At 42.5% G+C, this 57,671-nt stretch carries 61 protein-coding genes (2 of these 61 running past the window's edge); 26 read left to right on the top strand and 35 right to left on the bottom strand.

The features are described 5' to 3' along the window. From IEY48_RS01240 to IEY48_RS01225, 4 genes are all read left to right on the top strand, one after another. On the top strand, positions 1-316 hold the 3' end of the coding sequence (locus tag IEY48_RS01240; protein ID WP_229786289.1) for a M24 family metallopeptidase. The gene continues 995 nt to the left of window position 1, outside the view; the window shows 316 of its 1,311 coding nt (coding positions 996-1,311); the start codon falls outside the window, past its left edge; it ends in the stop codon at positions 314-316. A 73-nt stretch (positions 317-389) separates the two neighbouring features. Further along, entirely contained in the window at positions 390-974 is a 585-nt protein-coding gene (locus IEY48_RS01235) for a hypothetical protein (protein ID WP_188916502.1), read from the top strand. A 176-nt stretch (positions 975-1,150) separates the two neighbouring features. Then, on the top strand, positions 1,151-1,732 hold the full coding sequence (locus IEY48_RS01230) for a YqiA/YcfP family alpha/beta fold hydrolase (RefSeq protein WP_188916501.1): 582 nt from the start codon (positions 1,151-1,153) through the stop codon (positions 1,730-1,732). Between the two features lie 166 nt (positions 1,733-1,898). Continuing rightward, positions 1,899-2,555: a Bax inhibitor-1 family protein gene (locus IEY48_RS01225; protein ID WP_188916500.1), complete on the top strand. Its 657-nt coding sequence runs from the start codon at positions 1,899-1,901 to the stop codon at positions 2,553-2,555. Positions 2,556-2,986: 431 nt separating this feature from the next. Here IEY48_RS01225 and IEY48_RS01220 read toward each other — a convergent pair whose 3' ends face one another. The 10 genes from IEY48_RS01220 to IEY48_RS01175 are packed head-to-tail and all read right to left on the bottom strand — an operon-like array spanning position 2,987 to position 10,924. Then, the gene (locus IEY48_RS01220; protein WP_188916499.1) at positions 2,987-4,696 is read right to left on the bottom strand and encodes a Na(+)/H(+) antiporter subunit D; all 1,710 of its coding nucleotides are present in this window, start codon (positions 4,694-4,696) and stop codon (positions 2,987-2,989) included. Continuing rightward, entirely contained in the window at positions 4,686-5,000 is a 315-nt protein-coding gene (locus tag IEY48_RS01215) for a hypothetical protein (RefSeq protein ID WP_188916498.1), read from the bottom strand. Before IEY48_RS01215 ends, IEY48_RS01220 begins: the two co-directional genes overlap by 11 nt. Before the next feature lies 1 nt (position 5,001). After that, entirely contained in the window at positions 5,002-6,468 is a 1,467-nt protein-coding gene (locus IEY48_RS01210; RefSeq protein ID WP_188916497.1) for a monovalent cation/H+ antiporter subunit D family protein, read from the bottom strand. After that, positions 6,465-7,955: a monovalent cation/H+ antiporter subunit D family protein gene (locus tag IEY48_RS01205; protein ID WP_188916496.1), complete on the bottom strand. Its 1,491-nt coding sequence runs from the start codon at positions 7,953-7,955 to the stop codon at positions 6,465-6,467. The genes IEY48_RS01210 and IEY48_RS01205 overlap by 4 nt, the downstream gene beginning before the upstream one ends. A 5-nt stretch (positions 7,956-7,960) precedes the next feature. Beyond that, complete coding sequence (locus IEY48_RS01200; RefSeq protein WP_188916495.1) at positions 7,961-8,320, bottom strand: cation:proton antiporter subunit C; 360 nt, start codon at positions 8,318-8,320, stop codon at positions 7,961-7,963. Next, entirely contained in the window at positions 8,317-9,297 is a 981-nt protein-coding gene (locus tag IEY48_RS01195) for a DUF4040 domain-containing protein (protein ID WP_188916494.1), read from the bottom strand. Before IEY48_RS01195 ends, IEY48_RS01200 begins: the two co-directional genes overlap by 4 nt. Continuing rightward, positions 9,294-9,653 (bottom strand): monovalent cation/H(+) antiporter subunit G, encoded by a 360-nt coding sequence (mnhG, locus tag IEY48_RS01190; RefSeq protein ID WP_188916493.1) that lies wholly within the window; start codon positions 9,651-9,653, stop codon positions 9,294-9,296. The genes IEY48_RS01195 and mnhG overlap by 4 nt, the downstream gene beginning before the upstream one ends. Continuing rightward, on the bottom strand, positions 9,646-9,927 hold the full coding sequence (locus IEY48_RS01185) for an MrpF/PhaF family protein (RefSeq protein WP_229786283.1): 282 nt from the start codon (positions 9,925-9,927) through the stop codon (positions 9,646-9,648). Before IEY48_RS01185 ends, mnhG begins: the two co-directional genes overlap by 8 nt. Before the next feature lie 2 nt (positions 9,928-9,929). Beyond that, positions 9,930-10,451: a Na+/H+ antiporter subunit E gene (locus tag IEY48_RS01180; RefSeq protein ID WP_229786282.1), complete on the bottom strand. Its 522-nt coding sequence runs from the start codon at positions 10,449-10,451 to the stop codon at positions 9,930-9,932. Continuing rightward, entirely contained in the window at positions 10,448-10,924 is a 477-nt protein-coding gene (locus IEY48_RS01175) for a Rap1a/Tai family immunity protein (RefSeq protein ID WP_188916492.1), read from the bottom strand. Before IEY48_RS01175 ends, IEY48_RS01180 begins: the two co-directional genes overlap by 4 nt. Before the next feature lie 373 nt (positions 10,925-11,297). On the opposite strand from IEY48_RS01175, the gene IEY48_RS01170 reads away from it, so the two are divergent. Beyond that, positions 11,298-11,720, top strand: a complete 423-nt coding sequence (locus IEY48_RS01170; RefSeq protein ID WP_188916491.1) for a hypothetical protein — start codon at positions 11,298-11,300, stop codon at positions 11,718-11,720. 60 nt (positions 11,721-11,780) lie between these two features. Further along, positions 11,781-12,185, top strand: a complete 405-nt coding sequence (locus tag IEY48_RS01165) for an NUDIX hydrolase (RefSeq protein WP_188916490.1) — start codon at positions 11,781-11,783, stop codon at positions 12,183-12,185. On the opposite strand, the gene IEY48_RS01160 is transcribed toward IEY48_RS01165, so the two are convergent. After that, a complete protein-coding gene (locus IEY48_RS01160) occupies positions 12,147-13,169 on the bottom strand; it encodes a Gfo/Idh/MocA family protein (protein WP_229786281.1) in 1,023 nt (340 codons plus the stop codon). The genes IEY48_RS01165 and IEY48_RS01160 overlap by 39 nt on opposite strands. Before the next feature lie 3 nt (positions 13,170-13,172). Continuing rightward, positions 13,173-13,487: a putative quinol monooxygenase gene (locus tag IEY48_RS01155; RefSeq protein ID WP_160052919.1), complete on the bottom strand. Its 315-nt coding sequence runs from the start codon at positions 13,485-13,487 to the stop codon at positions 13,173-13,175. A 142-nt stretch (positions 13,488-13,629) separates the two neighbouring features. Here IEY48_RS01155 and IEY48_RS01150 point away from each other — a divergent pair, with 142 nt between their 5' ends. Together IEY48_RS01150 and IEY48_RS01145 are read left to right on the top strand one after the other, a co-directional pair. After that, positions 13,630-14,499, top strand: a complete 870-nt coding sequence (locus IEY48_RS01150; protein ID WP_188916489.1) for a LysR family transcriptional regulator — start codon at positions 13,630-13,632, stop codon at positions 14,497-14,499. A gap of 207 nt (positions 14,500-14,706) precedes the next feature. After that, complete coding sequence (locus tag IEY48_RS01145; RefSeq protein ID WP_188916488.1) at positions 14,707-16,428, top strand: diguanylate cyclase; 1,722 nt, start codon at positions 14,707-14,709, stop codon at positions 16,426-16,428. Positions 16,429-16,543: 115 nt separating this feature from the next. On the opposite strand, the gene IEY48_RS01140 is transcribed toward IEY48_RS01145, so the two are convergent. The 4 genes from IEY48_RS01140 to IEY48_RS01125 are packed head-to-tail and all read right to left on the bottom strand — an operon-like array spanning position 16,544 to position 18,850. Then, positions 16,544-16,954 (bottom strand): CBS domain-containing protein, encoded by a 411-nt coding sequence (locus IEY48_RS01140; protein WP_188916487.1) that lies wholly within the window; start codon positions 16,952-16,954, stop codon positions 16,544-16,546. Beyond that, positions 16,951-17,301, bottom strand: coding sequence for a P-II family nitrogen regulator (locus tag IEY48_RS01135; RefSeq protein ID WP_160052915.1), 351 nt, complete (start codon positions 17,299-17,301; stop codon positions 16,951-16,953). The genes IEY48_RS01140 and IEY48_RS01135 overlap by 4 nt, the downstream gene beginning before the upstream one ends. 3 nt (positions 17,302-17,304) lie before the next feature. Beyond that, positions 17,305-18,072, bottom strand: coding sequence for a DUF1538 domain-containing protein (locus IEY48_RS01130; RefSeq protein WP_283106162.1), 768 nt, complete (start codon positions 18,070-18,072; stop codon positions 17,305-17,307). 40 nt (positions 18,073-18,112) lie between these two features. Beyond that, entirely contained in the window at positions 18,113-18,850 is a 738-nt protein-coding gene (locus IEY48_RS01125; RefSeq protein ID WP_188916485.1) for a DUF1538 domain-containing protein, read from the bottom strand. Between the two features lie 190 nt (positions 18,851-19,040). On the opposite strand from IEY48_RS01125, the gene IEY48_RS01120 reads away from it, so the two are divergent. Continuing rightward, positions 19,041-20,147: an energy transducer TonB gene (locus IEY48_RS01120; RefSeq protein ID WP_188916484.1), complete on the top strand. Its 1,107-nt coding sequence runs from the start codon at positions 19,041-19,043 to the stop codon at positions 20,145-20,147. A gap of 23 nt (positions 20,148-20,170) precedes the next feature. Here the strand turns inward: IEY48_RS01120 and IEY48_RS01115 are convergent, their stop codons facing one another. From IEY48_RS01115 to IEY48_RS01095, 5 genes are all read right to left on the bottom strand, one after another. Further along, positions 20,171-20,515, bottom strand: a complete 345-nt coding sequence (locus tag IEY48_RS01115) for a hypothetical protein (protein WP_188916483.1) — start codon at positions 20,513-20,515, stop codon at positions 20,171-20,173. 342 nt (positions 20,516-20,857) lie between these two features. Continuing rightward, on the bottom strand, positions 20,858-21,244 hold the full coding sequence (locus tag IEY48_RS01110; protein WP_229786288.1) for a CBS domain-containing protein: 387 nt from the start codon (positions 21,242-21,244) through the stop codon (positions 20,858-20,860). Positions 21,245-21,430: 186 nt separating this feature from the next. Then, the gene (gene olsF / locus IEY48_RS01105) at positions 21,431-23,170 is read right to left on the bottom strand and encodes a bifunctional ornithine lipid synthase OlsF (protein ID WP_188916481.1); all 1,740 of its coding nucleotides are present in this window, start codon (positions 23,168-23,170) and stop codon (positions 21,431-21,433) included. A gap of 12 nt (positions 23,171-23,182) precedes the next feature. Further along, positions 23,183-24,079: a UDP-2,3-diacylglucosamine diphosphatase gene (locus IEY48_RS01100; RefSeq protein ID WP_188916480.1), complete on the bottom strand. Its 897-nt coding sequence runs from the start codon at positions 24,077-24,079 to the stop codon at positions 23,183-23,185. Positions 24,080-24,264: 185 nt separating this feature from the next. Then, the gene (locus tag IEY48_RS01095; protein WP_188916479.1) at positions 24,265-25,296 is read right to left on the bottom strand and encodes a Glu/Leu/Phe/Val dehydrogenase dimerization domain-containing protein; all 1,032 of its coding nucleotides are present in this window, start codon (positions 25,294-25,296) and stop codon (positions 24,265-24,267) included. 279 nt (positions 25,297-25,575) lie between these two features. Here IEY48_RS01095 and IEY48_RS01090 point away from each other — a divergent pair, with 279 nt between their 5' ends. Next, positions 25,576-26,016 (top strand): DUF4826 family protein, encoded by a 441-nt coding sequence (locus IEY48_RS01090; RefSeq protein ID WP_188916478.1) that lies wholly within the window; start codon positions 25,576-25,578, stop codon positions 26,014-26,016. A 95-nt stretch (positions 26,017-26,111) separates the two neighbouring features. Here IEY48_RS01090 and IEY48_RS01085 read toward each other — a convergent pair whose 3' ends face one another. From IEY48_RS01085 to rluE, 6 genes are all read right to left on the bottom strand, one after another. Continuing rightward, on the bottom strand, positions 26,112-27,251 hold the full coding sequence (locus IEY48_RS01085; protein ID WP_188916623.1) for a ribosomal protein uL16 3-hydroxylase: 1,140 nt from the start codon (positions 27,249-27,251) through the stop codon (positions 26,112-26,114). Positions 27,252-27,336: 85 nt separating this feature from the next. Then, on the bottom strand, positions 27,337-28,707 hold the full coding sequence (gene purB / locus IEY48_RS01080) for an adenylosuccinate lyase (RefSeq protein WP_188916477.1): 1,371 nt from the start codon (positions 28,705-28,707) through the stop codon (positions 27,337-27,339). Between the two features lie 39 nt (positions 28,708-28,746). Continuing rightward, positions 28,747-29,379: a high frequency lysogenization protein HflD gene (hflD, locus tag IEY48_RS01075; RefSeq protein ID WP_268244292.1), complete on the bottom strand. Its 633-nt coding sequence runs from the start codon at positions 29,377-29,379 to the stop codon at positions 28,747-28,749. Between the two features lie 3 nt (positions 29,380-29,382). Further along, positions 29,383-30,501: a tRNA 2-thiouridine(34) synthase MnmA gene (mnmA, locus tag IEY48_RS01070; protein ID WP_188916476.1), complete on the bottom strand. Its 1,119-nt coding sequence runs from the start codon at positions 30,499-30,501 to the stop codon at positions 29,383-29,385. Between the two features lie 236 nt (positions 30,502-30,737). Then, complete coding sequence (locus IEY48_RS01065; protein WP_188916475.1) at positions 30,738-31,271, bottom strand: NUDIX hydrolase; 534 nt, start codon at positions 31,269-31,271, stop codon at positions 30,738-30,740. Between the two features lie 49 nt (positions 31,272-31,320). After that, the gene (rluE, locus tag IEY48_RS01060; protein ID WP_188916474.1) at positions 31,321-31,998 is read right to left on the bottom strand and encodes a 23S rRNA pseudouridine(2457) synthase RluE; all 678 of its coding nucleotides are present in this window, start codon (positions 31,996-31,998) and stop codon (positions 31,321-31,323) included. 392 nt (positions 31,999-32,390) lie between these two features. On the opposite strand from rluE, the gene IEY48_RS01055 reads away from it, so the two are divergent. After that, positions 32,391-34,613 (top strand): NADP-dependent isocitrate dehydrogenase, encoded by a 2,223-nt coding sequence (locus tag IEY48_RS01055; protein WP_188916473.1) that lies wholly within the window; start codon positions 32,391-32,393, stop codon positions 34,611-34,613. Positions 34,614-34,761: 148 nt separating this feature from the next. Here the strand turns inward: IEY48_RS01055 and cspD are convergent, their stop codons facing one another. After that, positions 34,762-34,968, bottom strand: a complete 207-nt coding sequence (gene cspD / locus IEY48_RS01050; RefSeq protein ID WP_188916472.1) for a cold shock domain-containing protein CspD — start codon at positions 34,966-34,968, stop codon at positions 34,762-34,764. Positions 34,969-35,164: 196 nt separating this feature from the next. Here cspD and clpS point away from each other — a divergent pair, with 196 nt between their 5' ends. Both clpS and clpA read left to right on the top strand, forming a co-directional pair. Continuing rightward, on the top strand, positions 35,165-35,473 hold the full coding sequence (gene clpS, locus IEY48_RS01045; protein ID WP_160052899.1) for an ATP-dependent Clp protease adapter ClpS: 309 nt from the start codon (positions 35,165-35,167) through the stop codon (positions 35,471-35,473). A 45-nt stretch (positions 35,474-35,518) separates the two neighbouring features. Then, entirely contained in the window at positions 35,519-37,777 is a 2,259-nt protein-coding gene (gene clpA, locus IEY48_RS01040) for an ATP-dependent Clp protease ATP-binding subunit ClpA (RefSeq protein WP_188916471.1), read from the top strand. 235 nt (positions 37,778-38,012) lie between these two features. On the opposite strand, the gene infA is transcribed toward clpA, so the two are convergent. The 3 genes from infA to aat all read right to left on the bottom strand — a co-directional run bounded on the left by infA (position 38,013) and on the right by aat (position 39,726). Beyond that, positions 38,013-38,231: a translation initiation factor IF-1 gene (gene infA, locus IEY48_RS01035; protein WP_011496276.1), complete on the bottom strand. Its 219-nt coding sequence runs from the start codon at positions 38,229-38,231 to the stop codon at positions 38,013-38,015. A 78-nt stretch (positions 38,232-38,309) separates the two neighbouring features. Next, on the bottom strand, positions 38,310-39,029 hold the full coding sequence (locus tag IEY48_RS01030; RefSeq protein ID WP_188916470.1) for an arginyltransferase: 720 nt from the start codon (positions 39,027-39,029) through the stop codon (positions 38,310-38,312). Then, a complete protein-coding gene (aat, locus tag IEY48_RS01025; RefSeq protein WP_188916469.1) occupies positions 39,019-39,726 on the bottom strand; it encodes a leucyl/phenylalanyl-tRNA--protein transferase in 708 nt (235 codons plus the stop codon). Before aat ends, IEY48_RS01030 begins: the two co-directional genes overlap by 11 nt. A 52-nt stretch (positions 39,727-39,778) precedes the next feature. Between aat and IEY48_RS01020 the strand changes: the two genes are divergently transcribed. Then, positions 39,779-40,267, top strand: coding sequence for an outer membrane lipoprotein (locus IEY48_RS01020; protein WP_188916468.1), 489 nt, complete (start codon positions 39,779-39,781; stop codon positions 40,265-40,267). Positions 40,268-40,380: 113 nt separating this feature from the next. Here the strand turns inward: IEY48_RS01020 and IEY48_RS01015 are convergent, their stop codons facing one another. Further along, entirely contained in the window at positions 40,381-40,734 is a 354-nt protein-coding gene (locus IEY48_RS01015; RefSeq protein WP_188916467.1) for a hypothetical protein, read from the bottom strand. Positions 40,735-41,044: 310 nt separating this feature from the next. Here IEY48_RS01015 and IEY48_RS01010 point away from each other — a divergent pair, with 310 nt between their 5' ends. Together IEY48_RS01010 and IEY48_RS01005 are read left to right on the top strand one after the other, a co-directional pair. Continuing rightward, positions 41,045-41,827: a Nif3-like dinuclear metal center hexameric protein gene (locus IEY48_RS01010; RefSeq protein WP_229786280.1), complete on the top strand. Its 783-nt coding sequence runs from the start codon at positions 41,045-41,047 to the stop codon at positions 41,825-41,827. Between the two features lie 57 nt (positions 41,828-41,884). Next, a complete protein-coding gene (locus IEY48_RS01005) occupies positions 41,885-43,828 on the top strand; it encodes a monovalent cation:proton antiporter-2 (CPA2) family protein (RefSeq protein WP_229786279.1) in 1,944 nt (647 codons plus the stop codon). An 87-nt stretch (positions 43,829-43,915) separates the two neighbouring features. Here the strand turns inward: IEY48_RS01005 and metG are convergent, their stop codons facing one another. Beyond that, a complete protein-coding gene (metG, locus tag IEY48_RS01000; protein ID WP_188916466.1) occupies positions 43,916-45,952 on the bottom strand; it encodes a methionine--tRNA ligase in 2,037 nt (678 codons plus the stop codon). Positions 45,953-46,107: 155 nt separating this feature from the next. Here metG and apbC point away from each other — a divergent pair, with 155 nt between their 5' ends. Genes apbC through IEY48_RS00955 form a run of 9 tightly spaced genes read left to right on the top strand, consistent with a single transcriptional unit; the run spans position 46,108 to position 53,198 of the window. Continuing rightward, positions 46,108-47,223 (top strand): iron-sulfur cluster carrier protein ApbC, encoded by a 1,116-nt coding sequence (apbC, locus tag IEY48_RS00995; protein WP_188916465.1) that lies wholly within the window; start codon positions 46,108-46,110, stop codon positions 47,221-47,223. Positions 47,224-47,232: 9 nt separating this feature from the next. Beyond that, a complete protein-coding gene (gene udk / locus IEY48_RS00990) occupies positions 47,233-47,871 on the top strand; it encodes a uridine kinase (RefSeq protein ID WP_188916464.1) in 639 nt (212 codons plus the stop codon). A 22-nt stretch (positions 47,872-47,893) separates the two neighbouring features. Further along, a complete protein-coding gene (gene dcd, locus IEY48_RS00985; RefSeq protein ID WP_188916463.1) occupies positions 47,894-48,478 on the top strand; it encodes a dCTP deaminase in 585 nt (194 codons plus the stop codon). A gap of 5 nt (positions 48,479-48,483) precedes the next feature. Continuing rightward, positions 48,484-49,311: an aminodeoxychorismate lyase gene (pabC, locus tag IEY48_RS00980; protein ID WP_188916617.1), complete on the top strand. Its 828-nt coding sequence runs from the start codon at positions 48,484-48,486 to the stop codon at positions 49,309-49,311. After that, a complete protein-coding gene (gene mltG / locus IEY48_RS00975; RefSeq protein ID WP_373293683.1) occupies positions 49,311-50,321 on the top strand; it encodes an endolytic transglycosylase MltG in 1,011 nt (336 codons plus the stop codon). Before pabC ends, mltG begins: the two co-directional genes overlap by 1 nt. Beyond that, positions 50,321-50,965 (top strand): dTMP kinase, encoded by a 645-nt coding sequence (tmk, locus tag IEY48_RS00970; RefSeq protein WP_188916616.1) that lies wholly within the window; start codon positions 50,321-50,323, stop codon positions 50,963-50,965. The genes mltG and tmk overlap by 1 nt, the downstream gene beginning before the upstream one ends. 17 nt (positions 50,966-50,982) lie before the next feature. Further along, a complete protein-coding gene (holB, locus tag IEY48_RS00965; RefSeq protein ID WP_373293682.1) occupies positions 50,983-51,981 on the top strand; it encodes a DNA polymerase III subunit delta' in 999 nt (332 codons plus the stop codon). A 46-nt stretch (positions 51,982-52,027) separates the two neighbouring features. Then, entirely contained in the window at positions 52,028-52,354 is a 327-nt protein-coding gene (locus IEY48_RS00960; protein ID WP_188916460.1) for a PilZ domain-containing protein, read from the top strand. A 55-nt stretch (positions 52,355-52,409) separates the two neighbouring features. Then, positions 52,410-53,198 carry a TatD family hydrolase gene (locus IEY48_RS00955; RefSeq protein ID WP_188916459.1) on the top strand — a complete coding sequence of 263 codons (789 nt, stop codon included), beginning with the start codon at positions 52,410-52,412 and terminating at the stop codon, positions 53,196-53,198. Positions 53,199-53,483: 285 nt separating this feature from the next. Here the strand turns inward: IEY48_RS00955 and rsmF are convergent, their stop codons facing one another. Next, positions 53,484-54,938 (bottom strand): 16S rRNA (cytosine(1407)-C(5))-methyltransferase RsmF, encoded by a 1,455-nt coding sequence (gene rsmF, locus IEY48_RS00950; protein WP_188916614.1) that lies wholly within the window; start codon positions 54,936-54,938, stop codon positions 53,484-53,486. Between the two features lie 121 nt (positions 54,939-55,059). Between rsmF and IEY48_RS00945 the strand changes: the two genes are divergently transcribed. After that, complete coding sequence (locus IEY48_RS00945) at positions 55,060-56,286, top strand: spore maturation protein (protein WP_188916458.1); 1,227 nt, start codon at positions 55,060-55,062, stop codon at positions 56,284-56,286. Positions 56,287-56,671: 385 nt separating this feature from the next. Here IEY48_RS00945 and IEY48_RS00940 read toward each other — a convergent pair whose 3' ends face one another. Further along, on the bottom strand, positions 56,672-57,671 hold the end of the coding sequence (locus tag IEY48_RS00940; RefSeq protein ID WP_188916457.1) for an MlaD family protein. Its footprint extends 1,643 nt past the window's final position; only the last 1,000 of its 2,643 coding nucleotides appear in the window; its start codon lies off the right edge, out of view; its stop codon occupies positions 56,672-56,674.

Here is a 57,671-nt window from a genome sequence, read left to right as displayed (position 1 = left end):
ACGCTCTCGTCATCTAGCCATTTCACAAGGATTAACCCCAACAATATACACACATCCACTGGGCTATCATGGCCATGGTGCTGGCACCACACTGGGGATGTGGGACTCGCAAGAGGGCGTACCTGGTGATGGTGATTATCCATTACACCTAAATACGGCTTATGCTATTGAGTTAAACAACGCTATTTTTATCGACGCATGGAATAAAGACATCAGGATTATGCTGGAAGAGGATGCCATTTTTGATCAATCGGGTGTGTGGTATCTCAATGGCAGACAAACAGAGTTATTACTCATCAAACCTGTAAAGAGCTGATTTTGCTACCTGCTCAGTTAACGTTATTTTTAAACACTCTACACATCGGTGTAAATATTCTTTTTGAGACGCTATGAATAACATAAACGTGAATGACATTTTACAACATGCTGATTCTCTACAATATGAAGACCCAGAACATACCTATCACAGATCATACCGTCATTTTGTTAACTATTTCAGTGATAAAAATGAGTTAACAGAGCAAGATTTGATTATAGGAGCCAATTTCACATACGGGTGGATGCCGACGATAATGAATTTTAAGTCAAATAACTTTGACGAGTCGTTGAAAATACTCAATAAAGCGAGATTGCCAGAGCGTATTTCAAGTAATGAAATTCTTATTCTTAAGTCGTTGATAAACAATTCTCTTGTGGGTGTATCAAAGCTCTTACATTTTATCAATCCAAAGGTATACGCCATTTGGGATAGTCGAGTGTGCTATTTTCTTCTTGGTAAGTCGCATAAATACCTCATTGAAAAAGTAGACATGTATTGGCAATACTTGGACTTATGTGATCGAGTTTCAGCAGAGTTTGATTTTAAGGTAATCCATTCAAAGTTCGAATCTTCGGTAAATTATGAGGTTTCAGCTTTAAGAGTGGTAGAGCAATTGATGTTTGTGAATAGCAATATGACAATAGCAAAACTCTAGCTGATATCAGTTTCCCTCTTACCAATATTGGATATGAGCTAATTTGGCTGAGCAATTTGAGCAGGATCTCTTACCTGCTAAACCCTATGATTTATTATATCTTTTGGATTTTAACTTGTGCTTGTGAATAAAGAAGTACATGTAAGTTATTTAGCGTTAATTTTAAGAGGAATAAAATGTACTCAAAAATAGTAATTTTATACATTCACGGTTTTGGTAGTCGATTTGATCCTCAATCTGACAAAGTTAAGGCATTAAGCTATCTAGGAGATGTTAAAGGGATTACTGTTGATTACACATCAATGCCAAGTTGGATTGAAAAACAGTTGATGAACGCCTGTATGGACTTTCAAGTTGATCTTATCGTCGGTACAAGCCTTGGTGGATATTGGGCAAATAGAATTGGAGCTCAAATTGGGGTACCTTTTGTATCTATAAATCCAGCGATATCACCTAACGCTACATTGCAAAAATATATTGGATTTGGACAAACCTATTATGGTGAAAATTATGAGTTAACACCAAAAACTGTTGATGCGTATACTGATTTTTCTGCTCAAGGTTGCGGTTTGATTTTATTAGATATGGCAGATGAGTTGTTAGATTCAGTTGCTACAAATAGTCAATTAAAAGACCTGTTTAAGGTTCATTGCTTTGAGGGTGGTACTCACCGCTTTTCTCATATGAATGAAGCCATTCCAATCATTGAGAGATTTGTAAGTGATGCAGAGCTTATTTATGGTGTAGTGAATGAATGAGACAGATATTAACCATACTTTTTTCAAATTAGAAAAGGGGATTTCATGAATAATGCTATTATTACAAAGTGTTGTGTAATAATGGCCAATCTTAAGGCTAGCTCAATCGCTCTTGATATTGAACATGCTCAAATCAACATAAAATCTCAATTTATAAGGATGTAAAATGGAAGTCGATGTATTTAACAGAACCCACACTAATGACAAAATTATCAGTGGGTCTACTTACAATTTTATCATTGGCTTAACGCTGTTATGGGGTTTTGCCATCAATTGGCTTATGGTGCTGAACATTTCGGTTGAATCAATCAGCAGCATTAATCCTATTATTTTCTTTATTGGTTATTTTGCTTCGTGTTTCTTTGGCATTTACCTTTTTAGCAAATCAGATAAGCCTATTGTGAGCTTTATTGGCTATAACTTTGTGGTGGTACCGTTTGGGCTGATTATTAACCTTGTGGTGAGCCAATATAATCCCGATATTGTGCAAGAGGCCATTAGGGTTACCGGCATGGTAACGTTTGTGATGATGCTGTTAGGCTCAATGTATCCAGCATTTTTTAAAAAAATAGCGGGTGGATTAACCATTGCGTTGATTTGTGTGATTGTCGTGGAGCTCATTGAAATATTTATTTTTAATACCCATCATGGCATTTTAGACTGGATTGTCGCGCTGATTTTTTGTGGTTATATTGGCTATGATTGGGCTCGAGCTAATGCTATCCCGAAAACAGTTGATAACGCCGTCGATAGCGCTGCAGCCTTGTATATGGACATCATCAATTTGTTTTTACGAATACTCAGAATTCTAGGGCGAAAATAGTCTTCAAAGAACGATTCTTATCAGCGTTCAAATGAAGCTAATCCCATTTGATTAGCTCATAGATTGCCTTGATGAGCAGTGCAAACCAGAGCCAGATATCGACAATCTATTACCCTGGAATTTTAAGCGAGAGGTGTGGTTGCCCAAACGCTTACGTTAGTACCAAAGGTAAAGCGGATATAAGTGGCTAGTTCATTTTGAGTTAGTGGGCTCTTTTTCTATGTTGCAGTACAAATAAACCTTGCCATAGAGTGTTATGTTTATTTGTACTGCTATATTAATTTTTGCTAAAACTCCGCCTGAGTTTGTCGTTATGAAAACACAGAAATGTTAATTATGGCATATTTAACCCTAGCCTCCAGCCTGCCCAATACCCATTTTCAACGCGTGTAAAAGTCACTCTCGGATCTGAAAAATTTTTCCCATTGAAGCTAAAAGTAATACAACAATACGTAGGCCGATAGCAATCCAGCGATCCATAGTACAGTCGTGCCCACACGCCAAGATCGCGCGAACACGCTGCGCTCTTGGCTATCTGCTGTATGCGGTTGGCCTAGATAACGCACTGTCATACGTTGTAAAAGTTTCTGCAAGCTGTTTCGTTGTTGCGAAATAACTTCACCTAGTGAGCTAAGTGCTTGTTCGATCAACTTAACCAATGAAAAGCCCGCACGTCGCCAAAGCCAATCTGTATCGAGACTAATCGTCATGGTTCGCTTCATTAGTGGTAATAATACAAAGAAAGCTAATCCTGAAAATAGCAGTAATTGAAGGTAAAACAGCACTTTACCAATAGAGTAAGGTTGGTAGTCAACAGGGTAAGGTAATAGGGCATAGAGTATTTCTGGGAATACACCCAGTAAAATGCACATACTAGCAAAAATGATCATCGCCAGCCCCATATTCCATGGTGCATCTTTTGGCCTTAAACCTGAGTCTTTTTGGAAAAACACAAACCATGGGAATTTGATGCCAGCATGAAGAAATACACCGGCCGACGCGGCGGTTAATGCCATGTAAACCCACACTAAATTTCCATCGACAGCTGCCTGGGAGATCATGCTTTTTGTTGTAAAGCCTGAAGTCAGTGGAAAACTTGAAATCGCTAGCGCGCCAATAATACCGCAAACGCAGGTAAGTGGCATGGTGCGAAATAGACCACCCAACTCTATACATTTATTTTTCCCAGTGCGGTATATAACAACACCAGCACTCATAAACAGTAGTGCTTTATATATAATATGTGCAAAAGCATGAGCCGCAGCCCCATTAAGTGCCATTTCAGTGCCAATACCTACGGCAACAACCATAAATCCGACTTGGTTAACTACAGAATAGGAAAGGATACGACGTACATCATTTTCCAATAATGCGAAAATAATACCGTACATAACCATAAATAGACCAATGCCAATCAGCACAGATTCGCCTGGGAATAATAATATCAGTGCCAATACAGCTGTTTTAGTTGTAAATGCCGACAAAAATACTGAACCAGTGGGCGTGGCTTCTGGATATGCATCGGCTAACCAAGCTGACACTGGTGGTGCAGCTGCGTTTATTAATATGCCAATAAGTATCATCCATGTACTGAAATCTGTTGCTAGCATAGGTTGGATTTGGATAGAACCAGTCCCAAGAACGACACCTACTATTCCAACTTTAAGTATTACGCCACCGAGAAAATGCATGATGGCATAACGCATTCCAGCTGCGCGTGAACCGGGCGTACCACCACACCACACAACAATAGTTGAGAATATTGCCATGAGTTCCCAGTAAACGAACATGGTAATAAGATCGCCGGCAAAACAGACTCCTATAGCGCCTGCAGCGTATGTAAAGGCTGCGGCAAGTTCATACCAACGGGCTATACGAAAAGAAAACAGACCTCCAACAAAGACCATTATGGTAAAAATAGTCGCAAACAATCGCCTTAGCGGGCTACCTTCGACAGGTTCAATGTTGTAAGAAAGAAAGTTTACCGTGCTCTGGACTCCGTCAGGGATCTGCCATATGGCCAACAGGGTAATCATTGGGGCGATTAAGATGATAGTTGTTCTTGCGTGCCCTTTAACCAAACATATCAGCACAGCAGCAATTAGCAGGATAAATGCTGGAGAGAAAAATTCAAACCCCATTGCGATTCTCCTTTACCTTGTAATGACTGGGTGCTGAGGTGTTAATTTGTTCTGGTTCATCATAATAGTCCTGAGGACGTTTCAGAAATAGCCCTAATAATTTCGCTATTAATACCATCACCAGGCAACTGACAAATCCATAAACCGCACCAAACCCAAACCAGCCATCAAAGCCGAAATAACCTTTAACGTATATTACTGTCTGCGCAAGAACTACCAAGGTGAGTACAACACTGAAACCAATCCAGAGCTTACGAATGGTTGTTGGCCGTACTAACCAGTGTAATTGTTTTTCGTCATTCATTTTAACTGAGCCCCTTAACAACTTGGCTTGCCAATTCAATGACCGGACCGTTAAATAAAAAGAAAGCGAGTGTCAGTATGGCAGTCAAGGTCAATGCAAACACAGTTAAAAACGGTGCTTCGCCGTGTTCCTTACCACCTTCTTTTTCGTGTTCAAACCAAACTAAGTATAAAATTGGCAAAAAGTAAGCGGCATTAAGAAGGGTACTGGCAATGATGGTAAATACTGCCACGAGATTGTTAGCTTCGAAAGCGCCGGCCAAAATGTACCATTTGGAGACGAACCCCGCAGTGGGAGGGACACCAATCATACTTAATGCACCAATTGTAAACGCTGCCATTGTCCATGGCATACGTCTACCAATACCACGTAATTGATGGATTTCGGTCTTTTTAGAGGCAACATATATTGCGCCAGCAGCAAAAAACAATGTGATTTTACCAAAAGCATGAGCGACCATATGCAAGGCGGCACCAACTTCAGCGTGCGGCTTAAGAATAGCTGTGGCCATGACAACATAAGATAACTGGGCAATAGTGGAGTAGGCTAGCAGACGTTTGATGTTGGTTTGGCGCAATGCAACAAGACTCGCAACAATGATGGTAAATGCTGCAACATATAAAAGCCATTCTGAGCTCGTTGATTCAAATAGATATTCAATACCAAATATATAAATGATTATCTTAGTGATAGCAAAAACACCTGATTTAACTACCGCAACGGCATGGAGTAAGGCACTCACTGGGGTGGGGGCTACCATCGCGGCGGGTAACCATTTATGCATCGGCATGACAGCCGCTTTACCGATACCAAATACAAATAGTGCCAGAAGCAACCCTATTTCTGGGTCATTCAACTTACCCGCGAGGATCCCGCCTGCAGTAAAATCTCCTGTACCTGCCACGGTATAAGTCCAGATGATAGCTGGAAGGAACAAACCAATAGATGTACTCAGTAAAACACCCAGATAAATCCTTGCCGAACGTATCGTAGCTGCATCGCCTTTATGTGCGACTAAGGGGTATGTTGAGAGTGTTAATAATTCATAGCATAAAAATAGAGTGAATAGATTGCCAGCGAAAGCAACACCAACAGTGGCTGAAAGAGCTAACGCGAAGCATACAAAAAATCGAGTTTGGTTTTTCTCTTTATTACCGCGCATGTAGCCAACGGAATATATCGAGTTGATAAGCCAAAGCCCAGATGCCAATGCAGCAAATAGCATGCCCAGAGGTTCAACAGTAAATGCAATACTTAGCCCAGGCATCACCTCGCTTACTTCTATTGAGGGTCTTTTGCCTTCCATAAGAGTAGAGATGAGTCCCCAAACAACCCAGATTAATGAAACAGACGTAATAGCGGTTGCAGCTTCGCGAATATTAGGGCCTATACGCCCGGCAAGGGAGATAGCGAGAGCGCCTACAAGAGGAAGACCAATAGCGACTAGAATGGTAGTTTCAGGTGTCAATTTGAACCCTCCAATAGAAGGGCTGCGGCACTATTTGCGAGTTCTAATGGAACCTGTGGAAACAGTCCGAAGTATATATTGAGTAGTGCAATAAAACCGGTAACTAATAACATTTGTATTGGTGCTTCAGATGTTGGACCTTCTCCTTCGACAGGAGCTTGGAAGTAAAGCGCCTCAACGATGCGCCAAACATAAACCACCGCCATCAAGGAACTGACTAGAATAATTGCGACTAGCCAGCCCCCCCAAGGACCGCTTTCCAAAGCTGCAGTGATAAGGAGCCATTTACTAATAAACCCTGCAGTGCCAGGCACGCCGATTAAGCTCAAACCACACACAACAAAAGCAGCACAAGTCCAGGGCATACGAGCAGCAGCACCACCGAGTTGATCTAAGCGCAAATCACGATACTGATATGCTAGACAAGCAACTGCCAAGAATAAGCCACCTTTTGCTAGCGCATGGTTGAACATATGCATTGCGCTGGCGCTTAGCCCTGCCATGCTGACAAAACTAACACCAAGCAAAATATAGCCTATTTGTGCTATAGATGATGAAGCAAGCCGCCTTTTAAGATGTCCTTCGAACATCGCAACTGCAGAAGCAATCATTATTCCGAGAATTGACAAAGGCATGGCAAACAATGCGAACTGAACTTGGTGATCCTCAAGCGTGGCTTGAAATATCATATAGTCAAATCGGATAAGTACATACAGTGCAACCTTGGTCGCGCAAGCAGCGAGAAACACTGTCACCATGTGCGGAGCATGTGTATAAGCGTTTGGCACCCATACATGCAAAGGAAATACAGCAGCTTTAAGAGCCAACCCAATAGTGATGAATCCAGCAGCAACTAGCACTGGATTTATATCCGTCACATCACCGAGGCGATCTTGAATATCGGCTAAGTTAAGCGTGCCGGTCATCATGTAGATTAGACCTACACCAATTAGATAAAAGGTTGCGCCAATAGTACCCATCATTAGATATTTGAACACGGCTGGAAGAGCCCGGCGGTCTGGACCTCCAGCAATTAATATGTAGCTGGCCAGAGATGAAATTTCCATGAAAACAAAAATATTGAAGGCATCTGCTGATACGACAATACCCACCAGTCCAGATAAAACCAAAAGCCAGGCCGCATAGAAAAGTGGTTGACGTTCTGATTCAATTTGCTGATCAATGCTTGGTTTGGCAGCGAGTAAGGCAGCTGTGCTGGCTCCCGTAATCACCAACAAAACAATGGCACTAAACGTATCAACCGACAGAGCTATGCCGTAAGGTGCGGTCCAGCCGCCCATAGCGTATTGGAGAGCTTGTCCGTCTAAAACGGCCAACGTGAGCGCAACGGCGATGGAAAAACTCACGAGTGCAACAGCAGTTGCTCCGGCCCAAGCCAAACCTCGCGGTTGTAACAGAACGATAAGCGGTGCCGACAACATCGGTATTACAACTTGCAAAGCTGGAAGGTGTGTTAATAAATCCATAGTAGTCAGTCGGCATCCAAAATTTCGGTTTCTTCAATCGTGCCATAACATTCCTTGATACGCACAACCATGGCCAGTCCCAATGCGAGGGTTGATACTCCAACAACGATAGCTGTTAGTATCAGTACCTGTGGTACTGGGTTTGAAAATATTTGATCTTCTACACCGCTTTGTATGATGGGGGCTGTCCCACCTTCTACCTTGTCCATAGTGATATACATAAGAAATACAGCAGATTGAAATATAGATAATCCAATGAGTTTTTTTATCAAATTTGTTTTGCTAATCACGGTATACAGTCCCACCGTTAAAATGATAGCGAATACCCAATAATTGAAGTAGCCCAGCAGTTCTAATAGTTTCATGACAATCTCTCTCGGGCTGCGAACGCATGAAAAATGGCCAGTAGTGCACCACAAACGGCCATGCCAACGCCGGCCTCGATAATTAATATACCCAACTGTTGTCCAAACACAGGATCAGCGGCTAGTACTGAATAATCTAGAAATGTTCCTCCCATCAACATGCAAACCACACCCACGCCGCCATATAGCGATGCACCGCCTATAACCATACCCAACAGCACCCCGCGAGGTATTGCGCGCAACGCTTCGGATTCGCCTTCGAGCAACGCGTAAAGGATTACGCCTGTGGCAATAATTGCACCCGCTTGGAATCCTCCGCCTGGGCCATATTCGCCATGGAATTGTACATAAAGACCAAATAACACGATAAACGGGATCAGCAGTCGGCCGACCACTTGGGGGATAAGATGGTGGCGTAGACCACTACTTTTTCTAATCACTGGCTGATTTTTTCGTGAAGGGCTCACACCAAGAATGAATAAAACCCCGATACAAGCAGCGAAAACAACAAACACCTCGCCCAGCGTATCATAGCCTCGAAAGCTGCCAAGAATTGCGGTGACCACATTGGGAATATCAATATACTCAGGCGTTTTATCTAGATACCAAGGCGCAAGATGTTGATGCACTGGGGCATCAGGGTCGCCGAGCCGTGGTTTGTCGAAAGTGGCGTATATTATTAGCAATGCCAGAACGCCCACAGTAGCTAGAGCGACCCACCGACCTCCAACTCGAGCTTTTTCCCGGTCACCAGTCAGCTCTAATGCACAGAGGAAGATTACCGTTGTCACTCCAGCACCCACCGCAGCTTCTGTTAGTGCTACATCAGCAGCGTCCAAAATAAAAAAGTTGGCCGCCATGAGTAAACTGAAAATAGATGTCAGCATTACCGCGACAAACAGGTCGTCGGTGCGCACTATAGCAATGGCGGTAATGACGAGAAGGGTCAGTAGAAATAGCGCAAAAATTAAGATCATTCTCCAGCTCCTTCTTTGGGTAATTTGTTAGCCTTGGGGGCGTCGCTGGCACTTCCATCGTCTGGCTTGAGACCGGATAATAGCGCGGCATTGGCCAACGCATAGGTAGCTGTTGGGCCAGTCAGCAGCAAAAACAGCATAATAGCAAACAGTTTAATTGCGGCTAGAGACAAACCGGCTTGTAGGATCATACCAACAAAAATTAAGATAGTTGCCATGGTATCAGTAAGGCTAGCGGCATGAATTCTAGTGTAAAAGTTTGGCAGACGCAGGCCGCCTATACCGCCGATTAACACGCAGGCCCCCCCAAGAACGAGTAAAATCCAACTCAGAATATCTAATGCAAAATCAATCATTTTCTGCCTCGGGATCAGATTTTCTTCGGGAACGATTTTGGAAAAAATTTAATACTGCAAGAATCCCGACCATATTGATCAGGGCATAAGCCAACGCAAGATCAAGGAAATCAGGCCGACCGTAAAGAAATGCAATGACGGACAGTAACAATACGGTCTTGGTACCAAACACATTGACTGCCAGTACGCGATCGTAAACGCTTGGTCCTTTAAGTGCTCTCACTAGGGCCAATACCATGGTCACCAAAATGGCTAAAGAGACAACAATATACATAACTAACGGGGCTCCAGTGCTGCGACTCGTCGATTTGCTTCGCCTTTTTGTAATTCTTTTGCACTTTCACTGGTCAGGCAATGAATCAATACTTTCCCCTTGTATAAATCTAACGTGACGGTTCCCGGAGACAGGGTAATGGAGTTGCCAAGAATGACTTGGCCCATGTCCGTTTTGGCTTCCGCTTCAAGCACAACTACGGTGGGGCTTATAGGCATTGAGGGCTTCAGGATTAGCTTGGCTACGTCCAGACTCGAAATAATAATCTCTCGAAGTAGCCACAACCAATAGCCAGGCAGGCGAGGCATCAGTCTAAGTAAATTGGTATTATTCCTGAAAAAGCCCATACGATTTGCTAAGTAAATGCTGAGCAAGCAGGACAAAACACCAAAACTCATGACGAGTGGTTTATAGAGTCCTGACCAGAGAAGCCAAGATATTGCTAAAATAAGCAGAAGTAGCAAAACAGACGAGAGTCTTGTTTCGCCGCGTTGAAACGTATGCCGGGCTAGAGTTAATCTCATAGTTTGCAGGGGTAGTTTTTCAGTAATGATTGATAGACGACTTCCATCGCCGGTTCATTTTCTTTGCTGCTATCTGTTTGGGTTATTAGATCGGCGACGATGACGTTAGCTACATCGCGCAATAACAGCGGATCTCCAAGGCAAAAACCGGCTAAGCCAGCGGCTCTGGAGCGGTCTAAACGGTTTGGCATACGAGTGCGAATCGCGCGTTCCGAGAAGGTCTCTTTACTTTCGAGGGCACTTTCCGCATTTAGCATGACTCTTGCATCGGTCGCTATTGCACCATCTATAAAGCCTTGAATATAGCGGACACAATACTGACCATCTGCGCTTTCTGGTTCAGAATGAAACAGTGCACAGTGCGATGATAGTTCTTGAGCCGTCAGAACTTCTATTGCTTTAGCAGGCGGTACTGACAATAGTTGAACGGCCAAGAAAGCGAAAACCATTAAGGGGAAACTACTTTTTGACATATAAATCCTTTTTGTCTAATGACTTAACTCTATACAATTAATCATAGTGCTAAAAGTCTATTTTAGTTTTTTTTTTCACCAATAAAAAAATTGATGATGTATTTTGAGAAAAAACATTAGATGAGAGAAAGTACACTCGGGAGTCATGGTAAGTTCAATTAGGCCATATCTTAAACCAACACCGATATTTTCACTGCGTAGTTCTAAATGGTCACTGAACAATGGGAGGTAACAAACAAGCTACCATCAAGGTTCGTTATGCAAACCATTTAAAATTCATCGCGAATAAGCGACTAATGTTGAACTCGTTTTCGCTTAGCTACACTAACTATTACATACTCCAAAGCGGAGCCAGTACCAAAAAGGATTTTGAATGCAAAGGAATAGTTTACTCGTTATCGCAGGTTGCTTAAGTCTCTTTGCTGCCTTACTACACATCAGCTGTATATTTGGCGGCCCAGATTGGTATCTCTTTTTTGGTGCAGGTGAAAGCATGGCTCAAATGGCTGCTGACGGTGAGACTTATCCCACCATTGTGACATTAGTTATCGCTACAGTGCTTTGTGTTTGGGGGCTTTACGCATTTTCGGGCGCGGGTTTAATAGTTAAGCTACCGCTTCTAAAAACATGTTTAGTGTTAATCACTGCTGTATATCTCATTCGTGGTGTGGCGGGGTTAATTGTGCCTTTTTTCACGTCAGCCTCCGAGATCCATCAAAACTCTATGACTTTTTGGTTAGTGAGCTCAACCGTTTGTTGTATTTATGGTATTTACTATTTACTTGGAACAAGGTAGTTATGGCGGTAGTTTTCTAACAACAATTAACAAGGTTCTATTTATAATAGGAAAACCATCATGGCGTTTAACGATTTATTTAGACTCAGCTCCCATGCCGTAATCACTAATGACGATGGTCAAGTGCTGTTATTAAAAGCCAATTATGGTGACAAGCATTGGGGCTTACCGGGTGGCGGGCTTGATCCTAATGAAACCATTCATCTGGCATTGCTGCGAGAGTGCCAAGAAGAGTTAGGTTGTGAGGTAACAGTTAATTATCTATCTGGGGTGTATTTTCACTCTGCTTATCAATCGCAAGCGTTTATTTTTCGTTGTGAATTACCAGAGTCAACTCAAATAATGTTAAGTAATGAGCACAGTGAGTATGCATTTTTCGATGTTGCTGACTTATCTTTAGTGCAGCAACAACGAATTAACGATTGCCTAGCGTTTAACGGTCAGGTTTTCAGCGCTGCTTTTTAAAGCCGCTTGATGCCAAGTGGTTAACATGCTCATGATATCGTGTGAGTCTTGCAGTTGTGCTAATGGCCTTGCCACTGTGTATTGCTTACTGTCTAGCGCCGCTAGAACAGCTTCTACCTGGTAGTAAAAACCATTGCCTTTGGCTTCAACGTTAACAATGTCAGCATCTTGCTCATATAACCTTACTGAAAAATGATTGCCTTGGGCTTCTGGTAACCAGGGATTTGAGGTGAACTCAATACTTCCTAAGCTGCCTAAAATGGTAAATCCTGCGTGTAAGCCATAATCTTCAGCTGTGTGTAAATGACATTGCACGCCGTTAGCATAAGTCACAATAGCCGTAGATTCACAAATATTACCATCTTGCCCGCGACGGCCTGTTGCTTGCAGTTGATATTGTTGGCTGACGCTATTACCAAATTGTTGCTGCATGACTAATTGCATTAATGATGCAGGGTAACAACCAAGGTTAAACAATGCGCCAAGACTGGCCGGATTAACAAATTGGCTGATAGCCGCGCAATATTGGCCTCGAATACTTTTTACGTCACCAATGACGCCAGATGCTAGCGTTTGACTTAACTGCTGCATAAAAGGATGCGCAAGATACATTAGCCCTTCTAAAAAGAACACTTGGTTTTGTTTAACCGCATCAAGGCTGGTGATGGTTGATGGCATATCGACCGACAGGGACTTCTCACATAAAATAGCTTTACCCGCATTGGCCGCTTTAATCACATACTCGTGGTGCAAATGATTCGGCAGGGCAATATAAATCACATCTACCAACGGATCGTTAATTAATGCATCGAAATCAGTAAATTGATGTGCGATGTTATATTGCGTTGCAAACTCAGCTAACGTTGTGGTGTTACGGCCTGCAACAGCATATATCTGACTTTGGCCTTGGGCTTTTATCGCATCTGCCATTACACCAGAAATGAAGCTGGTGCCTAAAATACCCCAATTAATTATTTTACTCATTGGTTACTCCTCGGTGGCTAGGCGTTGATAGTCAAAGGCTTGTTTGAGTTCGGTGAGCCCAGCTTTAATAAAGGCTTGAGTGTGAGGCGCAGCAAAGTGGGCATCAAAGGCGGCTTGATCATCATAACGCTCCCAAAATACAAATTGCTTAGGGTGAGTTTTATGTTGAGTTGCCATAGCAAGTGAGCAGCCGGGTTCGCTATTCATGTCGGCGCAAAATTGACGGATTGCAGCAAGGCCCTGGGCTAACGGTACGTCATCTTTAATGTGAATTTCAGCGGTAATAAATATGCCTGCTTGATCTAATTTGTAATCCATAACAACTCCTCAATAGTGATGGTGCATCGTAAACCAGTTTCCATGACAGCAACATCACCATGTGGTGTTTACAGAAAACACTATAGGTTTATAATCTTTGGTATTAATTTTTATTCGTTGGTATAAATGATTGAGGGGCACTTTGGATAAATTAACCGCAATGCAAGTGTTTAGCTGCGTAGCTGAGCAAGGGAATTATGCTGCGGCGGCGCATCAGTTTAATATTAGCCGCACTATGGTAGGCAAGCACATCAATCAGTTAGAAGGCTATTTAGGCGTTAAGCTAATCAACCGCACCACACGTCAGCAAGCATTAAGTGAGTCTGGTCAATTATATTATCAAGAATGTAAAACCATTTTGGCAGCCATTACTGCTGCTGAAAATACCTTACAAAGCATGACGGGCACGATAAGCGGCAGCATTAAGATTAATGCTCCGGTGAGTTTTGGTAATACGTTACTGGCACCGATTGTTAATCGTTTTTTATTAGCGTATCCGCTAGCCGATGTTGATTTACGTTTAGACAATAATCTTGTCGACCCGATGTTAGACAGTGTGGATATTGTGGTGCGCATTGGTGAGCTTGGCGACTCAGCGTTAATTGGTCGGCATATTATGGATTATCACATGCAATTTTGTGCATCACCGCAATATTTAGCGCAGAACCCTGAGATCATATCGAACGCAGATCTGAGTGACCATCATTGTCTTGGGTTTAGTTACTCAAGCAATGGTTCGTTGTCAGTTGCGCATCAACAAGTTTTTGGCAAGCGTCAATATAGGCTGTCGTCAAACAGTGGCGTGGTGCTGACTCAAGCCGCTATCGATGGGTTAGGCGTCGTGTTACAACCCAGTATTGTCGTTAAAGAGGCCATAGACACTGGTCTCTTGGTTAATATCGCGAGTTTAACCCCACCAGAATCCATGCCGATTCATTTATTGTATAAAGACAAAAATTTACCACTCAAAACTCGAACGCTTATTGATTTTATTGTCGCTGAATTAACCTAGTCCAAGATTATAGTTTTCTATTATTTATGCCATTTATTATGCATTTAGTGAGAATAAGCACCCTGAGGGGGGCTAGTTTAATTTGAATATCATTTCATGAAGTCATCGATCATATTTGTGCGCTCAGAATGGTTAGACAAAAATAAAATCAGGGACTAATCTAATATTAAACAAATTGCTAGAGAGTTCCCTATTAGACTTATATTGGTGCTACTATTTTTTTTCAGCTTTTACGTTACCAGTAAACCTATTGAATTAACCAATGCTGTTGATGAGTTATTCATTAATAAGCAATTGGCTATTTTACAGGTTACCAGTGACGATGTGTCGTTTGACGATGCACTCAATCGTTATCGACAAGGTGAATTTTCCCCTAACCATGAGGGTAAAGTGAGTTTTGGTTTTACTCGTGATGTCATCTGGACTTCTGTGCTCATTAACAATGCATCTAGCATAGCCATAAACAAAGTTTTTTACCTTGATTCATCTTGGTTAGATAAGGCTGATTTTTATTTTGTTCGGCAACACAAGTTAGTTGCTAATCTCTTCACTGGTGACACACTTCCTTTTAACTTACGTCGCTCACAAACCCGTATGATTTCAGAAGAATATGTGTTTGAGCCTGGCTTAACTCAAGTGCTGATTCGGTTTGAATCTAAAGATCCTTTATTAATTCCGCTGTATTTAGCAACGGCACAAACCATTCAAAACAATGTAGAGCTAAGTCACTATTTTTATGGCTTTTTATACGGTGCGTTTTTCATGTTGTTGGTGTACAACATTGTGCTTGCCGTGAGTTTAAAAGACAGTCGGTATATTTATTATTCATTGTATTTACTGTCTTTTTTGAGCTTAAATGTGGCTTATACAGGCCATGGTTTTAAAGTTCTCTGGCCAGAGAACCTGTTTGTTCAACGTTGGGCCATGATCGTTTTTCTTTACAGTTACATTATTTTTGGCATTGCTTTTTGCTTTGAATTTCTAAAGCTAAAAACCTATTTGCCTCGCGTATATCGTTTTAGTCAGCTCATTTATGCTGCGCTAGTACTACTTATGCTGGCAGTGTTTATTAATGCCGATCAACTGTTAGCAGTGAATATTGGCGTGGGATTAACTTCGTGTTTAGTGGTGATTTTTATCAGCCTTGGGTTGCTGGCATTAAAAAATGGTCATGCAATGGTTAAATTTTTTATTCCAGCGGTGTTTATTGGAGCTGGCGGCGCGGCTTTTTCGGCCGCCACAACCTGGGGGGTAATCCCGTACAATACACTCTTATTTCATGGTATTGAGATTGGTATGTTGATTGAAATGTCGATTTTAGCCTTAGCGTTAGCGTTCAATTTAAAAGAGGTTGATAAAGCGCGTATAACCGCAGAAGTGATTGCTCAGTACGATCACTTAACAGGCTTATATAATCGACGTGCTTTTACTGTTAATGCCGCGCCGTTGTGGGAGCTGGGTGTTAGAGAGCAAACGCCATTGAGTATGATCCTGCTAGATATTGATTGGTTTAAAGCCATTAATGATAAATACGGCCATGCAGTGGGAGATTCGGCTCTAAAAGCGATAGCCAAAACATTGCAACAACATATAAGAAAAAGTGATGTACTTGCTCGATGGGGCGGAGAAGAATTTATTATATTTTTGCCTAACACTTCGCAACAAGCAGCGATTCAATTGGCCAATACTATTCGTGAAAAGATAGCGTCCGTAACGGTATTTCACGACGGGGAGGGGTTATCTGTTACAGCCAGTTTTGGGGTGGCAGAGTATCACAGCCAGATGAATAAATTAGAAGAACTGATTAAGCTGGCAGATAAGGCGCTATATCAGGCCAAAAATAGTGGCCGTAATGTGGTGTGTGATTTTCCATCTCCGATTACGCAACCATCACAACCTCAAGAGATAGCTCAGCAGGATGCTGTTTAGCCACACTCCTGTTTAACCACTCTCGCTTAACCTTGTGTAAAGATTTAATACGGGCATTAGTTCAAATTAATGCCCGTATTATTGTCTTCAACTTGATAGCAAATTTTACAATTCATCATAATGAGGGCGTGTTAATCATTCCCTTTAAGACAATGTCATCATAAGCGACAAACCCTAAAATTTTGCCAGCTTCAATCACCGGAGCTTTATTAATATTGAATCGTTCAAATAGGCGGGCGGTATAGCGTACATCCATATCGGCTGGTACAGAAAATACCGGCTTTATCATAATCTCATAAATATTGGTGCGCTCTGGCGACTTGTCTTTTGCCAGCACTTTACGGGCGATATCACTCATTAATACCATGCCGTATTCGTCATGTTCGTTGCGTTTATCGACCACCAAAATACTGACATTTTTGGTCACGGCAACTTGAATAGCCTCCGCAACTGTATGCATACCGTCCACCATGGCGTAACGGTTATTCATCACATCGCGATTACGGGTAGGGGCTGACTTTGTCATATTTGGTCCTCAATGTCTTTACTCAACTTTTCAACCTGATGAGCCACACCTACGGCATCTTCAACATCAATTTGAATCGCAATCCCTTTACCTGAGTTGGTATCAAATTCACCCACTTTGGCAATGGTTTCTAAAATACAGCGACACATATGTTCTTCAACCAACCATAAAATCACATCGCGCTGTACATCTAAGGTAAGGCCCATAAAGGTTTTCTTTTTTTCTAAGCCTTCACCTCGTGCATGGTTTATTACCGTAGCGCCAGTGGCCCCAGCAAGACGCGCGGCATCGAGCACTTCGTCGGTACAGTCTTCGTCAACAAAGGCGACGATTAATTTAAAGCGCATAGATTACTCCTTAATCGCTTTACGTTTGGATAAATAGTCAACGATTTGGGCATAACCCATTACGGTGATCATCGGAAATAAACTGGCAAAGGTGATTAAGCCAAAGCCGTCAATGAGTGGATTTCGGCCTTCAACGTTGGTGGCAAGCCCAAGGCCCAATGCCGCAACCAAAGGTACGGTTACGGTTGATGTGGTCACGCCACCTGAGTCATATGCCAGAGGTACAATCATTTTAGGCGCATAAAAGGTTTGGATAACCACGATGACGTAACCTGCCATAATGTAGTAATGGATGGGATCGCCAACCACAATACGAAAGCAGCCTAAGGTAATCCCAATAGCCACACCCAATGCGACCGAAATGCGTAAACCTTGAATACCAATGGTACCAGCAGATACTTGATTTGCTTTAATCGCTACCGCAATCAGTGACGGCTCGGCAATGGTGGTACTAAAACCAATCGCGGCGGCAAACACATATACCCAAAAATAATCCTGCCAAATAAATGGTGCTTTGCTGCCATCGGGGTGTAAAAACTCGCTGGTGGTTAATTGGTTTGCCATGCTTTCGCCAATAGGAAACAGTGCGAGTTGTAAACCGACTAAGAAAAAGGTTAACCCTATAATCACGTAGACAAAACCCAGTAACACTTTGCGCCATTGGGTGACAGGGCGTTTGAGTACGCCAAGTTGAAAGCCAAACAAAATCACTGCAATGGGGATAACATCACGAGCGGTCAGTAATAAAGTGCCGATCAGTTCATTAAACAAGTGCACTCCTCGTAGTGTGTCGTTGTGCTACTGCGCTTAATCAATTTAAAAACACCATGCCGTAAATCAATACAAAAATCATTGGGCTAAGGCTGGCAAAAGCAATGAGGCCAAAGCCATCTAACATTGGGTTTCGGCCTTTAATCACACTGGCAAGGCCGACTCCTAATGCTGTTACCAAAGGCACGGTAATGGTTGATGTAGTGACGCCACCTGAATCGTAGGCAATACCAATAATATTGGCAGGGGCAAAGCTGGTAAGGATCATCACAACTACATAACCACCAATGATGATGTAATGAATAGGCCAACCCTTAAGAATACGGATCACGCCAAGTAAAATGGCTAAACCTACCGAAATTGCAACCGTGATACGCAGTCCCATAGCATAAGAATTCATGGCCAGCTTATTAGCCTCAATCGCACCCGTATTAGCGGCGACTTGAGCCGCTTCATTGGCTACGGCTGTTAGCGCAGGTTCAGCTAATGTGGTGCCAAATCCTAATGAGAACGAGAATATCACTAACCAAAATACACTGCCTTTTCGTGCTAATGCTTCTGCTAATGACTCACCAATGGGAAACAAGCCCATTTCTAAACCAAATACAAAAAATGTCAGTCCTAGTACAATAAACACCAAGCCGATTAATATTGACCCAAGCTCAGCTGGCGCTTGATGTAGGACAAATATTTCGAAAAAACTGACAACCAAGATAATCGGAATAAGATCTTTAAAACTCGAGAGCATGGCATGGAGCAATTTAACAATGGCTGACATTGGCTCTCCTGCGTAATAAGTATTTAACTAATTATAAATACTCAGATTTATAAAAGCTTAGTTTGAGTTTGACGCATACTCGACATATGGCAACAAATTGATTACATTAATGTTCAGTTACGAGACTTGAGTCATAAAATTGCTCAGACAATGCTTGAACAAAGGAATAATACAAAAGGAATTAATACCAATGAATAAACTGTTGCGTTTATCGATTATCAGTATTTTTGTTAGCCAAATAGCTTATGCTGCACCAACAGAAACAGCGGGGTTCTCGCAAGCTTACCAACAATATAACAATGCTGTTGAGGCTAATAACCAAGCCGATATCATCACCTATGCCCAACAAGCTTACGAACTTGGCGAAGTTAAATTCGGCGCAGACAGCATTGATAGTGCCAAATTAGCGATGAATTGGGCTAATGCCATTGTTGCGCAGTCAAAGCAGAACAATAATGGCCGGGTGATTCAAGATGAACAGGTGATAAAAGCGCAACAATTATTTGAGTCAGCTTTAGCCGTGTACCGTCAAAAATTGCCTGAAAATGATATTGCCTTAATTGATCCACTTGTAGGCTTAGCAGAAACCACCGCAGATGATGCTTATGCCAAAAAAGTGTTATTTGAGGCGATTGATATTGCCCAAGAGGCGGATAATGAACTCACTGTAGCTGAAGTGAAAACTATGGCGTTTTATCGTCTAAAGAGTACGGAGTTTTATACTCGCACGGTGAGAAATTTCGCTTTTGACGCTTATGATATTTATGTCAAAAAGCTACCAGAAAACGCAATAAAACGTGTTAATGCGACTTATCTTTATGGGGCATTAAATGAGGCTATGGGTAAGCACACTAAAGCGACGGATGCTTTAGTTGAAGTGATAAAACAATATCAAGCATTGCCTTATAGCCACCCACATGAGCTGCGTGCTCATGCCTTGCTCGTTGATATTTATCAAAAACGAGGCCAGGATGATCAAGCCACTGAGCATTGTATTGCCATTGGTAAAATGACGCCGTGGAATGAGCAACAAGAGCAAACGCCTTTATTTAGAACACCACCAGATTACCCTATGTCTTATGCAAAACGGGGTAAAAGTGGTTGGGTCAAATTACAATTTACTGTTGATGAGCAAGGTTTTGTACAATCACCACAAGTGCTTGACTCTAAAGGAGGCAGTCAGTTTGAGAAAGAGTCAATTGAGGCGCTGACCCAGTGGCGTTACGCGCCTAAATTTGTTGATGGTAAGCCAACCAAGGGCACTTCAACTGTGCGTTTAGACTTTACCCTAGGTTAATAAAGAGGTTAATGAGTCGTGAATTAGCTTAATAAATACATACTCAACATTCCTACGCACACAATCACAAAGCCAGATTCAATCATGAACTGGCTTTTTTGTAGCTGTTTTTTACCTTGCTTCAAAATGGTCACCAGTTGGTTTTGTTTGTATATTCTGCACGATATTAACGAGGTTTGTGGATCGGTTATGAGTTGAAAACGGCACTTTTTACCGTTATCGAGCAACACATCATGCATGCTCTGTAAGCCAAAGTTAAATTTACGCGACACGACCTTACCATTAATAAAGACGCGCTCTAAACCACACCAATTGCTTGCTTGTAACTCAATGTTGTCTTGATTGAGAAGGTAAGAAAATTTAATCATAATGTTCATCCTTTCATATGATAACTGCACAATTTACCGATACAAACGCTGTAAGCTTAAGCTCATTCCAGTTGGTTTTTATTTCCTTATTAACATTAATAAAAGCAGAGCTATGTGACATTTTCCAGCACACAAATATGAACAATTTAAGAATTTAACCTATGTCATTGCTGGCTATGGAAATATTTATTTTTATATTTTTAGTTGCAAAATAAGGGGGATTGGATAGGGAAGTTATGGGTCGGGAAGTTATGGCTAAGGTGTTTGGCAAGCAGCACACTCATTGGTCTAGCATCATACTTGTGCTGGATAAGTGTGTAATCTTAATCAGTTTGGCTTGAGTTAAGCGTTGTAATAGGCCTTGAGTAAATCTTTCCAAGTAATAATACCGACAATATTGTTATTTTCTAATACCGGAAGGCAGCCAATGTTATTGTCTAAAATTAGTTGAGTCGCGAGGTTGATGTCACAATGGGGGGCAATCGTTAAAGGGTTGTGACTCATTACTTGATGAACCCGCTTTTGTAAGGTTTCAGTATCACGAATGAGTTCTGCTGCGGTGCCAATATTGGGGCTTAACGCACTTAAAAAGTCGCGGTGCGATAAAATACCTGTCAAGTGACTGTCTTCATCGATAACCAGTAAGTGGTGAAAGCTGACATTATCGAAAATTTCTTTTGCTAATGACAAGCGATCATCCATTTCGATAGTCACAACGCGAGTGATCATGATATCGGCCACGCTGATATGACGATGTGATACTGCAGTTGTGTCACTTGTTGTCTGATCTGTTGTCTCTGTCGATATTGTCATAGGTGATTCTCCACTCATTTATCTTTTTATATCAGATAAATAATAGCGTAACAATCATTTAACGATTTATAACCGCATCGAAACAATCCATTGGATTCATGTTCAAGAGGCAATTTGGCCTTGTGGTAAATGGCCTGCGAGGTATTTTTGATATTTAATGGGTTTAAGTTGGTGAACATCTACCAAGACTAAACCATCAATGCAATCACCAAATTCAGGGTCGATACCAAAGTCTAAAAATTTTACGCCTTGGTTGTCGCACAATTCACCATATTGTTTAAATAACGTCGGTACAGATACAGCCATATTTGCTAATGTCCGTTTAAGTATTTTAAAGTTCTCGGCGTAGTCGCTGCCGTTAAACAAGAGTTGTAATTGGGCTATTTTTTCAGGCGTAAATTGATATGAATTAAATGAGCTAGCTAATACTTTATCTGTTGCAAAGTGATGCTGGTAGAAAAACACTATCATTTCTTTTGCCTGTAACGGCAGGCTATCGCTTAACGATACTGGGCCAAATAAATAGCGATATTGAGGATGCTTAACTAAAAACGCACCAATGCCTTGCCAAAGGTATTCTAAACTGCGTCGGCCCCAATATTTGGGCTGTACAAAGCTGCGGCCAAGTTCTAATCCTTGATCGAAATAAGGGGTAAAGGCGTCTTTGTAATCAAATAACGACTGGCTGTAGAGTGAATTTTCGCCAACGTTTTCATGTAACACCTTAGCGCTGACAAAACGGTATGCTCCGACGATTTCTAAGTCATCTTTGTCCCATAACACTAAGTGTAAGTAGTGGTTGTCGTATTTATCGGTGTCACGGCGCTTACCTGTGCCTTCGCCCACAGCACGAAAAGCAATTTCTCGTAATCGACCGATTTCACGCATGATGGCGCTACTGTGTTGATGCTTGTACAGATAGATTTGTTTGTTGTCTTGGGTTTGCCCGAGTAATTCGCATTGTGTTAACGCACTTTGCAGTTCACTGCGTTTCTCCGGGTGAGCAATTGCATTTTGGGTCGTAAATAACGGGCTCCGATTTTTGCCTATTCGGTATAAATGGTTTTTAAGCAGTTTTACTTTTGTTTTTAAGGGAAACTCCTGGGTGTTAACCACTTCTTTGGCGATCAACTGCCCAATACGAATTGGCATGACTTGGTTGACTTGCTTAAACATTTCTTTGACTAATAATAACGTTGCTAACGGTTTATAGAGCATTGAAGCGCCATAAAACGTGGCTGAGTTTTTTGCGTCTACGAAAATAGGTAATAGGGGCGCATTACAGGCACGAGCCATTTTTAAAAAGCCACTGTGCCAATGTAAATCGGTGACACCTGAGGGACGTAAACGTGACACTTCGCCCGACGGGAATATCAGTACAGCTCCTTCACTTTTTAAATGCCGATGTATTTCATCTAGATGTTGCTTGGGTGTGCCGCCGGTCATATTACGCACAGGTAATAGGATGGAATGCAACGGTTTAATGGCCATTAATAATTCATTGGCGACTACTTTGATGTCTGGGCGAACCTGGCTGATAAGCTTTATAAGGGCGAGGGCATCGAGTGAACCTATTGGGTGATTAGCGTATATCACCACGCGGCCTTCGTGTGGGATATTTTCAACTTCGTTATTGGGCACACTGTAAGTAAAGTTTAAACAGGCTAAGATTTGTTCGACAAAATCCACGCCAGATAAATGCGCATATTCATTGGCAATGTCGTTACATTGTTTCTCGTGGAGTAAATAACGCAACATGGCTTTAGTGGGCGTTGCTAACCACGGCCTGTTGTGCACATTTGGTAGATTTTGCTCCACGACATTATCGACTGTAAATATCATAATCTTATCCTTTTATGCAACGTGCTGTTTTTGATGTGTGGTTTTGTTGTCATCTTGACGAGCAAATTGAATATTACTGACGGTTTCAGCTTGTAGAGTTTGCTCGTTCCATTTAAGCAGCTGCACATCGCCTTCCAGGGTTTCTGCAATCAAGGTGCAGTTTTCAACCCAATCCCCGTCGTTGGCGTAAATCAGTGGTTGTTGATTCATGCTGTGCTCTGAAAGTTCAGGCTGGTGAATATGGCCGCACACCACCATGTCGACCTGTTTTTTCGCGGCGTAACGCAATACAGCATCACGATATTGATTAATGGCTTGTTGGGCTTTATTGACTCTAAGTTTGATGTAACTGGCCAACGACCAATAGGGATAGCCCATGGTGCTTCTTATTGCATGCAATTGTCGGTTTAGCCACAGCAACACATCGTATAAATGATCGCCTAATTTGGCATAAACACGACTAACACACACTTGCGAGTCAAATTGATCGCCATGAAGCATTAAAAAGCGTTTGCCCGTAATGGACTCATGAATATGTTGTTTTGCTAAGGTGACACCTCTAAAGTGACTGTCAGCATAGGCTTTAAATGCTTCGTCATGGTTACCCGGAATAAACACGACCTGAGTGCCGTTACTGGCAAGCTCTAGGATTTTTTTGATGACTTTTTTATGACTGTCTGGCCAGTAGACTCTTTTTTTAAGTGCCCATACATCGACAATATCACCCACAAGGTACAGATAATCACTTTGGCTGTGGTTTAAAAAATGCAGTAAAAATTCGGCTTTACAGTCAATGCTGCCAAGGTGAACGTCTGATATCCACATAGCATGAAAATGCTGGATTTTTGCTTTGTGGGTTAAGTGGGATAAAGATTGGCGTTGCTGATTACTTTTACTGTGTGAAATCATCTGTCGTTCACCCTAATACACAGATTATGTCAGTGTTGATTCAGGGTAAGGCTGTTATTTGACGCTAAGGTGAACGATTTATTGCAACTTGATTAAAGTGTTAGCCAATAAAAAAAGGAAATGCATAGGCATTTCCTTATTTAGCAATGTATCGATGGGGCCAGTCTGGCACACAGCCGTGGCGATTATTGTGCCGCATCAATAATGGCTTTAGCCATTTCGTCTGCAACCGAACCCGTGGTGCGATTCTCTGCATCTGCACGGCTAAAAATAGTTAATAGCGTATGATAGATTTGCTCAACTTTGGCCTTAGATGCTGCAGCGTCATAGTTTTTCTCAAATGACACGTTAATAATCCCGCCCGCGTTAATCACATAATCTGGCGCGTACAAAATGCCCATTTGCTTGAGTTTTTCGCCGTGGCGCACCTCTGCTAACTGGTTATTGGCACAACCGGCAACGATAGTGGCTTTTAATAGTGGCAGGGTGACGTCATTAATTGTGGCGCCTAAGGCACAAGGTGCATATACATCGACATCTTGAGTATAGATGTCTTGTGGGGCAACTACTGTGGCACCAAATTCGGCGGCCACACGGTCAAGTGATGATTGGTGAATGTCAGTTACAATCAGCTCTGCACCTTCTTCGTGTAAATGCTTACACAGGTAATAACCTACGTGCCCAACGCCCTGTACCGAGACTTTAATTCCTTTTAGGCTGTCTACACCACGCTGATGTTTAACAGCCGCTTTAATGCCTAAATAAGTGCCTAACGCGGTTAATGGCGATGGGTCGCCTGATTTGCCTTCCATGCCGGCAACAAATTCAGTTTCGCGGCTGGCAATCATGATGTCAGATGTTGATACGCCAACATCTTCTGCTGAATAGTATTTACCACCTAAGCTATTCACAAAGCGGCCAAAGGCTAAAAATAATGCTTCGCGGTCAGTGGTTTTAGGATCGGCGATGATCACGGCTTTACCGCCACCCATGCTTAGGCCTGCTAGTGCATTTTTATAGGTCATACCACGCGAGAGACGCAATACATCCGTTAACGCTTCATCATCCGATTGATAGTTCCACATACGGCAACCGCCAACGGCTGGACCAAGGTTAGTGTTGTGGACTGCGATAATGGCTTTTAAGCCACTTTGCTTGTCATGACAAAATACCACTTGTTCGTGTTCATCGAACGAAACATGATTAAATACTGTCACGTGTAATCTCCGCTTGCTGTGTGTAAAAGTAAAGTAACGTACCTAGGGAATAGAATCTATTAGGTACAAACGACTGCTTGTTAAATTTATTGCAGCACGATAGCATTTAGCGCTACTCTCAACAAAGCATGATTTAGTTATTTTTGTGATTGATGTGGAAATTTAGCTTGCCACTTTACGTAAACGTAAAGTAACTTATGTTGCATCATTGTTTTTGAGATTGAATTTTAGGTTAATTATTGTTCTAACCTGAAAAATAACAATAAGATAGGAAGTATTATGACTGAAGAAGTTGCAGAGAATGTCACTGAGCCAACAGTAGACCAAGAAGCCTTAAGACAAGAGTGGGTGCGTACTCAGTTTCAAAAAGCCAATCGCTTTTTGGCTGAAAAAGGCGTGATCCCAAGTAACGTACTGGCCAGTGAAAGTCGCTATCTAGCGCCTTATTTAGCCATTTGGAAAATGGAATCTAAGCAGCCTAAAAAACAAACCTTTTGGGTGATGTCGGGTGACTTACCATCTGATTATGTTGACGTTAAAGTGGCGGCTACAGCACGAGATGCCATTCGTCATTTTTCAATGATGTGGCAGCTTAAAGCTGAAAACCTACATCAATCAGGCGCTACCAGAGATGAGACTCAACGAAAATTTGCCCAATTATTAGTGTCACGTGCAGAAAGCCTGCACAGAATGCATCAAGATGAAAAACTTTGGGGTTAATACCTCAACAGCGCAAATAACAAAAAAGGCACCCAGGTGCCTTTTTGTTTATCTTAACCTGCGTCATCGCTTATTAACGCGCAATGACTTTAAATTTAGCATTCGTCTTCAGCGAGGTAATACAAACCTTGATTAACCAGTTGGGTTAATAGCTCAAGTAATACGGGCTGTTCAACCAGTTCACTGGCTTGCTCAGGCATAATGCTGACATTGTTGGCAAACAGCTGTAATACCGCTTCGCTTGCCTGTGCTAGTGGGTACTCTTCACCATTAATAAATAACCGCGACTGGCTGTCTTGTTCAAGGCGTAACACCTTTAAGCCACCAATGCGCTGAATAATCGCGTCTTGCTCAATGGCATCAATTAAGTCATCATTGCTTAATGGTTCTTCATCTTCACAAACATCCAGTTCAAATCTGTTTTGACTTAATAATTTTCCTAGCATGGTTTGGTATGCTTGAGGATCTTGAGCAAGTTGCACCAATAAATCCATGATGCCTTGTTGATGCGTTTGGCTGATTACCCCAGGCGCAGTTGGCTCATCGGTGGAGGTAAAGCGTTTATTGCCTAAATTGTTGTCGATAAGGCTGTCGGCTAATTCAGTTAATAATTCTTGTTGGCTCGGCGCTCTAAATCCAATGGAGTAGGACATGGCTAAAGTCACGGTTTCGCCGCAATGCGGATAACCTGGAGGAATGTACAACACATCTCCTTTTTGCAATACCACATCAATAATCGGTTCAAAATCGTCAACTAAAGGTGAGTTTTCATTGCCACCACGACGTTTATGTAGGCCTTTGTCACCGACTTTCCAGCGACGTTCACCTTCACCTTGAATAATGAACACATCATAGTTGTCGATATGTGGTCCTACGCCGCCGCCCGGAGTGGCAAACGACACCATTAAGTCATCAAAACGCCAGTCGGGTAAAAAGCGAAATGCTTCAACTAATGGCTGCGATGCGGGATACCAATGGTTAACGGCCTGCACTAATAACTGCCAGTTATCTTCGCCAAATTGGTCGTAGTCTTCAAATGGACCTTGTACCACGTCCCAATCATCACCTTTGGTGACAACCACGCGCGATGAAATCTCTTCTTCGCATGCGAGGCCTGCCAGTTCGTCTGCAGCAATTGGGTCTTCAAAATCAACAAATGCCTGTTTGATTACAAGGGGTTTCTGCTGCCAATGCTGTTTAATAAAGGCTTGGGTATCAATATTTAATGTGTACATCATTGACCTCAGATGGAGAGTGGTAAATCCAATAAAAAGCGGTCACAGATGCGACCGCCAAGATTAGCTTATGTCGATTAAATGACTATTTTAGCTCGTCAACAAAGGCTTCTGCACGGCCGATGTAATTTGCTGGAGTCATTTTTTTCAGTTCAACTTTGACGTGTGCTGGCAATTCAAGGCCATCGATAAATACAGCAAGTTGCTGCGCATCAATACGCTTACCACGTGTCAGTTCTTTAAGTTTTTCATACGGCTTTTCGATGCCGTAACGACGCATCACTGTTTGTACTGGTTCAGCCAATACTTCCCAGTTTTTATCAAGCTCGGCAAGCAGCTGTGCTTGATTCACTTCTAATTTGCTAATGCCTTTTAGCGTGGCTTGGTAAGCAATAAGCGAGTGTGCCATACCGACACCAAGGTTACGTAAAACCGTTGAGTCAGTTAAGTCACGTTGCCATCTTGATACCGGTAATTTAGCGGCTAAATGCTGCATTAATGCGTTGGCGATACCGAGGTTACCTTCAGAGTTTTCAAAGTCGATTGGGTTGACTTTATGCGGCATGGTTGATGAACCAATTTCACCTGCTATGGTGCGCTGCTTAAAGTGACCTAATGCAATGTAACCCCAAATATCACGGTCAAAATCAATTAAAATCGTGTTGAAACGCGCAATTGCATCAAATAATTCAGCAATGTAGTCATGCGGCTCAATTTGCGTGGTGTAAGCGTTCCAGTTAATGCCAAGGCTGGTCACGAAACGTTGTGACAGCTCATGCCAGTTAACTTCTGGGTAGGCAGAGATGTGAGCGTTGTAGTTACCGACAGCACCGTTAATTTTACCCATAATCTCAACAGCATTGATTTGGTTTAATTGGCGCTCAAGACGCACGGCAACGTTGGCCATTTCTTTGCCTAAGGTTGACGGTGATGCTGGCTGACCATGGGTGCGCGACATTAACGGTACGCTTTTATTGTCATGAGCGAGCTTTTTAATGGCATCGATAATTTGCTGACATTGCGGCACTAATACTAACTCACGCGCTTCTTTTAGCATTAAGCCGTGTGATAAGTTGTTAATGTCTTCAGAGGTACAGGCAAAGTGTACAAATTCGTCAATCGCAACAAGCTCAGCGTTATCGGCAATTTGTTCTTTAATGAAATATTCAACCGCTTTTACATCGTGGTTGGTGGTGCTTTCGATGGTTTTAACGCGCAGTGCGTCTTCCTCGTTAAAGTTATTTTTGATGCTGTCTAACAAGGCAAGGGCGGTTTCACTAAATGGGGGAACTTCTTCAATCTCTGGGCAGCTAGATAATAGCTTTAACCAGTTAATTTCAACTTGAACACGGTACTTAGTAAGACCGAACTCGCTGAAAATCCCTCTTAATGAGGCGGTTTTACTACCATAACGACCGTCTACCGGAGAGATAGCAGTTAGTGCGGAAAGATCCATTTGAAGCTCCTTGATGAACTTTGTTGTAGGGTGAATCGATTAATTGTTATTTTGGCTTTTTTTAGCGGTATCAAATATCGCTCTTCGGGCAAACACTAAATGGCGACGTTTGCCGCCTAATTGGCGCCATAATACTGCGCTGCGCATGGCTGCAAGCAGTAGGGCTCGAATTTTATGTTGTACGATGGGCTGCTTTAAGCATTCTGGGTTGCCTGATATTTGCAATTTAGGCCCAAGTTCACTAATGACATCACTATAAGTACTGGCAAAGTTAGCAATAACTTGCTCATCGGTGATTTCAAAGTGATTTAATTGGCGGTGTATTTGGTTAATGCGCTCAGCAAGCATGCCTAAGCCGTTTGCCGAACGAGCCAGTTTGCGCTCTAGCGCTAATACACCGACTAAGTAGCGGGTGGTTTCGACATCTTTATTGCTGCCATCGCCCAGTTGGTTTTGAATTAACTGATAGCCTTTATTTAGTATGCTTTTGTCTTGGTACACATCGGCAGTGGCTTCGGGCTCGGTGACTAAGATGGTATTTAATGTTGCTGCCAACGCTTCTTTATCGCTTTCACCGTGGCGCGCTAAATACTGAACCTGGCCAATTGCCTGTAAAATACCGGCAAATGCCATTGTGCGTTCGAACAGCAGACTCTCTGGAGTTTGACTCACGATTTATCCTCGGACTAAGGTATCGATAATGCCGCCGCCTAAACAAATTTCACCATCATAAAACACCGCTGATTGGCCTGGCGTGACTGCGGCAACAGGTTCATCGAATGTCACGGTAATATTATCAGGGTCTGTGTAGACTAACGTACAGGCCACATCGCGTTGACGGTAACGCGTTTTTACGGTGATGTGACTGTTATTGGCAGGGCCTTTACGATCAACCCAATGCAGTTGCTTAACGGTCATGCCCTGTGACATAAGGCGAGGATGGTTTGCACCTTGTGCAACCACGAGCACATTACGCAGTAAATCTTTTTCGACTACGTACCACGGGTCTTCGTTGCTGTTCTTTAAGCCGCCAATCCCTAGGCCTTTACGTTGGCCTAGAGTGTGATACATCAAGCCTTGATGAGTACCAATGACTTCGCCTTCAGCGGTTTCAATGTCACCCGGTTGCGCCGGTAAATAAGTGGCAAGAAAGTCAGTAAATTTACGCTCGCCAATAAAACAAATGCCGGTACTGTCTTTTTTGTCGTGAGTGATTAAGCCCATTTTTTTGGCAATCTCACGCACTTCGTGTTTTTCAAGCTCACCGACAGGAAATAAACTGCGCGCCACTTGCTCATGGCTTAAGGTATATAAGAAGTAGCTTTGATCTTTATTGCCATCAACACCACGAAGCATTTCAACGCTGCCATCGCTGTTGTCGCGACGACGAACATAATGGCCCATAGCGATATAATCGGCGTCTAAAATTTCGTCAGCAAATTCTAAGAATGCTTTGAATTTAATTTCTTTGTTGCACATGATGTCTGGGTTAGGCGTACGGCCTGCTTTGTATTCAGCTAAGAAGTACTCGAACACGTTGTCCCAGTATTCGGCGGCAAAGTTGACGGTGTGCATTTTAATGCCAAGCTTGTCACATACCGCTTGCGCATCTTTTAAATCATCGGCAGCAGCGCAATATTCGTCGGTGTCGTCTTCTTCCCAGTTCTTCATAAATAGACCTTCAACCTCGTAACCTTGCTGGATAAGCAAATAGGCCGAAACAGAAGAATCTACACCGCCGGACATGCCGACAATGACTTTTTTACCATTAGAAGTTGGGGTGATTGATGTCATAAATCCTAAAACCATTGAATATAGAGAGTATGTATATGGTGGTGTCTGTTTACGGTTTCAAGGTAATGATAACAATTGACTGAGCTTGAAAGCCGTTAAACAAGGTCAAAAATAAAGTAAAAGAGAGATAAACCTTATCTTATCGAGTAAACATTGCATTTGTGCGGCGCATATTCTACCACGCATTCGAGCGCTGGGCTATCTTGAAGGACAGTCAATATAGGGCTAAAACTGAGCTAACACGTGTGCAAATAATCCGCATTAAGTAAAGATAATGGTAAATGGTGCGGACTCGGTTTTGTATTGCTTTTGGGCGTTAAATCTCTGGTTGCCGGAGGGGATTGGTCTAACAATCCGGCTTGTTGTATATAATCATCAATACTTTTGAGCACGAGCGGGCTGCGTAATTGATCGCCTAACTCACTAATTTGTTTGCGAGATAACCAATGAGTTCGGGTAATGGCGCTATCGAGTGGCGTGGCCTCAATAGGTCGCTCTAGAGTAATGCAGAAGGTATATCGTACAAACGCGAGTTCATCACTGGCACTAAATTGATAAATCCCCACAATGGCTTGCGGTACAATGGCCAGTCCCGTTTCTTCTAATACCTCCCGTGAGCAGGCATCAATAAGTGACTCATTGGCTTCTAAATGTCCTGCGGGCTGATTAAATTTAACCCGGCCATTAATCATTTCTTCAACCAGTAAAAACTTACCCTGGCTGTACACAACACAGGCGACAGTGGTATTGGGTTTATAACGTTGAGTCATTTATTTAATCCCTTATGCGTGTATCGCTAATGTTATTTATGATTAACGGTTAGCGTTGGCTGATTTGTTTGTATTGACCATTTTGTAAATCATCTAGACACCATTGACCTATTTTATAACGGATTAATCTTAAGGTTGGGTGGCCTACATGGGCAGTCATGCGTCTGACTTGACGATTTCGACCTTCACAGATTTGCACTTCAAGCCAGGTAGTGGCTATTGATTTTCGCTCTCGTACTGGCGGTACTCGGGGCCAAATAGCGGGTGAGTCCATTATTTTTACCTTTGCAGGTAGAGTCATTCCGTCTTTAAGTTCGATCCCATTGCGTAATGCATTTATAGCGTCTTCTGTTGGCTCACCTTCGACTTGCACCCAATAGGTTTTAAAGGTTTTTTTATTTGGCTGCGTTAACTTAGCTTGCAGTTGACCATCGTTAGTGAGCAGTAATAAGCCTTCGCTGTCTCGGTCTAATCGTCCGGCGGCGTACACGTCACTAATGGGGATAAAGTCTTTTAGTGTTTGGCGACCTGATTCATCGGTAAATTGGCAAAGCACGTCAAACGGTTTATTAAACAACACGATAATGAGGTTTTCGACAGGTGGTTTCGCTGGGCTTTTACGTCGAGTTGTTTTGCCCGCGTGTGTAGACTTAGACGTTTGCGACAAGGGACGGCTATTTTTGGCAGCCGTTTTTTTAAATGAACTGAATTTACCTGAGTTTGCCATAAAGGTTTGGATATTATCCTTCGTCGTTTAAGGGGGTTTGTAATAAAGGGTTTGTAATAAGAATTAACATCTTTTATGTCAGTTTACTGTGTATTCGCCCTTAGTGGAATTTGAAAATTGCCAAGAATGATCTATGATGTCCGCCTAAAAATTGTGATCTGTACCTAATTTATCACTGCTTATGGTGTGTTTTTAGCAAAATATACCGTTGCAATGTGGAAAAAATATAATAAAAAATGGGATAGGGGATTTCACATACAGTGTTCACATTGGATGTGAGCCCTCGTTGCAAATCAAGGTTCGCTCGCGTGAGTGTTATCCACCAAAGCCCATCAAATGCTTATACAATTTATTCTAATAAGTTATTAATTTACAATAATGTAGGAAATATAATGAAAGATAACACTCCAACGATCATATACACAGAAACTGATGAAGCTCCAGCCCTTGCTACACTGTCTTTATTACCTATTATCCGTAACTTTACAGACGCTGCTGGCGTAAAAGTAGAAACTCGCGATATTTCTTTGTCAGGTCGTGTTATTGCTAACTTCCCTGAAAAATTAACTGCTGAACAGAAAATTGCTGATGCATTAACTGAGTTAGGCGAATTGGCTAATCAGCCAGAAGCTAACATCATTAAGTTGCCTAATATCAGTGCGTCAATTCCACAGCTAAAAGCGTGTATTGCTGAACTACAAGCCAAAGGCTATGACATCCCTAACTACCCTGATGAGCCTAAAACTGACGCAGAAAGAGAAACTCAATCGCGTTATGACAAAATTAAAGGCAGTGCGGTAAACCCAGTATTACGTGAAGGTAACTCAGATCGTCGTGCGCCAACGTCAGTTAAAAACTATGCCAAGAAAAACCCACATTCAATGGGTAAATGGGCAAGTGATTCACAGTCTCATGTTGCGCACATGAATGAAGGTGACTTTTACGGTAGCGAGCAATCTGTCACTTTACCCGCTGCAGACAAAGTGAATATCGTATTAACCCAAGATGATGGCAAAGAAGTTGTGCTTAAAAGCGGCCTAGCATTACTGGCTGAAGAAGTGATTGACTCATCGGTGATGAGCAAGAAAGCGTTAGTTGATTTTTATGCTCGCGAAATTGAAGCGGCTAAGTCTGAAGATGTTTTATTATCACTTCACTTAAAAGCCACCATGATGAAAGTGTCTGACCCTATTTTATTTGGTCACGCTGTTAAAGTGTTCTTTAAAGATGTATTTGACAAGTATGGCGAGCTATTTGCTGAACTCGGTGTCGATGTTAACAATGGCTTTGGTGACGTTTACGCTAAAATTAGTACGCTTCCTGAAGCAAAACGTAGCGAAATCGAAGCTGATATCGCAGCTGTTTATGCTGCTCGCCCAGCCCTAGCAATGGTTGATTCTGATAAAGGTATCACTAACTTACACGTACCAAGTGACATCATCATTGATGCGTCTATGCCAGCGGCTATTCGTTCATCTGGAAAAATGTGGGGGCCAGACGGTCAGCTACAAGATACTAAAGCCATGATCCCAGATCGTTGTTATGCTGGTGTTTATCAAGAGACTATCGCATTTTGTAAAAAACACGGTGCGTTTGATCCAACCACAATGGGCAGTGTGCCAAACGTGGGTCTTATGGCTCAAAAAGCTGAAGAATACGGTAGCCACGACAAAACATTTGAAATTGGCGCTGCCGGTACTGTCAATGTGATTAACCAAGCTGGCGATGTATTAATGAGCCACAAGGTTGAAGCTGGCGATATTTACCGTATGTGCCAAGTTAAAGATGCACCTATTCTTGACTGGGTTAAGCTTGCGGTTAGACGTTCACGTTTAAGCAACACACCTGCTATTTTCTGGTTAGACAGTGCTCGTGCACACGATGCTGAGTTAATCAAAAAAGTGACTAAATACCTCGCAGAAGAAGATACTTCAGGCCTAGATATTCAAATCATGTCTCCTGTTGATGCAACGCGTGTTACTTTAGAGCGTATCATTAAAGGCGAAGATACCATTTCTGTTACCGGCAACGTATTACGTGACTACCTAACCGATTTGTTCCCAATTCTTGAATTAGGCACAAGTGCTAAAATGCTATCTATCGTGCCGTTAATGAATGGCGGCGGATTATTTGAAACAGGCGCGGGTGGTAGTGCACCTAAGCATGTTCAACAGGTAGAAAAAGAAGGTCACTTACGTTGGGATTCTTTAGGTGAGTTTTTAGCACTTGCAGCTTCTTTAGAGCACTTAAGCCAAACGGCGAACAACCCTAAAGCACAAGTACTGGCCGATACCTTAGATGTCGCGATTGGTGAGTTCTTAGACAGCAACAAGTCGCCTTCGCGTCGTGTCGGTGAGTTAGACAACCGTGGTAGCCACTTCTACCTTGGTCTTTACTGGGCGAATGCACTTGTTAACCAAACCGCAGATGCGCAATTAGCTGAACATTTTGCACCTTTGGCACAATCGTTAGCAGCCAATGAGACGGTTATTTTAGCAGAGCTAAATGGTTCACAAGGCCCAGCCGTTGATTTAGGCGGTTACTACCGTTTAGATGCCGCTAAAGCTGAAAAAGCCATGCGCCCAAGTGCAACATTGAATAAATTTATTGGTTAATTTGCTTATTAATTAATGGGGCATTACTTTGAATTGAGTTTGAATTTGAAGCTGTGCCCTTATTAATAACAAGTTTATGCTTTATTTTTAGGCAATAAAAAAGACAGGGATTAAAATCCCTGTCTTTTTGTTTTATAGTCTCTACCTACTATTTTGTAGGTGAGATGGCTGAAGTATGCATTCCTTTAGGACCTTCTTCAACTTCGAAGCACACAGGTTGACCTGCTTTTAAGGTACGATAACCTTCCATTTCGATAGTTGAATAGTGCGCAAATACATCCTCGCCACCCTGATCTGGGCAAATAAACCCGAATCCTTTGGCGTTGTTGAACCACTTTACAGTTCCGTTTGCCATACTTCCACTTCCTTCTGTTGTCTACTTACCAGTAAGATAGTAAAACTTATTATCCAGCGGTCTAGTATTCGCCGCCTAATAAATAGAATGAAATTTGTACGAAAAGATGTCAAGCATAAATTAACAAAAAGACAACATTTAATTAATTTAATAATATCAAGTGGTCGGGAACCAAACGAGAGGCTAGTATTAAACAATGGCTAAATTAGGCAGTGTAGAACATACCGAAGAAAAGGTTGAATCTGAGCTACAACCACCCCATATGTATAAAGTGGTGCTAAACAATGATGATTACACCCCGATGGATTTTGTGGTTGAAGTATTACAACGCTTCTTTGAGAAAAATGAGCAGCAAGCTGTTGATATCATGTTAGCGATACATCACCAGGGCAAAGGATTGTGTGGGGTTTTCCCATTTGGGATCGCCGAAACTAAAGTTTTTCAAGTAAATCAGTTTGCAAGAGAAAACCAACATCCGTTACTGTGTACATTAGAGAAAGCATAAAAAAATCGTTTTCTTACAGTCTGTGGTTAAATTTAGGGGGTGCTTATGCTGAACAAAGATCTGGAAGTCACCTTGAACCTAGCGTTTCAGCAAGCTAGAGATTCACGTCATGAATACATGACGGTAGAACATTTATTATTAGCGCTTATTGATAATCCAGCCGCGTATGAGGCGTTAATTGCCTGCGGTGCGGATGTTAATCGTCTTCGTGAAGAAGTGGCTAATTTCATTCAACAAACCACACCTATCATTGCCGAGTCACCAGAAGAGCGTGAAACCCAACCGACATTAGGGTTTCAGCGAGTACTTCAACGGGCTGTTTTTCATGTGCAATCATCTGGTCGTAACGAAGTGACCGGCGCGAATGTGCTGGTGGCTATCTTTAGTGAACAAGAATCACAAGCCGTGTATTTATTACGTCGTAGCGAAATTACTCGTTTAGATGTGGTTAATTTTATTTCCCACGGCATGAGCAAAGATGAAGAATCTGGCGAATCGTCGGATCAAGAGCGCATCGAAGATCAATCTGAAAATAGCGAAGAGCGCAGCATGTTAGCGCAGTTTGCCTCTAATCTTAATCAGCTTGCTAAAGACGGCACCATTGATCCATTAATTGGCCGTGATGCTGAAATTGAACGCGCTATTCAAACCTTATGTCGTCGCCGTAAAAATAATCCATTGTTGGTCGGCGAAGCGGGCGTGGGTAAAACGGCGATTGCTGAAGGCTTAGCCTATCGCATCGTTACAGAGCAAGTGCCTGATGTGATGGCTGATGCCACCGTGTACTCGTTAGATTTAGGTTCATTATTGGCCGGCACCAAATACCGTGGCGACTTTGAAAAGCGCTTTAAAAGCTTATTAAAAGAATTGTCTGCAGACGAACATGCCATTTTATTTATTGATGAAATTCATACCATCATTGGTGCAGGTGCAGCGTCTGGCGGTGTTATGGACGCCTCTAACTTATTAAAACCCTTGTTATCGAGTGGCAAGTTACGTTGCATGGGCTCAACGACTTTCCAGGAGTATCAAAGTATTTTTGAGAAGGACCGCGCGTTAGCGCGTCGATTCCAAAAAATTGATATTAATGAGCCGTCAGTGGCTGAAACCACCAAGATTTTGATGGGACTTAAGTCAAAATACGAAGAATATCACGGTGTGCGTTATACCCAAGCCGCCATCAGCAGCGCTGCTAGCTTGTCGGCGAAGCACATTAATGACCGTCACTTACCTGACAAAGCCATTGATGTGATTGACGAGGCGGGTGCTCGAATGGTGATGATGCCGCAAAGTAAACGCAAAAAAACCATTGGCCAGCCTGAAATCGAAGCGATTATTGCTAAATTGGCGCGTATTCCTGAGAAGTCGGTATCGTCGACTGACAAGGATATGTTACGTAATCTTGAACGTAATCTTAAGATGGTGGTGTTTGGTCAGGATAAAGCGATTGAGAGCCTTAGTGCTGCCATCCGTTTGTCGCGCAGTGGTTTAGGTTCAGAAAAAAGACCTGTGGGTAGTTTTATGTTTGCCGGTCCGACTGGTGTGGGTAAAACAGAGGTCACCAGCCAGCTTGCTTCGTGTTTAAACTTGAAGCTTATCCGTTTTGATATGTCTGAGTATATGGAACGCCACACTGTGTCACGCCTCATTGGCGCGCCTCCAGGGTATGTGGGTTATGACCAAGGCGGGTTGTTAACAGATGCTGTGATTAAAAATCCACATTGCGTGGTTCTACTTGATGAAATTGAGAAGGCGCATCCAGATGTGTTCAACTTACTTTTACAAGTCATGGATCACGGTACATTAACCGACAATAATGGCCGCAAAGCTGACTTTAGAAACGTCACCTTGGTAATGACCACCAATGCCGGTGTGCAGGAGACGATTCGTAAGTCGATTGGTTTCCAGCAGCAAGATCATACTCAAGATGCGTTAGCGGAAATCAACAAAGTATTTTCACCTGAGTTCCGTAACCGTTTAGATTCAATTGTCTGGTTTAATCACCTAGACATGACAGTCATCGCTAAAGTGGTAGATAAGTTCTTAGTAGAGCTTCAAGCGCAGCTAGATGATAAACGAGTCACCTTAGAAGTGAGTGATGAAGCTCGTACCTTGTTAGCCGAGAAAGGCTATGATAAGTCAATGGGTGCTCGTCCTATGTCGCGGGTGGTGACCGAATTAATCAAACGTCCATTAGCGGATGAGATTTTATTTGGGGTCCTTGAGCGTGGCGGCATTGCGCACATTGATGTTAAAGACGGTGAGATTAATATTGATTGTGAGGCCACTGAGAAAGTGTCTTAAACAGTCGGTTTACTCAGTAAAATGACAATAAAAAGATGACCACATGGTCATCTTTTTTTATCCGCAGAATCACTATTTCCACCACATTAATTATGTCATCCGTTCAGATGTTTTATGGTTCTTTATACAGCAAAAGTTGGTTTGCTGCCTGACCAGATAATGAATAGGATGGAGAGTAGACTCAACAACAAAAAAACCGACTTACAGTCGGCTTTTACAATGTTGAGGCTAGCGATTAACGTGCGCGGAAGACGATACGACCTTTTGATAAGTCATAAGGAGTCAACTGAACCGTGACTTTGTCACCCGTTAAAATACGGATGTAGTTTTTGCGCATTTTGCCAGAGATGTGGGCTATCACCACATGTCCATTTTCAAGCTCTACGCGGAACATTGTGTTTGGCAAGGTCTCAAGGATAGTGCCCTGCATTTCAATGTTGTCTTCTTTCGCCATTAATAAGTTATCCCATTAGCCTTCAAATATGAAAAATCGGGCGTATCATGCCCCAAAATCGCGTAACTGTAAAGGGTGTTAGCAAGAAAGAGGCTCAAGTTGTTCACCAACCTGCCAACCTTGTGGTGTTAATATTTGATAAGGTCGATATTGACGCTTGTAACGCATTTTCCGATTTTGATCAATTTGATAGCCTAAATACAAATAACGCTTGCCCATAGACTTAGCCAGTTGGCATTGAATTAAGATCATCAACGAGCCCAATGAGCGGTCTGCATAGTCAGGATCAAAATAACTGTAGATAGCCGAAAAGCTGTGGACCATGTTGTCGGTGACTGCAACCCCAATCAGTTGGTCTTTATCAAACACTTCAATAAACATGGGCGGTAGCCAATCAGACAATAAAAAATCATCATACTGGGTTTGAGAGGCAGGATACATTGGCCCGTCGTTATGACGTTCGTTAATATAACGCTGATAAAGCTCAAAATGTTCAGGGCGAGTCTGGTAATTTACTTTCCAGTGCAAATCTTGACTATTTTTTAAGGTTCTCTTTTGGCGTTTAGACAATACAAAATCGTGCACATTTAGGCGTATCGATTGACACGCTTGGCAACTCGGACAGCGCGGTTTATAGATTGAATTACCATTACGACGAAAGCCCATCCCCAGCAATTGCTCAAATAAAGCTCCGTCAATATGCGGTTCTTGGATAACGAGTAATTGCTCTTTGTTGCCTTCAATATAATTGCAATCAAATGGTTGGCTTATTCCGACACTCACAGATTTAGAATTCAATTAAGACCTCTTGTTTGTTCCATATCGATGGCGATATTGATTGGTCTCGATAACGGTGAAGTAAGGTTAAAAAATCATGTCTTGGTAGCGCTTTTGCGCCCAAACTGACTAGATGTGGGTTCATTACTTGTGCATCGATGAGTTTAAAATCATGCTGCACCACATGCTGGTTAAGTATAGCAAAAGCGGCTTTTGATGCATTGGTTTGTCGATGAAACATTGATTCGCCACAAAAAACACCGCCAACCGCAATACCATATAAACCGCCCACGAGGTGCTCGCCATCCCATACTTCTATCGAATGGGCTTTGCCTTGTAAATGTAACTCGTAATAGGCCATTTGAATTTCAGCTGAAATCCAGGTGCCATCTTGTGCACTGCGAGGGGCTGCGCAGCCCGCAACCACGTCTAAAAAAGCATGATTAATGGTATAGCGCCAGGTGGATTTTTTAAGGAACTTTAGCAAGCTTTTGCTGCCAAAAGGATAAGTGGGAATAAACACGGCACGCGGATCGGGCGACCACCATAAAATAGGGTCGCTACTATTAAACCACGGGAATATGCCCTCATAATACGCTTTTAGTAAGCGTTGAGGCTGCAAGTCTCCTCCAATGGCAAGTAAGCCATTTGGGTCGGTGAGCGCATGTTCTGGCGGCGGGAAGCCGATAGATCGATTTAAATAAGACAGTGAGTTCACAATTGAGTATATTAATTGTCATACCTTATCGTTAACTTAGCGGAAAATAGCGATGTTTAAAATCATAACCGTCACCGGAAAGAGTTTTTTTGCTGTATTACTGACATTTTGCTTGTTTAGTAGCCTGGCACAAGCCGCTTATGAGCGTAACCAGGCTGTGCCGGTTGAGAAAGTATTGTACGGCAACATTGAGTCAGTACGACAGGTGAGTGAAAAGCAATTAGTCGAAGACAGCCGCAGCGGTTGGAAAACATTTGGCGGAGCCTTAATCGGTGGGGTGATTGGTCATCAATTTGGTAGCGGTTCAGGCCAGGATGTGGCTACGGTATTGGGTGCGTTAATTGGTGGCGGTTTAGGCAGTCAGCATGGACAATCGGCCTATTATCTTGAAAATAAACTGGTAGAATTAATGATCACTCAAGAAGATGGCACCCAAGTGATGGTGATTCAAGATCTCGACCCAGGCATGAGCTTTAGTGCTGGAAATGAAGTGCGAGTGGTATATTTAAAAGGTTATGTCCGAGTCGATTTAGCCATGTAACTCGATTAATCTGACAACAATCGATCAAACAAGAAAGTATCAATAACATAAAAGGAGCCTAGGCTCCTTTTGTGTTGATGCTAATTTATTTTATACGAATAAGCCGTAATAAATTAGAATCCTCGTGGCAAGGTTTGGCTGCCAGCTGCGTTTTCAAGCTTTTGACGCCATAATTGTTTAGGCGTTAACCCATCAGATGTCGCAGTGGCTTTTTTACTGGGTTGCGTCTTAGCAGGTTTAACTTCTGCTTTCACCACAGCTTTTGCGCTAGAGGCTTTTACTTCAGAGGCTGTGCTTGCTGCACACAACTCGCCATGCATGGTTTCAAGTTCGCTAAAACGTACCGATTTACCACCGTCGATTTTATACCAGCTGCCAGCTTGCTCAATCGACACCGCTTTGCCTGATTGTTTTTCAAGTGCCATTTGCAGTTGGCTGATGACCTCTTCTTTAGTCAATGTTGTCATAGTTAATAACCTATTTGTTATCATGTTAAATGAAGGTTGTAATGAATTTTAAAGTGTTAACACTACAAAAGTCCAATTGACTGCTAAAATTGTTGGTTTATCACTCATAAAGTCGTTTTTATCGACATATTTCACTGCTATTGCTGAAATATTCGGGCTTGAGTTAAACTGTAGGTCATCACATTGAGGCGTTAACTCGACATGATTTTTACTGTTAATGTTAATCGCTTAGTAAAGTCATCACCCCATTATTTTCGGTCACACTCAATCGAGTGAACCCGTTCAGTTTCACAGTACTTTTAGGAATATTATGTCTACACATCAGCAAGGAAAGTCCGTTATCTCGCGACAAGATCTCTCGTCGTATTTAGACACTTTTTTGAATGTTTCAGCGTTTAAAGACTATGCCCCAAATGGATTGCAAGTTGAGGGCAAAGGGCAAATTCGCACTATAGTCACTGGGGTTACGGCTTGTCAGGCATTAATAGAACAAGCCATTGCCGTTAATGCTGATGCTATTTTGGTGCATCATGGTTTCTTTTGGAAAAATGAACCTGAAGTGATCACCGGCATGAAATACCGCCGAATTAAAGCCTTAATGGATCATGACATCAGCTTGTTTGGTTATCATTTACCTTTAGATGCGCATCATGGCATTGGTAATAATGCTCAGTTAGCTTATCAATTGGGGATTTTAAGCCCACGAGTGTATGAACCCGTAGCGCAAGATTTATTGTGGCACGGTCACCTAGAGCATCCTGTAACTGCAACTGAATTTAGCCAGTTACTCAATAACGTGCTTAAACGTGAACCGTTGCATATCGGTGATAACAGCAAATCCATTTCAACCATTGCCTGGTGTACTGGCGGGGCACAAGATTATATTGATCAAGCGGCGCAAATGGGGGTGGATGCATTTATTAGCGGAGAAGTCTCAGAGCGAACTTACCATGCTGCAATGGAGCAAGGGATACATTACTTTGCAGCAGGGCATCACGCCACGGAACAATTTGGCATTAAGGCACTTGGTCAACACCTCGCCAGTAAATTTGATTTAACTCATCACTTTATCGATATCGTTAATCCAGTGTAATTGGGTTTTATAGCCTAATCGCGGTGAGAAAATGTGGTGGGTTAATAAGGAACGTTAATGACGGAATATTTTTTACAGGCTTTTATTTACCTCACCGCAGCGGTGATTGCTGTACCGTTAGCGAATAAATTGGGTTTAGGGTCAGTATTAGGTTACTTGATTGCTGGTGTGGTTATTGGCCCTATTGTTGGGCTTGTGGGCAGCGAAACCAATACGATTCAACACTTTGCTGAGTTCGGTGTGGTAATGATGTTGTTTTTAGTCGGCTTAGAGCTTGAGCCCAAAATGCTCTGGGCGATGCGTAATCGCTTGCTAGGCCTTGGTGGCTTGCAAGTCAGTGGCTCAGTGGTTGCGGTTATGGCCTGTGCGATTTATGCCGGATACCAAACCAGTATTGCACTGACAATAGGATTAATTTTCTCGTTATCGTCGACAGCGATTGTATTACAAACCCTGTCAGAAAAGCGTCTTAACAAAACCCATGCGGGTAAAAATGCCTTTTCGGTATTATTGTTTCAAGATATTGCCGTTATTCCCATGCTGGCGTTTATTCCGTTATTGGCTTTACCTGAACTAGTCGAAAAAGCTCAGGCTGCGGCCAGTAGTTTGAGTGAGCAACATGAACAATTAAGTCTGGTGGCATCATTACCGGGTTGGGCCTATGCCATTGTGCTGTTATTGGCGATTGCCGTGGTGGTGCTAGGTGGACATTACCTGAGCCGGCCACTGTTTAAAATGGTCGCTGAATCTGGCGCGCGCGAAATTTCAACTGCAGCAGCATTAATGCTGGTGATTGGTATTGCGGCGCTGATGAGTTTAGTGGGAATTTCTCCGGCTTTAGGAACTTTTCTCGCGGGCGTGGTGCTAGCAAACAGTGAGTTTAAGCACGAATTAGAGGCCAATATTGGCCCTTTTAAAGGCTTACTGTTAGGGCTTTTCTTTATCACCGTTGGTGCCGGTATCGATTTTGCTGTGTTGTTCGCAAGTTTTGGTGAAATTATCTTGATCACCTTTAGTGTGATGTTAATAAAAGCGTTTGTGCTGTATTTATTAGCCTTGATATTCAGGATTAAAGGCAGCGACCGTTGGTTGTTTGCATTAAGTCTTGCTCAAGCCGGAGAATTTGGTTTTGTATTACTCAGCTTCAGTGTTCAGCAACATGTTATTCCAACCGATTTAGCGCAAACCTTATCAATAGTCGTCGCTTTGTCGATGTTTTTAACCCCTGGTTTATTCATCTTATTTGATAAAGTGATTTATCCGCGTTTTCAGGTGAAAACCAATCAGCGCGAACAAGACAATATTGATGATGAAGGGACAGTGATTATTGCCGGGATTGGCCGATTTGGCCAGGTGGTGAATCGGTTTTTAATTTCAAATAACATTAAAACCGTTGTGCTGGATTATCAGGTGTCGCAAGTGGATACCATTAGACGGATTAACACTAAAGCTTATTACGGTGATGCAACGCGGCCAGATTTACTGAAAACGGCGGGTATTGAAGAGGCGTCACTATTTGTGGTGGCGATTGATAATCGTGAGAGCAGTGTTGAGCTAGTGAAATATTTACATCACAGTTACCCCAAACTTAAGATTGTGGCCAGAGCATTTGATAGAGGCCACGGACACTTGCTGAAAGAGGCTGGGGCAGATGTGGTTGAATCAGAAACACATCACTCTGCACTAGAGCTGAGTGTATCGTCATTGCAGTTGCTGGGGCACAGTGAAGAATATGCCATGAGGCGCAAAGCCACTTATAAACGCGTAGAAAAAGAAGCATCAAAGCGGCTATATGATTTTTGGTTAAAAGAGTCTGCAGGTGAGCGTTTTAGTAATGACTTTATTAAGTTATTTATGTTGTATGAAGAACGCCTAAAGCAGGCCATGGATGAAGATAATGCTGCTCATCAAGATGATGTTGAAGAGAGTCTTGTGGTAAATCATAACGGTGATGTCGATTCAGCCCAAGTTGAACCCGTCGATAACCCTATTAAGCCGTAAGAGCAAAACGTCATTGAGTAAACCATTAAAAAAGACCGTCGAGGCGGTCTTTTTTAATATTGGTTTTTTACAACACAACTTTGTGGTCTATTTAACGCGCATACCTGGTTGTGCACCTTCGTGAGGCTCTAAAATAAACAAGTCTTTACCACCAGGTCCTGCAGCTAACACCATACCCTCTGACTCGCCAAATTTCATGGTGCGCGGTGCAAGGTTAGCCACCATAACCGTTAACTTGCCGACTAAATCTTCAGGCGCGTAGGCTGATTTAATCCCTGCAAACACTTGTTTAGTCTCGCCGCCTAAATCAAGCTCAAGGCGCAATAACTTATTGGCCTTTTCGATGTGTTCAGCTTTGCTGATGCGCGCAATACGCAAATCAATTTTAGCAAAGTCATCGAAGGTGATTTCTGGGCTGATGGGGTCTTGCGCTAATTGGTCAACCGTTTGTGTCGGCGCTGGCGCTTGAGTCACTTGCAGGTTTTCTTTTGACGCTTCAATAATCGCTTCAATGCTCTTCATGTCAATACGTTGCATTAAGGCTTTAAACGGTGCAATTTCATGACCAGATAAATCTTGCGCTAAATTGTCCCACGTTAATGTCAGTTGTAAGAAACCTTCAACATCTTGGGCAAGTTTTGGCAGTACGGGTTTAAGATAGGTCACCAAAATACGGAACAAGTTTAATGCATTACTGCACACTTGGTGCGCTTCTTCTTGCTTGTCATCTTGTTTAACTAACTGCCAAGGTGCAGCGTCGGCAACGTAGCCATTTGCAATGTCAGCTAATGCCATAATTTCGCGCATGGCCTTACCAAACTCACGGGTTTCGTAAAATTCGGCAATGGTTTCACTTTTAGCTAAAAACGATTCAGCCAGGCTGTTGTCAGCGACTTTGGCTAGCTTACCGTCAAAACGTTTACTGATAAAACCTGCGGTACGAGAAGCAAGATTGACTAACTTACCCACTAAATCAGAGTTAACGCGTTGGGCAAAGTCTTCAAGGTTTAAGTCTAAGTCATCAATACGGCTATTAAGCTTAGCGGCATAGTAATAACGCAAGTATTCAGGGTCCAAGTTATCTAAATAAGTACGGGCTTTAATAAACGTCCCTTTAGATTTAGACATTTTTGCGCCGTTTACAGTGACATAACCGTGGGCATAAACACTGGTTGGTTTACGAATACCCGCACCATCTAACATGGCAGGCCAAAACAAGCTGTGGAAGTAAACAATGTCTTTTCCGATGAAGTGATACACTTCAGCTGTTGAGTCTAGGCTCCAAAAGTCATCAAAGTTTAGGTCGTCACGTTTATCGCATAAGTTTTTAAATGAACCCATGTAACCGATAGGGGCGTCTAACCAAACGTAAAAGAATTTGCCTGGCGCGTCTGGAATTTCAAAACCAAAATAAGGAGCATCACGTGAGATGTCCCACTGTTGCAGGCCTTGCTCAAACCACTCGCCCAATTTGTTAGCCATTTCTTGCTGTAATGAGCCTGATTGGATCCATTCTTTCAACATGCCTTCAAATGCAGGTAAGTCAAAAAAGAAGTGTTCAGTGTCTTTCATTACAGGCGTGGCACCAGACACCGCTGATTTAGGATTGATTAAATCAGTCGTGCTATAGGTTGCACCGCAGTTATCACAGTTGTCGCCATATTGATCTTCAGACTTACATTTTGGGCAGGTGCCTTTAACAAAACGGTCTGGCAAAAACATGTTTTTTTCAGGATCGTAAAGTTGTGAGATGGTTTTGGTTTTAATGTAACCCGCATCACGTAGCTTTAGGTAGATGTCGTTGGCTAATTCACGGTTTTCATCGCTATGGGTGCTATGAAAATTATCAAATTGGATATTGAAGTCAGCGAAATCTTGTTGATGCTCTTTTTGCACTTGAGCAATCATTTCTTCTGGTGTGATCCCCATTTGCTGGGCTTTAAGCATAATCGGCGTGCCGTGAGCATCATCTGCACAAATGTAGTGGCATTCATGACCACGTAGCTTTTGGAAACGAGACCAGATATCCGTTTGGATATATTCAAGCATGTGGCCTAAATGGATTGGACCGTTAGCGTAAGGTAGGGCACTTGTGACCAGTATTTTTCGCTGTGATGTTGTCATGTTATCTCTATATCAAATTACACTCAAAATATGCTCCAATCCTAACCGATTGACTTAAATTTTTCATCAAAACATGACTTAAAAAGTGTATTAATCGCTATTTTTTTACCAAGTTCTGATACACTTGTAAAAATTTCACGTTTGGAGCTGCGGTTTTGATTAAAACGCAAACAAATTATCAATTAAGTGATGAATTACTGTCACCTGTTTTAGATATTTTAGAGGCCTTTGTTGATCCTTATCTGAAAAAAGGCTTAGTCTCTGCCGAGTGTGTTAGTTCGCTCGCTATCACGGATAAACGTTTACAATTAGGTCTAGTTTATCCTTATCCTTGTATGACCCAATATCGCGATACTGTTATGGCGATAACCAATCGTTTAGCGGTATTAGATGCCATTGACGAAGTTGAATGTGAAATCGATTTTCAACCTCGTGTTTATTCAGCCCTTCCTGCCATTCCTCCTATCCCAAACGTTAAGCAAGTGATTGCTGTTGCATCTGGTAAAGGCGGTGTGGGTAAATCAACTACGGCTGTCAATCTTGCATTAGCGTTAAAAGCTGAAGGCGCAGAAGTGGGCATTTTAGATGCCGATATTTACGGACCTTCAATTCCGCTGATGTTAGGGATCCCAAACTTTCGTCCACAATCGCCAGATGGCAAGCACATGACAGCAGCATCTGCCCATGGCATTTCAGCTCAGTCCATTGGCTTTATGCTTAGCGGTGATGAAGCTGCAGTATGGCGCGGACCTATGGCTGCTGGAGCGTTAGCTCAACTTTTAAATGAAACGCAGTGGCCTGAACTTGACTATTTAATTATCGACATGCCACCAGGAACCGGTGACATTCAGCTTACCTTATCGCAAAAAGTCCCTGTGAGTGGCGCAGTCATTGTGACAACACCACAAGACATCGCCTTAGCGGATGCGAAAAAAGGCATCACTATGTTCAATAAAGTGAACATTCCGGTGCTCGGTATTATTGAAAATATGAGTTTTCATTTATGTCCTGAATGTGGCCATAAAGAACACCCATTTGGGACGCATGGCGGCAGCCAAATCGCCCAAAGGTACAATGTGCCATTATTAGGCGCATTACCACTGCATATTAATATTCGTGAATCTATGGATAACGGCGCTCCAAGTGTGATCAGTGAGCCAGAAAGTGAAGTGTCAGGGATATATCGCGAAATTGCCCGTAAATTAGGGGCAGAATTAGCACTTCAACAAGTTACATCAACCGTAAACATTAGCATATCAGACGACGAATAAGGTTAAGAGATGAATTCTCAGCAGTGTGTCATTATTGGGATCGCCGGTGCGTCGGCTTCAGGTAAAAGTTTAATTGCCAAAACCATTTTTGAAGAGTTGTGCAGCGATTTAGGCACCAACCAAATTGGGGTGATTAACGAAGATGCCTACTACCGTGATCAAAGTCATATGACCATGGATGAACGAGTTAAAACAAACTATGACCATCCTAAAGCGTTAGACCATCAATTATTAGCGACACATTTAACGCAACTTAAACAGGGTGAAGCTGTTCATATTCCTTGTTATAGCTATACAGAGCACACTCGCACGAGTGACACGTTAGTCATGCAACCTAAAAAAGTCATTATTTTAGAAGGGATCTTATTACTAACAGATCCTAAATTACGTGATTTAATGGACGCGAGTGTGTTTATGGACACCCCTCTGGATATCTGTTTCCTTCGTCGTTTAACCCGTGACGTAGCTGAACGTGGCAGAACCATGGAGTCGGTTATTTCGCAATATAAAAGAACTGTTCGTCCAATGTTTTTACAGTTCATTGAACCGTCTAAACAATATGCTGACATTATTGTGCCTCGTGGCGGTAAAAACCGTATCGCCACTGATATTTTAAAAGCAAGAATACAGCATTTATTGGCTAAATAGCCTTTCAGGGAGAAAGTGCCGCATGCGTTTAACAGATATCGAAATTGAGCAGTGTTTAGATAATGGCACCATTATTATCGATCCACGCCCTGGTATTGATGCTATATCGGGAGTCAGTGTTGATGTCCGTTTAGGGAGTCAATTTCGAGTATTTGAAGACCATACAGCACCTTACATTGATTTAAGTGGCCCAAGTGCAGAAATGCAGTTAGCACTTGATCGTGTTATGAGCGATAAAATCGAAATAACTGACGATAATGCTTTTTTTCTTCACCCAGGTGAATTAGCTCTGGCGATAACTTATGAGAGCGTCACTTTACCGCCAGATATTGTGGGTTGGTTAGATGGTCGCTCATCATTGGCTCGTTTAGGCTTAATGGTCCATGTGACTGCACATCGTATTGATCCCGGTTGGCAGGGTAAAATTGTATTAGAGTTTTATAACAGTGGTAAATTGCCGTTGGCGCTTCGCCCTGGCATGACAATTGGTGCGCTTAACTTTGAACGTTTAAGCTCACCCGTTGCACGGCCTTATAACACACGTAAAAACGCTAAGTACAAAGATCAGCAAGACGCTGTGGCTAGCCGGATCAGCCAGGACAAATAATGGCATTGGTTTGGGTTAACCAGGTAGCACAAGGCACAGTCAGTCCTTTTGACCGCGGATTGGCATACGGTGATGGCGTGTTTGCAACAATGCGCACCGCTGCTACTAATCAGCTAGCGGCGGTTTTGTTTATGGACAATCACCTGTCGCGCTTACAACAAAGTTGTTTGCGATTAGGCATGCATTGGCAAGCAAGTGAGGCATTAACTAGTCAGCTCTTGTCTTTGGCCACTCAATACCCTCAACATTGTATCAAGTTACTACTGACTCGTGGTGAAGGTGGGCGTGGATATCAAGCGCCAGCGCAAACCCAAATCAATGAAATCGTCAGTGTCACTCCAATCCCTGAGCATTATCAACAATGGCAGCAACAGGGGATAGCACTCGCAACATCTCCCATCGCACTTGCTCGCCAACCGCTACTGGCAGGCATGAAGCACCTTAACCGGTTAGAGCAAGTTCTGATTAAATCACAGCCGTTAGTGGCTAATACTCAAGATTGGCTGGTATGTGATACAGATGGTTGGGTGATAGAATCATCAATGGCAAATATCTTTGCGATAATAGGTGGCAAGGTAGTGACCCCTGCAATAACACATGCTGGGGTAAGCGGGGTGATGCGCGAGCAATTTATCGATGTATTACTACAAGATGGCCTCAAGGTTATGGTTAAACCTATGCGTTATGAAGATCTTACTGCCGCTGAACATATCGTTCTGACTAACAGTTTATTTGGTGTAGTTGATGTGCACACCATTGATCAATTTCAATTTAGCCGTTGGACGCATACGTCGCGATTCAGGCATGTTTTGAGTGTAAATTTACCATCATGATAAAAACAATAACAACACGTTTATTGGCAAGTTTAATTCCACTATTTGCCGTAGTTTGTCTCTCAGGCTATTGGTTTGTTAACGAATTAATCGTCTTTCAAAAACAAGCTTTACAACTTGATCAAGTCGAACCACTAAATGTTGAACCTGGTACTTCTATAATCAAACTGGCGCAACACTTAGAACAACAAGCGTTAATAACCGACAGCTGGAAAGTAAAATATCTAGTCAAGCTTGAGCCTAAACTGGCACAGATTAAAACGGGTTATTATCAACTTATCCCGGGTGATACCCTTGAGAGTGTGTTCAAGCGTGTTCGTTTAGGTCAAGAAGCAGTATTTAGTGTCACTTTAATTGAAGGTAAATCAATTAAAGAGTGGCAACAAGCGTTAGCAAAAAGTGAGCGGTTAATTGTCGGTCACGACGACTTTAATCAAGTGTTGCTGGCCAATGGCGATACCTCGGGCTTACCAGAGGGTAAGTTTTATCCTGAAACGTTTCACTATCATGCCGATGATAACGTGCAAACCGTGTTGCAACGCAGTTTTGATATGATGCAAATGAGTCTCAAGCAAGCATGGGCAGGGCGTGATAAAGACTTGGCGTTAAACTCACCTTATGAGTTATTGATTATTGCCTCCATTATTGAAAAAGAAACGGGCAAACCAGAAGAACGTGATTGGGTGTCAGCGGTATTTAACAATCGCCTTAAAAAGGGCATGCGCTTACAAACCGACCCGACAGTGATTTATGGTATGGGCGAGCGCTATAAAGGCAACATTACGCGTAAAGACTTGCGTGAAGCCACGGCATTTAATACCTACAAAATAGACGGACTACCGCCAACCCCTATTGCGGCGCCGAGCCGTGCATCGTTATTTGCCGCGGCAAACCCAGCGAAAGTTAATTATTTATATTTTGTATCACGTAATGACGGTAGCCACGTATTTTCAGCGACATTAAAAGCACATAACAAAGCGGTAAACGAATTTCAGAGAAAAAGAAAATGATGAGCCAAGTAGGAAAATTTATTGTAATTGAAGGGCTTGAGGGCGCAGGAAAATCCAGTGCTATTGCACTTGTGAATGATTTAATCCAACAACATGTTGGCCAAGCTCCGGTGTGTACCCGTGAGCCTGGTGGTACGCCATTGGCTGAAAAAATGCGCGACTTGGTTAAAATTGCAGACGAAACAGACCCACTTTGCGATGAGGCAGAATGCTTACTTATTTATGCCGCACGCTCGCAGCTCATTGCTAACGTGATTAAGCCTGCACTTGCCAAAGGTCAATGGGTATTAGGAGACCGTCATAATCTATCATCGCTAGCTTATCAAGGTGGCGGCCGTGGACTCATGCCCTTAGTCAAAGCGGTAAGTGATGCTTGTCTTGGCGGGTTTACGCCCGATTTCACTCTGTATTTAGATATTGACCCAAAGCTTGGCCTTACCCGCGCAGCAAATCGCGGTGAATTAGACAGAATTGAGCAGCAAGCCATCGAATTTTTTGAGCGAGCAAGACAAACTTATTTACAGTTGGCAGCGCAAGATGACAGCATTGTTGTGATTGATGCGAGTCAACCGATAGATAAAGTCCATCAAGATATTCGCACTCAATTGCAACAACGTTTACCTATGCTGCACCATAAAGCTTAGCACTTGCGCTAAAGGACATTATTGACATGAGCGACTATCAATTAGCACAACTTCCTTGGTTAGCCGATGCGCACCAACGTTTTGTGGATGTGCATTATCGTGGCAAAAACAGTCATGCTCATTTGCTTAATGTCGACAATGCTTTAGGCGGGGTAGTACTGGCAAACGCATGTGCCGAAACGGTGTTGTGTCAACAGTTGACGCCCGTTGGCGCCTGCGGCCAATGTAAAAGTTGTTTATTGTTAAGCGCAAATAATCATCCAGATTTGCACGTTGTTAAGCCTGATGGAAATCAAATTAAAGTCGACCAAATTAGGCTGTTGTGTCAGTCATTAACTCAGACGGCGCAGCAAGGTGGCGCAAGGGTCGCACTTATCACCGATGTAGAACGGCTCAATATTGCTGCAGCTAATGCACTGCTTAAAACGCTAGAAGAACCGGGTAATGATGTTGTATTGATTTTACAAACCAATCATACATCACAACTGCTTCCTACTATTACTAGCCGCTGTCACACGCTAGCTTTTAATGCGCCTGACAAACAACAGATCCAACAATGGTTAGCTCAACAACATTTGTTGCCTGCACCAAACGAGCAGGGTAAAACCCATGACGTCACCTGGTGCTTAAGTGTGGTGGGTGGCCCGCTATCATTGGCCGAAAGTTTGCGTAGTAAACATTACCAACAATTGTTAACGTACCGACAAGATTGGGCTCAAAGTTTACAATCAGGACATTTAACCAATAGTCTGCTGACATTAACAGAACAACAAATTGTTGATGCACTTAATGTTTTGTATTTGTACTTACGCCAATATGTGTTAAAAAGTAATAGTAAGATGCAGTTGCAAGGTAAGCCGGCTTTGCAATTGAATCCATTGGTACAAGGTAAGTTGATTGAATTCGCGGGTACTGTGATGCAGATGTGCCAAAAGTTGCAAACAATGCCAAGCGTTAATACACAGGCTTTATGCCAACAATATATCCTCACGTTTAAGCAGCTTACAAACGGATAATGCTAAACGAAATTTTAACTCTTTTACGGAATAGAAAGAATTACTTATGGTCGATCTTGTAGTCAACTACGATAATATACATAAGCTTTATCGTGCATATATGCCATTTATTAAACCGGCAGGCTTATTTATTTCGACTACAGAAAGTCATTATCTAGGCCAAGAACTGACCATTTCGTATCGTTTACCTAATGCGACACAAGCTAATGAGTTTCAAGGCACAGTGGTGTGGATTAACCCATTAGGTGCTTCAGGCGGTCGTCCTGCGGGTATTGGCGTTAAAATTAAAACCGATGTTGAAAGCCACAAACACCATATCGAAAAATTATTATCGAGCGAACTGTCTTCGAGCGATTTGACCTGCACCATGTAGCTAGGTATTCTTGCGCATCTGATTTAGTTGCTAACACTGTTGTGAAAGAATACCCATGCTAATTGATTCTCATTGTCACCTTGACCGCCTAAAAGCGGCTCCCAATACCGCAAGCCTTCACACCATAATGGACAACGCTAAAGCACAAGGCGTTGATTATTTATTATGTGTCAACGTTCGCCAGCAAGGCTTTGAAGCCATGCGCGATAAAGTTGCCGCGTTTAATAACGTGTTTTTATCGTCTGGAGTACACCCGTTAGATGTTCAAGAAGGCTTAAACATTGAAGACATTAAGCGTTTTGCAACCGACCCGCGTGTGGTTGCCATTGGTGAAACGGGCCTTGATTATTTTTATTCAAATGACACTAAAACGTTGCAACAACAATGTTTTGAACAGCAAATAGCACTCGCGGTTGAAGTCAATAAACCATTAATTGTTCATACGCGTGATGCCCGAGAAGACACCATTAATATGCTTAAAGCAGGTAATGCAGATAACGTCGGCGGTGTATTACATTGTTTTACTGAAAATTGGGAAATGGCTAAAGCGGCGATTGATTTAGGTTTTTACATTTCGGTTTCTGGCATTGTGACTTTTAAAAATGCCGCAGAGCTACGTAGTGTTATTCGCCAAGTGCCAAAAGACAGATTACTGGTCGAAACCGATTCACCTTATTTAGCGCCTGTGCCACATCGCGGCCAAGAAAATCAGCCTGCTTATGTGCGTGACGTTGCTGAATTTGTTGCTGAATTGCGCGGTGAGAAATTTGATGATTTAGCTCAATACACCACAGATAACTTCTTTAACCTGTTTAAAGATGCTGCGACGTTAATCGGCCGGTAACAAACACATAAAAAAAGACCCAAAACGATCCAATTGTTTTGGGCCTAGGGAAAGGGCTCTATTAAGAGCCTTGCGCTACTGTGTGGCATCATCATTTATGCACATGCTTTTGTGGAAACAATGACATTAGTTGGCGATGCCGAATACTCAATGAGCTATGAACTATGAACTATGAATAAATTATAGTCATGGTTATTGGGCTTTGCCTAAAAGATATTCAAAAAAATTTGATCTGGATCATTTTGAGTGCCAAGTAAGTGTGACCTTGTTCGCATTATTATGTGTTTATAAGCTCAAATTGACATTGTCGCGTACTAAATCGCGCGGCAAATTATTTTTAAGTCTATGTCCCAAATGTTTTACCACTCCGATAACCACATTATGGTAACTCACTAACATTTCTCCTTGAGCCATTTCGGTTAGTTGCTCCTGCACTGCAGCTGAAAAGCTATTGCTAGCAATGTCCCGGCCCATCAAATAGTCTTGTGCTTGTGTATCTGACAGCTCGATACAACGAGGATTGCGGCTTGCATCAGCTGATAGTGCAATAATGGCCTCGTGTTTAGCTTTGTAGCCTTTTTTAAGCGCATCGGCGAGTTTTAAGCCAATCCTTTGAAATCGCATTTTGCCGATAAAAGGCATAAACATGGCTGGAAATAACCAAAATTCATCATCGCGAAGCATAATGATGTCATCTTGAGGCAAATCGATTGCAAAAGTGTCAGCAAAGTATTGTTTCAGTGCGTGCTGTTGCTTATCTGGTGCAATGGAAAAAGGAAAGTTTTTCTGTAATTTAGGTTGTTTCTTGGTACGTTCAACTGAAGCGGTTTTACGGATTTTTGCGACAAAAAAGCCTTCACTATCGAATATCTGCGGCCAAACATGCAAAAAACCTTCTTCAGTACAGGCTTTATGAGCGCCATCAAACAGGTTTTTAAGTGAAACAAACTCCACGGCATCAGGATAGGTTTGTTGTAAATGCTGGCAAATATGTTGGTTTTCTAATTGGCTTAAGGTGCAGGTTGAATAGACTAATGTGCCACCTGGTTTTAACGCTAAAAATGCCGATTCAATTAAGTCTTTTTGGGTTTCGCCGATTGCAGTAACATCTTGAATATCCCAATGTTTTAATGCTAGAGGGTCTTTGCGAACCGTACCTTCGCCGCCACAGGGGGCATCCAATAAAATGGTATCAAATGACTCATATAAATATTCGCCAAATACACGACCATCAAAATGAGTTAGTGCAGTATGACTCGCGCCCATTCGCAGAACATTGGCATGCAATACTTTCACTCTGCTGGCAGAATATTCATTGGCAATCAATAAGCCTTTATTTTGCATTAACGCGGCAATTTGAGTGGTTTTAGAGCCAGGGGCAGAGGCTACGTCTAACACTAAATCTGGATTAAGTCCGTCAGCAAATAATGCTGTGGGCGGTAACATTGAACTGGCTTCTTGAATATAAAATAGCCCTTGTATGTGCTCAATGGTGTTGCCTAATTGCACATCATCTTTACCGTCAATCCAAAAACCATCAGCACACCAAGGGATGGGGTGTAATTGCCAACCTGCTTGGGTCATTATTTCGGTAAATTCTGCGGTGGATATTTTTAAGGTATTGACCCTTATAGATTTTCGTAATGGTTTATCACAAATAGAGATAAACTCTTCTATAGATAAATGAGCCGGCAGTTCTTTCTCTATGTGGCTGATAAAATTTGGGTTTAATTGGACCATAATAATCAAGTTACACTTTTTTAAGCAGAATTGTGTCGATCATAACACGTAATTGTTGCCCCTCAATCCCTATGAATACTGTATATTATGCAAAAATTACGACTGTGTGACGGAGTTAAGTGTGTTAAATCGGGTCTGGCTTTTATTTTTTATTGTGGCTGCCGTTTCTATTATCATCCAATTGTTTGGTGGCAATAACGAGGTCTTGGGCGAAACCGTCACGGCACTATTCGCCAGCGCCAAATTAGCCGCAGATATTTCGCTAGGGTTAATTGGTGTATTAGCCCTGTGGATGGGCTTAATGCAGGTGGGTGAAAAAGCCGGTGTTGTCAGCCTGTTTGCCCGCGTGTTTGAACCCTTGTTGTCTAAATTGATGCCAGAGGTTCCCCGTGGGCATGTGGCTTATGGCAGTATCAGCATGAACTTAACGGCTAACATTTTAGGTCTAGATAACGCCGCAACGCCGTTGGGGTTAAAAGCAATGCACGATTTGCAAAGTTTGAACCCAATTAAAACCGTGGCAACAAATGCACAAATTCTCTTTTTAGTGCTCAATACCTCTTCGGTCACCTTGGTGCCGGTAACGGTGTTTCTATATCGCGCACAGCAGGGCGCCCCCAATCCAGCTGATGTTTTTTTACCTATATTATTGGCAACAAGTGCCTCTACCATTGTGGGTTTATTAGTGGTGGCAACCGTTCAGCGAATTTCACTGTTTAATAGTGTGATGTTAGCTTATGCCGGGTTGATTATTGGCTCATTAATGGCGGGTGTTGCATATTTAGCAACCTTGTCTGTCGATGCGATTGGGCAAGTCTCTATGGTGTTGGGTAATGGCATATTATTGATATTAATTTTCAGTTTTATCTTGGCGGCAGGATATCGAAAAATTGCGGTTTATGATGAATTTGTTGAGGGCGCGAAACAAGGTTTTAATCAGGCGATAACGCTTATTCCTTACCTAATTGCGATGTTACTGGCCATTGGAGTATTGCGTGCATCTGGTGCGTTAGATTATGCATTACATGTATTAGCTTCGGTTATTAATGGCTTTGGTTGGGACACGCGTTTTATTGATGCGATACCGACAGCATTGATGAAACCATTTAGTGGCTCAGGAGCCAGAGCCATGATGTTAGAAACGATGGACCATCATGGGGTCGATTCATTTGCGGGCCGTTTAGCTGCGATTTTACAGGGCAGTACCGAAACTACTTTTTATGTGTTGGCCGTTTATTTCGGCTCCGTAGGTATTCGTAACGGTCGCCATGCGCTTAGTTGTGGTCTTGCTGCTGATGCGGCCGGGATCAGTGCTGCGATCGGTGTGTGCTATTGGTTTTATGGTTAGCACTTATTATACCAATTCCATTAATTATGTGACCAATCAGAGTCACTCAGATTGTTCAGTTTGAGGCGCATTGTTGAAATAATGGTTATTCCCTTCTAAGGCAATGCAACAAAGAAATGAACGGTCTGAGTGTCTCCAGTAAGGCGGGTTTCTGTGCCTTCTATGCTGCTTAATAGCATTTTGACGTAGAACAACTATGCCTACAATTCTATTACTTGCCTAGAAGACACAGAACTCCCGCTGAATGACCAGATAATTAATGGAATTGGTATTACTAAATGATTTCACTTAGTACGGATCAGTTTGTTTGACGCTGGATTAAACGTAAAGAAAATAAAGGCCGATAGTGATATCGGCCTTTATTGATTAATGATCGAGCTATTAATTACCTAGCTTGTACTGGTTGCCATTCGGCCCATTCAGGTAACATTTTATGTTGCAGCTTAATACGGTCATTTGCTGATAAACGATTACTGTCATTAGTGACATCGCGCGTGGCAATGGCTATGCCGCCAGCAAGAATGGTTTCAAGCGACTGGGCTTCTAATTGTGCGCCAGAAAATAAGCCAACATCTAATTTGATCCCTGATGCATCCCAAAATTGACTGCTTTGATTCACTAAATGGCGATATTGCGTTTCGACATGAGCATACAGGGTAATATCGATGCCGCTATCAGCTAATTGGTAGCCATCAATTTGGCCAATATTAATGCCCCGGAAAAACAATGGCGTACCGACCTTAATTGAACCTAATTGATTATCTACCAACTGAAACCTCACCGCATCAGCTGGGACGTTAGCATCTAAGCGGGCATGATTTAATGCCGTGAATTGGTTTGTAGTGAAAGTATTGTTCCCTGGGATCACACCTATATACGGTCCTGTAAGTAGTGTGTCTGGTGCCTGGATACCAGCAAGAGATATTTGCGCTTCGACGATAAAAAATTCACTGTCATCGCGGCTGAAACGCTCAGCATAGTCGCCATAAAGGTAGGCTTTGGCGTTAAGTGTGGTCAATGTTGGGTCAAGTTTAACTTGTGAAATTTCACCGATTTGATGACCTTGGTAACGAATGGCTGCATTAGCCGTGATTTTTGCACTGACAGGTAAAATCAAATCGATAACTTTTGCCTGCATTAATGCTAATGCTTGACTGTCATAGAGCCGTAAATTAGCTTGAGTGTCATTTGCTAACTCAGTGTTTAAATGACCAAGAGTAATACTGCCATTTATTGCTCCTTTTAGCGGCGCGACATCAATATCAACTCCGGCAAGACTGGCATTAATGGCCACTGCATTATTTCGCCAAAAGACCGTATTAGGTTTGATTAAAGGTGTGAACTTTTTATCGATACTGATATCAACAGTGAACTTGTCTGTTTCT

Source organism: Shewanella saliphila (assembly GCF_014648295.1).
GTDB classification, from domain to species: Bacteria; Pseudomonadota; Gammaproteobacteria; order Enterobacterales; family Shewanellaceae; genus Shewanella; species Shewanella saliphila.
This window is presented reverse-complemented; position numbering and strand designations above follow the sequence as displayed.

Bases quoted from the DNA above. Each gene is read 5' to 3' on its own strand.
- IEY48_RS01235 (WP_188916502.1), top strand. From the start codon at position 390: ATGAATAACATAAACGTGAATGACATTTTACAACATGCTGATTCTCTA.
- IEY48_RS01230 (WP_188916501.1), top strand. From the start codon at position 1,151: ATGTACTCAAAAATAGTAATTTTATACATTCACGGTTTTGGTAGTCGA.
- IEY48_RS01225 (WP_188916500.1), top strand. From the start codon at position 1,899: ATGGAAGTCGATGTATTTAACAGAACCCACACTAATGACAAAATTATC.
- IEY48_RS01220 (WP_188916499.1), bottom strand. From the start codon at position 4,696: ATGGGGTTTGAATTTTTCTCTCCAGCATTTATCCTGCTAATTGCTGCT.
- IEY48_RS01215 (WP_188916498.1), bottom strand. From the start codon at position 5,000: ATGAATGACGAAAAACAATTACACTGGTTAGTACGGCCAACAACCATT.
- IEY48_RS01205 (WP_188916496.1), bottom strand. From the start codon at position 7,955: ATGGATTTATTAACACACCTTCCAGCTTTGCAAGTTGTAATACCGATG.
- IEY48_RS01200 (WP_188916495.1), bottom strand. From the start codon at position 8,320: ATGAAACTATTAGAACTGCTGGGCTACTTCAATTATTGGGTATTCGCT.
- IEY48_RS01195 (WP_188916494.1), bottom strand. From the start codon at position 9,297: ATGATCTTAATTTTTGCGCTATTTCTACTGACCCTTCTCGTCATTACC.
- mnhG (WP_188916493.1), bottom strand. From the start codon at position 9,653: ATGATTGATTTTGCATTAGATATTCTGAGTTGGATTTTACTCGTTCTT.
- IEY48_RS01185 (WP_229786283.1), bottom strand. From the start codon at position 9,927: ATGTATATTGTTGTCTCTTTAGCCATTTTGGTGACCATGGTATTGGCC.
- IEY48_RS01180 (WP_229786282.1), bottom strand. From the start codon at position 10,451: ATGAGATTAACTCTAGCCCGGCATACGTTTCAACGCGGCGAAACAAGA.
- IEY48_RS01175 (WP_188916492.1), bottom strand. From the start codon at position 10,924: ATGTCAAAAAGTAGTTTCCCCTTAATGGTTTTCGCTTTCTTGGCCGTT.
- IEY48_RS01170 (WP_188916491.1), top strand. From the start codon at position 11,298: ATGCAAAGGAATAGTTTACTCGTTATCGCAGGTTGCTTAAGTCTCTTT.
- IEY48_RS01165 (WP_188916490.1), top strand. From the start codon at position 11,781: ATGGCGTTTAACGATTTATTTAGACTCAGCTCCCATGCCGTAATCACT.
- IEY48_RS01160 (WP_229786281.1), bottom strand. From the start codon at position 13,169: ATGAGTAAAATAATTAATTGGGGTATTTTAGGCACCAGCTTCATTTCT.
- IEY48_RS01155 (WP_160052919.1), bottom strand. From the start codon at position 13,487: ATGGATTACAAATTAGATCAAGCAGGCATATTTATTACCGCTGAAATT.
- IEY48_RS01140 (WP_188916487.1), bottom strand. From the start codon at position 16,954: ATGACAAAGTCAGCCCCTACCCGTAATCGCGATGTGATGAATAACCGT.
- IEY48_RS01135 (WP_160052915.1), bottom strand. From the start codon at position 17,301: ATGCGCTTTAAATTAATCGTCGCCTTTGTTGACGAAGACTGTACCGAC.
- IEY48_RS01125 (WP_188916485.1), bottom strand. From the start codon at position 18,850: ATGTCAGCCATTGTTAAATTGCTCCATGCCATGCTCTCGAGTTTTAAA.
- IEY48_RS01120 (WP_188916484.1), top strand. From the start codon at position 19,041: ATGAATAAACTGTTGCGTTTATCGATTATCAGTATTTTTGTTAGCCAA.
- IEY48_RS01115 (WP_188916483.1), bottom strand. From the start codon at position 20,515: ATGATTAAATTTTCTTACCTTCTCAATCAAGACAACATTGAGTTACAA.
- IEY48_RS01110 (WP_229786288.1), bottom strand. From the start codon at position 21,244: ATGATCACTCGCGTTGTGACTATCGAAATGGATGATCGCTTGTCATTA.
- olsF (WP_188916481.1), bottom strand. From the start codon at position 23,170: ATGATATTTACAGTCGATAATGTCGTGGAGCAAAATCTACCAAATGTG.
- IEY48_RS01100 (WP_188916480.1), bottom strand. From the start codon at position 24,079: ATGATTTCACACAGTAAAAGTAATCAGCAACGCCAATCTTTATCCCAC.
- IEY48_RS01090 (WP_188916478.1), top strand. From the start codon at position 25,576: ATGACTGAAGAAGTTGCAGAGAATGTCACTGAGCCAACAGTAGACCAA.
- IEY48_RS01085 (WP_188916623.1), bottom strand. From the start codon at position 27,251: ATGTACACATTAAATATTGATACCCAAGCCTTTATTAAACAGCATTGG.
- purB (WP_188916477.1), bottom strand. From the start codon at position 28,707: ATGGATCTTTCCGCACTAACTGCTATCTCTCCGGTAGACGGTCGTTAT.
- mnmA (WP_188916476.1), bottom strand. From the start codon at position 30,501: ATGACATCAATCACCCCAACTTCTAATGGTAAAAAAGTCATTGTCGGC.
- IEY48_RS01065 (WP_188916475.1), bottom strand. From the start codon at position 31,271: ATGACTCAACGTTATAAACCCAATACCACTGTCGCCTGTGTTGTGTAC.
- rluE (WP_188916474.1), bottom strand. From the start codon at position 31,998: ATGGCAAACTCAGGTAAATTCAGTTCATTTAAAAAAACGGCTGCCAAA.
- IEY48_RS01055 (WP_188916473.1), top strand. From the start codon at position 32,391: ATGAAAGATAACACTCCAACGATCATATACACAGAAACTGATGAAGCT.
- cspD (WP_188916472.1), bottom strand. From the start codon at position 34,968: ATGGCAAACGGAACTGTAAAGTGGTTCAACAACGCCAAAGGATTCGGG.
- clpS (WP_160052899.1), top strand. From the start codon at position 35,165: ATGGCTAAATTAGGCAGTGTAGAACATACCGAAGAAAAGGTTGAATCT.
- clpA (WP_188916471.1), top strand. From the start codon at position 35,519: ATGCTGAACAAAGATCTGGAAGTCACCTTGAACCTAGCGTTTCAGCAA.
- infA (WP_011496276.1), bottom strand. From the start codon at position 38,231: ATGGCGAAAGAAGACAACATTGAAATGCAGGGCACTATCCTTGAGACC.
- IEY48_RS01020 (WP_188916468.1), top strand. From the start codon at position 39,779: ATGTTTAAAATCATAACCGTCACCGGAAAGAGTTTTTTTGCTGTATTA.
- IEY48_RS01015 (WP_188916467.1), bottom strand. From the start codon at position 40,734: ATGACAACATTGACTAAAGAAGAGGTCATCAGCCAACTGCAAATGGCA.
- IEY48_RS01010 (WP_229786280.1), top strand. From the start codon at position 41,045: ATGTCTACACATCAGCAAGGAAAGTCCGTTATCTCGCGACAAGATCTC.
- IEY48_RS01005 (WP_229786279.1), top strand. From the start codon at position 41,885: ATGACGGAATATTTTTTACAGGCTTTTATTTACCTCACCGCAGCGGTG.
- metG (WP_188916466.1), bottom strand. From the start codon at position 45,952: ATGACAACATCACAGCGAAAAATACTGGTCACAAGTGCCCTACCTTAC.
- udk (WP_188916464.1), top strand. From the start codon at position 47,233: ATGAATTCTCAGCAGTGTGTCATTATTGGGATCGCCGGTGCGTCGGCT.
- dcd (WP_188916463.1), top strand. From the start codon at position 47,894: ATGCGTTTAACAGATATCGAAATTGAGCAGTGTTTAGATAATGGCACC.
- tmk (WP_188916616.1), top strand. From the start codon at position 50,321: ATGAGCCAAGTAGGAAAATTTATTGTAATTGAAGGGCTTGAGGGCGCA.
- IEY48_RS00960 (WP_188916460.1), top strand. From the start codon at position 52,028: ATGGTCGATCTTGTAGTCAACTACGATAATATACATAAGCTTTATCGT.
- IEY48_RS00955 (WP_188916459.1), top strand. From the start codon at position 52,410: ATGCTAATTGATTCTCATTGTCACCTTGACCGCCTAAAAGCGGCTCCC.
- rsmF (WP_188916614.1), bottom strand. From the start codon at position 54,938: ATGGTCCAATTAAACCCAAATTTTATCAGCCACATAGAGAAAGAACTG.